Origin of the sequence: Micromonospora sp. BL1, assembly GCF_003667485.1 — a bacterium.
Classification (GTDB): domain Bacteria; phylum Actinomycetota; class Actinomycetes; order Mycobacteriales; family Micromonosporaceae; genus Micromonospora; species Micromonospora tulbaghiae.
Genome location: NZ_RCVK01000218.1, coordinates 1 through 57,005, shown reverse-complemented (window position 1 = coordinate 57,005; position 57,005 = coordinate 1). Strand labels below are relative to the sequence as shown.

Here is a 57,005-nt window from a genome sequence, read left to right as displayed (position 1 = left end):
GCCCGACCGGGCGACTGCACCTCGGCCACTACGTGGGCAGCATCGCCAACCGGGTGCGGCTGCACCAGCGCTACGAGAGCTTCTTCATCATCGCCGACCTGCACATGCTCACCACGCGCAACAGCCGCGCGGACATCGAGCAGGTCGCCCACAACGCCCGCGAGATGGTCACCGACATTCTCGCCGTCGGGGTGGAGCCGGAACGGGCGACGTTCTACCTCCAGTCCGCGATCCCCGAGGTCGGCGACCTGAACACGCTGTTCCAGAACCTCATCACGGTGCCCCGGCTGGAACGGGTGCCGTCGCTGAAGGAGATGACCCGGGACGCCGGCAAGGACGAGATGCCGTACGGCCTGCTCGGTTATCCGGTCCTCCAGGCCGCCGACATCCTCTGCGTGAAGGGACAGGTCGTGCCGGTCGGGAAGGACAACGTCGCGCACGTCGAGGTGACCCGGGAGATCGCCCGGCGGTTCAACCACCTCTACGGCGAGGTCTTCCCGGTCCCCGACATGATCATGTCGGACACGCCCACGCTCGTCGGCACCGACGGCGCCGGGAAGATGAGCAAGAGCAAGGGGAACGCGATCGCGCTCTCCGACGACGCGGCGACGGTGCGCCGCAAGGTGACGGGGATGTACACCGACCCGAACCGGGTCCGCGCCGACGTGCCCGGCACGGTCGAGGGGAACCCGGTCTTCGAGTACCACGACATCTTCAACCCGGACCGGGCTCAGGTGGCGGACCTCAAGGCCCGCTACCGGGCCGGCCGGGTCGGTGACGTGGAGGTCAAGGAGGCGCTGGCGACGGCGCTCAACCGGTTCCTGGACCCGATCCGGGAGCGCCGGACCCGCTTCGAGGCGCAGCCCGGCCTGGTCGACGAGCTGATCGTCACCGGCACCGAGCGGACCCGTGAACAGGTGCGTCGCACGCTCGTCGAGGTCCGCCGGGCGATGGGCCTGAGCAGCGCGTACACCCAGGTGCGGCGCCGGGCCGAGCGCTACCGCAAGGCCGTCGCGACCTCGGCCTGACCACGAGCCGGTCCGGGGTACGCGCTTGCGCCAACCCCGGGCCGGCCGGTTACGCTGCCGACATGGCCAGCTCGCACGCGTACCCGATGACGTCCTCCGACGTCCGGCTCGGCGCGCTGCGACGCCGGCGGTCCCGCGACCGCCTGCGCTGAGCCTTCCCCTCCTGCGACCGGCGGATCGAGCCGCCGGTCGTCATCGATCGTCCTCGCTCCGCCGTCGCGTTCCCGTCCGGTGATCCGCGCGGCGGATCCACAGCGAGATCGGCGTACTCATGGATCTTGAAAGATTGCTCAGCGACCGGCTGGCGCCGGCGTTCGCGGCGGTGGCCGGCGGGCCGGTGGACCCGGCCGTGCGGCGTTCGCAGCACGCCGACTTCCAGTCCGACGCGGCGCTGGGGCTGGCCCGGCGGCTCGGCCGGCCGCCGCGGGAGATCGCCGCGGAGGTACGGGAGCGCGCGGCGCTCGGCGACCTGTGCGCGGCGGTCGAGGTGTCCGGTCCGGGCTTCCTGAACCTGACGGTGGCCGGGCACGCGCTCGGCGGGCTGGTGTCCGTGATGGCCGCCGACCCGCGGCTCGGCGTGCCGCCCGTGGCCGAGCCGGAGACGGTGGTGGTCGACTACTCGGGGCCGAACGTGGCGAAGGAGATGCACGTCGGGCACCTGCGGTCGACGGTGATCGGGGACGCGGCGGCGCGGACGCTGGAGTGGCTCGGGCACCGGGTGCTGCGCGCGAACCACCTCGGCGACTGGGGCACGCCGTTCGGCATGCTGATCGAGCACCTGCTCGACCTAGGCGAGGCCGGGGCGGCGCAGGAGCTGTCCATGGGTGACCTGGACGGGTTCTACAAGGCGGCGCGGGCGAAGTTCGACGACGACGAGGCGTTCCGGGAGCGGTCGCGGCAGCGGGTGGTGGCGTTGCAGGGCGGCGACCCGGCGACGTTGCGGCTGTGGCGGCTGCTGGTGACGCAGTCGGAGAGCTACTTCCTGACGGTGTACGACCTGCTCGACGTGACGCTGACCGGCGACGACTTCCGGGGCGAGAGCAGCTACCACGACCAGCTCGCCCCGACTGTCGAGGAGCTGGACCGGCTCGGGCTGCTGCGGCGCAGCGACGGCGCGGACTGCGTGTTCCCGCCCGGCTCGGTGGGCCGTGACGGCGAGCCGCTGCCGCTGATCGTGCGCAAGTCCGACGGCGGGTACGGCTACCCGGCCACCGATCTGGCCGCGCTGCGGCACCGGACCGGCGCGCTCGGCGCGACCCGGCTGCTCTACGTGGTCGGGCTGCCGCAGCGGCGGCACTTCGAGATGGTGTTCGCGGTCGCCGCGCAGGCCGGATGGCTGGCCGCGCCGGTGCGGGCCGAGCACGTCGGGTTCGGCTCGATCCTCGGCTCTGACGGACGGATGCTGCGCAGCCGGGCCGGCGGGTCGGTGAAGCTGGCCGGGCTGCTCACCGAGGCGGTCCAGCGGGCCACCACGCTGGCCCGGGAGCGCAATCCGGAGCTGGGCGAGGCAGAGGCCGCCGAGGTGGGGCGCGCGGTCGGCGTCGGCGCGATCAAGTACGCCGACCTGTCCGGCGACCGGCAGAAGGACTACGTGCTGGACTGGGAACGGATGCTGTCGCTGGACGGGAACACCGCGCCGTATCTGCAGTACGCGTACTCCCGGGTCCGGTCGATCCTCCGGCGGGCCGGCGCGGCGGCGCGCCCGGACGCGGAGGTCTCGCTGGCCGAGCCGGCCGAGCGGGCGCTCGCCATGGAACTGGTCGGCTTCGCCGCGGTGGTCGACGAGGTGGCGGGCAGCCTGGAGTTCCACCGGCTGACCGCGTACCTGCACCGGCTGGCGGTCGCATTCAGCGCGTTCTACGAGCGCTGCCCGGTGCTGCGGGCCGAGGGGCCGGTCCGGGAGAGCCGGCTCGTGCTGTGCGAGCTGACCGGGCGGGTGCTGCGGCAGGGCCTGGACCTGCTCGGCATCCGTACCCCGGAACGGTTGTGAGGCCGAGGGGTCACGGGAAGCCCGCGCGGCGGCTAGCGTGACGCATCGATCGAACGAGAGGGTGGCGACCATGGCGGATCGACGCGCGGTACTCGCTCCGGGACGGGGCTACGACACCCGGGGTCCGCTCTTCGTCTACATCGGTGAGGCGTTGCGCCGGCTCGGCTTCGACGTGCACGAGGTGACGTGGCGGTCGATCGGGGATCTGCGCCTCGACAGCGCGCCGGAGTGGGTCGCCGAGCAGCTGGATCCGGTCCTCGACGCCGGGGTGGACCTGCTCGTGGGCAAGTCGCTCGGCAGTTTCGCCGCCCCGCTCGCCGCCGATCGGGGCATCCCGGCGGTCTGGCTGACGCCGCTGCTGACCGACCCCGCGGTACGGGAGCCGCTGGGCCGGGCCACCGCGCCGTTCCTGCTGGCCGGCGGCACCGCCGACCGGGTCTGGGACGGTGCGGTGGCGCGCCGGCTCACCCCGTACGTGGTGGAGGTCGCCGACGCCGACCACTCGATGATGGTGCCCGGACCGTTGGCGGCCTCGGCCGAGGCGCTCGGGCGGGTCTGCACCGCGGTGGAGGAGTTCGTCGCCGGCCGCTGACGGTCAGCGGCGACTCCGCCGCGTCCACATCACCGCCACCACTGCCGCGATGAGCGGCAGCAGGCAGCAGAGCGCCAGGACGGACATGTGCCACGGCTTGATCGCTCCCATGGGGCGAACGATAGGCGTCGCTGTCCACGCCCCGCTACGCGGAGGCTCGGGCAGCCTTGCCGTCCAACCACAGCGTGTCGCTGTCGTCGCGGTGGGAGCCGGTGGAGCCGACGTGCTTGGCGCTGATCTTCGGCCCGTTCTTGATCACGTGGACCAGGGCCATCGCGTGTCCCCGGCCGAGGCCGTACTCGTCCTTGAGCCAGCCCACGATCACGCCGGCCTTGACGTCGGCGGTGTCGTAGCCGCGCTCCTTGGCCTCGTCGACCAGGACGCGCGGGGTCTTGCCGGTCTTGTCCTCGATCGCGTCGAGGTACGCCTGGAAGGACATCTGCTCAACCCTTCGTCCGGGAGGTGGTGACAACTCCACCCTCCCGGGCGGCGCGGCTCCGATCAACGACGGACCGGGCCACCGTCGTTGCCTCCAGGTCAACGATCGCCGGGCGAGACGCCGGAGAGCCCGGCCCGCGATCACGCGGGCCGGGCTCTCCAGATCTCGGGGTACGCGCTCAGCGCTGGAGCGTGAGCAGCCCGGGCCGGTAGGGCAGGAGGCCGTAGTCGCCGCCGGAGTTGGGCGAGCGGCCCTGGTAGAGCAGTTGGAGGTTGCAGGGGTCGACGGTGAAGGTCTGGTCAGCGGTGGTGCGGATCAGTTCGCCGTGGCTGATGTCGTTGGTCCAGGTCGCGCCGCTGTTGACCTTGCCCGCGAACGGGTTGGACTCGGTGGCGGCCTGCGGGGTCCACGAGCCGCCCAGGCTGGTGGCGGTGAAGGACCGGAAGTAGCGGCCCTGGGAGCCGATGGCCTCGACGATCATCAGGTAGCGGGTCTGGCCCTGCAGCTTGTAGACCTGCACGGCTTCGAACAGGTTGTTCGTCGAGTCCGACATGATGGTCGTGTAGTTGGAGCCGAAGCTGCCGGGGAAGTTGCTCAGCGGCATGCTGGAGCGGTAGATCTTGCCGTTGTCACCGGCGAAGAACAGGTACATGTTCTGGTCGTCGGCGATCAGCGTCTGATCGATCGGGCCGGTACCGGAACCGGAGATGCTGCCGGTGAACAGCGGCTGCGCCGACGACCAGCCGTTCGGGTTCGTCGGATTCGTCGAGGTCCGGTACGAGAACGCGGTCGGCCCCCACTGGTAGGCCAGGACCCAGATGTTGCGCGGCGCGAAGTAGAACAGCGTCGGCGCGACGGTGCCGGACGACATCGCGTTCTGGCTGGCGGAGGCCATCTGCGACCAGTTCGAGAACAACCCGAAGTTCATCGACCCCCACGACGACCCGGTGTCGTGCGTGGTCGCGTACACCAGGTGCTGCCCGTTGTAGGGCACCACCGTGAAGTCCTTCAACGACACCCAGCCCGAGCGCGGCTGCGCCAACGCGCCCGTCGACGACCACCGGTACGTCGACGGCAGGTTGCACGTGCCACCCGGAGGCGGCGTGGTCGGCGCCGGCGTGGTGGGGTTGCCGCCGCCGTCCACCCGGACGAGCTGCCACTGCTGGTTGGCGCCGTTCCAGTCGTCGTACTGGACGATGTTTCCGCCGTCGGCGGTCGAGGCGCCCTGCACCTCCACCACCTTGTTGCTGTTGCGGTTGATCAGGCGGACGTAGCCGCTGTCGGAGTCGGCCAGCCGGAACTGCTGGTTGGTCCCGTTGGTGTCGGACCACTGCACGATGCTTCCGCCGTTGGCGGTCGACCAGTTGTAGACGTCGAGCACCTTGCCGGACAGCCGTGACTTCAGCCGGTAGTAGCCGCCGCCGGAGTCGACGAACTGCCACTGCTGCTGGTTGCCGTTGTTGCGCGTCCACTGGGTGATCCGCGCGCCGTCGTTGGTGGCCAGGTTGTAGACGTCGAGCGCCTTGCCGCTGTTGCGGTTGACCAGGACGTACCAGGCGCTCGTGTCGACGCTCGCGGCCGCGGCGGGCGCGGACACGACCGCCACGGCGCCGGCGCCGGCGAGTAGCGCTGCCGCGCCGGTGGCGACGACGCGCGGCAGCCATCCGCGCCGTCGTGGCGGCGACACAGTCGATGGGGACCTACCGAAAGCAAACATGTTCCTCCCTCAGATCAGACATGTTGTGAGCGCTAACAATCCGTCGAAGCGCACTGATCCCACACCCGGCCTGCCACGCGCCCAGCCGCGCCCGCCCGGTGAGCCGCCCAAGCCGCCGCCCCGTGCCATCGACTGTGAGCGATAACACGTCGTTCGTCAAGTCGTAACAGTCGATGGCTGGCGGGCGCGTGACGTCACCGGGCCATGTCAGCTTCTCGACCCAGCACTACCGCCGCCCGCACCACGGCCCGACAGTGCACAACGGCTGGAGGGGTGGTGGGGGAGTTGGGGCAGCCGACGGACGAATCCGTCATGATCCGGGACTGGTTCGGCGTGCCGCGGGTGTCCGCCGAGGACCGGGCCGCGGTCTTCGGCGTACGCACCCAGGACCCGCGCGTGGAGTTCGTCGCGCTGACCGTCAAGTACTGGCTGGACGCCCACGCCACCCGGTCGATGACCCGCGAGCGGGTGCTGGCCGCGATGACCGGCCGCATCACCCAGGACAACGTCTGGGACCTGGTCTCGATGCTCGCGCGACTGCGGCTGGCCGAGGCGTTCTTCGACCTGGCCGCCTCCGACGTCGACACCGACGGCGCGTTCCGCCGCTACCTGCTCGGTCTCGATCCCGCACTGCTCGACGCGATGCGGCACTACGCGGCCTGGAACGGCATCAACCCGAAGCTGTTCCTGGACGGATTCGCCGTCGGCGTCGGGGAGTCAGTCGCGACGGTGGTGGTCGACCTCGGCAAGCTCGTGCAGTTGATCGGCCGTCTCCAGCAGGAGCAGTTCACCACACTCATCGTGCTCACGGTCGACCCGCGCGCCGGTGTCCAGCGCCTCGCCGACCAGGCGACAGTCGTACGCCAGGCGCTGGCCGGGATCGTGGCCGCGCTGGACCCCACCACAGTGCCGGATCGGTTGCTGGCGCTGTGGCGCGGGTGGGCGGCCGAGTTCGCCCGCCACCTGGACGACCTCGACCCGTTCGCCGCCGGCCGGCTGCTCGGGCGCGTCGCCGGCGACCTGTACCAGGTGCTCACCGGCCTGGTGCAGCTCGCCCGGCTGCTCGGCGGCGTCGCGGTGCGCGCCGCCGTCCGGTACGTGCCGCTGCTGCTCGCCGGCGCCCGGGAGGCGCGCCTGCTGACCGCCCAGACGGCCGCGCTGCTGGTGGCGATCGGCCGGGCGGCGATCGTCGCCACGCCCCAGGTGGGCCTGGCGGTGCTGCGGACACTCTTTCCGCCGAAGGTGCTCGACGCGCTGTTCCGGCATGGCCGGGCGCTGCTCGTCGACGCCGAACTGACCCTGACCGTGTTCAACCAGGCGGCGCACGCCGAGGCGTTCGCGGGCGCCGGTGCGGGCACCCGGCTCGGCGCGCTGGTCAGCCTCGACGGCCGGCCGGTGCTGATGGCGAGCATGTCGGAGACGGTGTCGTCGGCCGGCCGGGCGGCGACCCGGGCCGAGCTGAACGAGGCGCTCGACGAGATCATCAAGCGGGTCGAGAACCTGCGCGAGCTGAAGCCGCCGAAGACACCCCGGGACATCCAGGCCGCCGTCGTGCGCGCAGCCGTCGCCCGGCAACTCGAGCAGCGACTGACCACCGCGTTCAACCGGTCGCTCCAGACCGCCGCGTACGAGGAGTTCCGCGCGTTGCGCAAGGCCGGGCAGGCGCAACCGTGGCGGCTCGGCCAGCAGGTGCACCGGCGGATGGCGGCCGAGGTCGCGCAGCTCGTCGGCCGGTCGCCGGGCCTGGAGGCGTTCGCGGAGAAGTCGCTGGCGACAGTGGTCGAGGCGGTCCGCGCGGCCCACCCGGAGCTGGCGCCCGCGCTGCGCGGCTCCGAGGCGGTGCTGCGGCAGACCGTCGCCCAGATGCTGCTGGGCCACCCGGACCGGGATCTGCTGCTGCGGCTCGTCGGGTTCACCGGCAACCCGGCCGCGACCGGAGCGGAGAAGGCGCTCGCCGGCCACCTCGCCGAACGGTTCCGGTGGAAGGCGTCGACCACTGTCGGGGACCTCCGCTCCGACCTGCTGCTCGTCGACCCCGAGGCGGCCCGCGTCACGAACGTCGACTGGACGTCCTCGACGAAGCTGGAGCGCTTCGAGAAGACCTGGGGAACCGTCGCCGACGACCTCGGGGAGACGTTCGACGGTCGCTGGGAGGCGATCGCGGAGGCGTACCAGCGAGCTGCGAAGGGCGGTGCGCCGGCCGAGGTCGTCGCCGGCCTCGAAGAACTGACCGCGCACGCCGTACGCGAGACGGTCGTCCGCCAGGCCGCCCTCAGCCAGTTGTTCCCCGGGTTCTTCGTCACCTCGCACGAGATGACGTACCGGGGGCTGCACGCCCTGTTCGAACTGCCGCTGTAGAGGAGCACCGATGGGCAGAGTCGTCGTCGCCGACGCCGATCCGGCGACGCTTGGTTTCAGCACCGCGCATTCCGACCGGTACGTCTACTCCAACTACTTCGTACCGGTCCGGCTCACCTTCGGCGGTGGCGAGACGCCCATCCTGCCGTTCTACGTCAAGCAGGCGCTGATCGAGGCGATCCGCTACGGCGGGCTCGACGGCGACCGGCTGCCGCACCTGCTCAAGGAACTCGGCCTGGCCGACCTGTGGAAGGCCAACGAGATGGACGCCGCCACCGAGGCGCTGCCCGGCGCCGACTCGGGCATGTCGTACCGGGAGCCGCCGGCGCGACGCCAGACGCTGCTCGGCGACCAGCAGGCGGAGTTCCTCGCCGGGCTGCTCCAGTCCGACGTGGGCATCGCGTTCCTCGACCGCACCCGGATCCGACCGGTGGGTTTCGCGCTCGGCGAGCACGTCTACGCGCTGGCGCTCGCCCCCGGTGAGGAGGCGGTGCTGGAGCAGCGCACCTACACCAAGCGCGAGCTGACCCTGGAGGAGCAGAACGAGTCGGAACAGCAGACCGACGTCGAGCTGACCAGCGCGCTCACCACCGAACTCCAGGAGGGCTTCGAGCGGCAGAAGTCGCTCACCGACACCTGGGGGCTCAACGCGAGCCACACCGGCCAGTACACCAGCCCGACCGGCATCTGGGGCACCTTCAACGCCAGCCACACCATCGGCTTCGCCACCAGCGTCACCGCGGCGAGCCAGGAGACGAGCCGCCGCGCGGTCAAGGACAGCCGGACCGCCACCTCGAAGGTCGCGGCGCGCTACCGCACCCAGCACAAGACCGACTTCAAGCTGGTCAGCGAGACCGGTACGGAGTCCTCCTCGAAGCGCACCGTCCGCAACCCGAACCGGGCCACGCCGATCACACTGCACTACTTCAAGGTGCTGCAACGGCTGGAGCTGGCCCACGAGCGGTACGGGGCACGGGTCTGCTGGGCCCCCACGATCAAGGATCCGGCGTTCGCCTTCGCGCAGAAGATCGTCGACGGGCGGAAGCGGATCCGCGACAACGCGGTCGCCGCGCTGCCCCCGATGCCGGTGAAGCCGGAGCGCCCGCCGCGTGGCGCGCCCGCAGCGGTGGAGACGCGCGTCGTGTACTCCCCTGTGGTCACGCTCGACAAGTGGGGACTCACCGGTGACATGAGCGCCGACTACGACGTCGACGTCGCGTTCGACGCCGGCTGGGAGTGGGACGGCGACATCGACACGATCCGGCAGAACCTCACGCTGATCACCCGCCGCCCGCCCGAGGCGATCGCCGCCCGGGTGGTGGGCGTGCCGGTGGTCACCGAGGCGGACGGCCGGCCGGTGCTGCGCGTACGCGTGCACGTCGGCGCCCGGAGCTGGCTGGGCGGTCCGGGCGCGGACGTGCAGCTCGCCGCCGGGTTCCGGCGTACCCCGACGGTGGTGGACCAGACCGCCGACGACGCGGCGTACAACGCGCTCGTCGCGGGCTACCTGACCGATCTCCAGGAGTGGCAGGACCGGCGCGACGAGGCGCTGGCGGCGGCGGAGACGGCCGGGGACGAGTTCGAGGCGCGGTTGCGGGCCGGCTTCTCCCCGGTGAACGAGATGGTCTCGCAGATCGTGGAGGCGCACTTCCCGGCCAGCGTGCGGGACGAGGCGTGGGAGATCGACTTCTGGCACCGCGTCTTCGACTGGGAGCGCGCGTCGTTCGTGGCGTACCCCGGCTGGTGGTCCGGCGGCGACGCCCGCGCCCCGGAGCGCGACCCCGGCGACTTCGTCAACGCGAGCTGGGCGAAGCTCTACCTGCCGGTGCGGGCCGGTATGGAGCTGACCGCGCTGCGGTGGATCTTCGGCAAGGTGGTGGCGACCAGCCTGGCGCCGCAGGTGGAGCACGAGCTGACGGCGTTCGTGGACGAGCTGACGGCGTACCGGACCGGCCACCTCGGCAGCGGCGACGAGATGCCCGAGCTGACCACCGAGTGCCAGGACGTGCCGGAGCGGGTGTACTGCCTGGCGAAGTGGACCGAGTTGATGCCCACCGACGGCACCCACCTGGAGGTGGTGCAGGGGGCCACGACAGCGGCCGACGCGGTGACCGCCAAGGAGATCAGCGACGCGGAGGCGTTGCGGGCGGCGCTGCTCGACGGCGAGGTGCAGACCAACCGGCTCCGGACCAGGGCGTACGACCAGATGACCGAGCCGGCCGACGTCGGCATCCACCTCGGCGCACCGTCCGGGAGCGGCCCGGCCGTCTGAGCCGCTCGTCCACCCCGACCCCTCGCCTGACCAGGGGATCGGGGTGGACGATTTCTGGCAAAGTCTGAACTTTCGATTCGTGGTCCAGATGGGCAAAAAGGCGCATAATTGATCCCTTACGGTCGCTCCCCCTGGCGACGACGGCGCCGGCCCGGCGAACCGTCCAAAAAGAACCGTCTCCCCACCGGTGGGTCGATGGTGCTGGATCCCCCAGAGGCACTAGGTTGGCCGTCGCCGCTGTGCTCGGCCGGCGTATACGAACCTAAGGAAGACTCATGACTACCGCACCCTTGCGCCAGGATGAGCCCCCGGTCTCGCTGGGCAGGGTCCGCGCGGAGCCGCTCGACCGGCTCTCCGCCGCGGACATCTCCCCCATCGTGCGCCGGGTGATGGCGGCTCACCTCGATCAGACCCGGATCCCGGCGGCGAAGTTCTCGTCGTTCATCTGATCCCCGATGGCCCCGGGGCCCGCCCGCGCGGCGCTCACCGAGTTCGTCCTCAAGGTGCACGCCAGGTGTGACCTGGCGTGCGACCACTGCTACGTCTACGAACACGCCGACCAGAGCTGGCGCCGCCGCCCGGTACGGATGACGCCGGAGGTGCTTCGGGCCGCGGCCGGGCGGATCGCCGAACACGCCGCGGCCCACGCCCTGCCGGACGTCACTGTCATCCTGCACGGCGGGGAGCCGCTGCTGCTCGGCGCCCAGCGGCTGGGCGAGGTGCTCGCGGACCTCCGGCGAGTCGTCGGGCCGGTCACCCGGCTCCGGCTCGGCATGCAGACCAACGGCGTCCTGCTCTCCGAGCGGCTCTGCGACGTGCTCGCCGAACACGACGTGGCGGTCGGCGTATCGCTCGACGGCGACCGGGCCGCCAACGACAGGCACCGGCGCTTCCGGTCCGGTGCCGGCAGCTACGACCAGGTGCTCCGCGCGCTCGCCCTGCTGCGCCGCCCGGCGTACCGGCGGATCTACTCCGGCCTGCTGTGCACGGTGGACGTGCGCAACGACCCGATCGCGGTGTACGAGTCACTGCTCGCCCAGGAGCCTCCGCGGATCGACTTCCTGCTCCCGCACGCCACCTGGGACGATCCGCCGTGGCGGCCGGCGGGCGACGGCACCGCGTACGCGGACTGGCTGCGTGCCGTCTACGACCGCTGGCGGGCCGACGGCCGGCCGGTCTCCGTCCGCCTCTTCGACTCGCTGCTGTCCACCGCCGCGGGCGGGCCCAGCGGCACCGAGTGGCTCGGTCTCGACCCGGTCGACCTGGCGGTGATCGAGACGGACGGCGAGTGGGAACAGGCGGACTCGCTCAAGACCGCGTACGACGGCGCGCCGTCCACCGGCATGACCGTCTTCTCGCACGCGGCCGACGACGTGGCGGCCGACCCGCTCCTGGCCCGCCGCCGCTCCGGCCGGGCCGGGCTCAGCGACGAGTGCCGGCGGTGCCCGGTGGTCGACCAGTGCGGCGGCGGACTCTTCGCCCACCGGTACGGCGCCGGGCACTTCGACCATCCGAGTGTCTACTGCGCCGATCTGAAAGAGCTGATCGTGCACGTGAACGAGAACCCACCAGCAGCCGTCCGGCTCGACGCCGGCCTGCCCGACGACTTCATCGACCGCCTCGCGGCGCTGACCGGCGACCGGGTCGCCATCGGCCGGCTCGTCGAGGCGCAGATCGCCATCGTCCGCGCGCTGCTCGCCGAGGTGGCCGACCGGCTGCCGGCCGGCGGGGCCGGAGCCGACGGCTGGGAGGCGCTGACCGCCCTCGACCGCGGCGCGCCGGAATCCGTCGCCCGGATCGCGGCCCATCCCTACGTGCGGGCGTGGGCTGTCGACTGCCTCGCCGGCACCGGCACCGGCGCCCGGCAGGGACCGGACTACCTGACCGCGCTCGCCGTCGCCGCCGCGCTCGACGCCGGCACGCCGGTACGCCTCGACGTACCGGTGCGATCCGGCCGTCTGCACCTGCCGACGGTGGGCACGGTCCTGCTGCCCGAGGTGGGCGACGGCGCCGCACGGGTCGAGACCGGCCCGGGTTCGCTGCGGGTGACCGCCGGGGACGTGACGGTCACGGTCCGGCCCGGAACGCCCGGGGACGCGCCGAGGTGGTGGCCGGCCCGCGTGCTCACCGCGTCGGACGTGAGCGTCCTGCTGGAGGACGGCGACCCGCACCGCGACTGCCACCGGCTGCCCGCCGGTGACCGGCTCGACGACGCCGGCGCCGCGCGCTGGGCCGAGACGTTCGCGGCGGCGTGGCGGGTGATCCGGGACGAGGTGCCGGGCCACGCCGAGGAGCTGCGCGCCGGGCTGCGGGCCGTGGTGCCGCTGCGGCGCAGCGGTGCCGGCGTCAGCGAGGCGTCGACCGCGCGGCAGGCGTTCGGCGGTGTCGCGGCCACGGAGACCGACGCCGGATCGCTCGCGGTGCTGCTCGTGCACGAGTTCCAGCACAGCAAGATGAACGCCCTGCTGGACATCTGCGACCTGGTCGACGGCACCCGGCCGCTCGACATCACAGTGGGCTGGCGGCCCGACCCCCGGCCCGCGGAGGCCGTCCTGCACGGCATCTACGCGCACGCGGCGGTGGCCGACATCTGGCGGATCCGGGCCGGCCGCCAGGTCGACGGCGCGCAGGCGGTCTACCGCCGGTACCGCGACTGGACGGCCGAGGCGATCGGCGCGCTGCAACGTGCGGACGCGCTCACCCCGGCGGGATCGCGGCTGGTCCGGCAGGTCGCCCGCTCGATGTCCGGGTGGCCGTCGTGACCGCCGCCCGGACCGCGTACCGGGCCGGCACGCTCGCCGCCGACCTGCGCGCGCTCGGGCTCGGCCCCGGCGACGTGGTGCTGGTGCACTGTTCCCTGCGCGCGCTCGGACCGGTCGACGGTGGCGCGGACGCCCTGGCCGCGGCGCTGCGCACGGCCGTGGGCCCGGCCGGCACCGTCGTGGTCCCGGCGCAGACCCCGGACAACTCGGTGAGCAGCGCCGCGTACCGCGCCGCGACCGCCGGGCTCACCGACGAGGAACGCCTGGCGTACGAGGACCGGATGCCCGGCTTCGACCCGGCCGTCACACCGTCGTTCGGGGTCGGCGCGTTCGCCGAGCACGTACGCCGGCTGCCCGGCGCGGTCCGCAGCCGGCACCCGCAGACGTCGTTCAGCGCGTGGGGGCCCCGGGCGGAGGAGCTGATGCGCGTCCACGACCTGGACTCCCACCTCGGGGAGCGGTCCCCGCTGGCCGCCCTGGAGGCGGCCGGCGCGTGGACGCTGCTGCTCGGTGTCGGTTATGCGACATGCACCGCGCTGCACCTCGCCGAGTACCGGTTGCGCCGCCCGCCGCAGCGGCGTCCGTACCGCTGCTACGTGGTGCGCGACGGCCGCCGGGAACGGCTCGACTTCGAGGCGCCGCACCTCGACGCGGCCCTGTTCAGCGAGATCGGCGCGGAACTGGACCGGGCGGCGTTCACCCGGCACGGAACGGTCGGCGACGCGCCGGCCCGGCTGCTGCCGATATCCGGCGCGGTAGGCGCCGCCGTGGCGTGGATGGACGCCCACATCGGACGGTGAGGGCCTGGTAACCCGAGCGCAACCTCTCTACCCTGATCGATAGACGCCGTATCGTGTCGACCGGGGAGCAGCGCGTGATCATTGGCGGTTGGGGGTCAGGCGCACTTCCCGTGGAACGGTCGTGTCGCCGTGACCTCTGAGCGGCCCGCGCTGCCGGGCCCGCCCTACTTCTTCCTCAGCTACGTCCCCCCGCCGACGCACAACGACCGCACCCCGGGCGACCACTGGGTCCGCCGCTTCTACCACGATCTCAACCTGGCGATCGACGGCCGGCCCGGCGACCGGTTACGCCGGCAGGGTTTCGCCGACTTCATGGTGCGGCCGCCGGACGACCGGACGGAACGAAAACGCACCGCACTGGCCGAGGCCGAGGTGTTCGTGCCGCTGTACTCACCGGACTACCTCAACCGGGACGACTCACGCCGGGAGCGGGAGTGGTTCCGGCAACGGCTGATCCGGGCCGGCCGCCCGCCCGACGGCGACAACATCCTGCCGGTCCTGTGGATCCCGTCGCCCGCCGCCGTGCACGCGCCGGACCAGGCCCGGGCGGTGGCGATGGCCGCCGACGTGGACGCGTACGCAGCGAACGGGATGAGCGCGCTCTGCCGGCTCCAGAAGTTCCAGCACGCCTACAAGGAGGTGCTGGGCCGGCTCGCCCAGCACATCGTCGACACCGCCGAGCAGACCCCGCTGCAACCGGCCGAGCCGCCGACCGGCCCGACCGACCTGCCGTCGTCGCCGACCAGCGAGGTGCCGTTCCGGGCGGTGGTGATCGCGCCCGAGGAACCGGCGGAGGCGGGCCGGCTCAACGGGCGGTCCGACACGCACGCCGGCCGGTGGCGCCCGTTCCGTGACCGGCCGCCGGTGGTCGACGACGTGACCGACGCGGTGCAGCGGCTACGGATGCCGATCGACGTCCGGGACTTCGTACCCGATGCCGGGCTGTTCCGGGGCTGCCCGGGCGTACTCATGATCGATCCTCGGGTGGTCGAGACGCCGGACGGTGCGGAGGCCGTCCGCGCGGCCGCGGCCTCGCTGCACCGCTGGGTGGGCGTCGTGGTGATCATCGAGGACTCGGCACCCGGCCGCCGCTCCCACGCGGCGGTGCTGCTCGACCGGGCCATCGCGATCTTCCCGGCCGCGGCACGCCCGCTGGCGATCACCACGTACGACGACTGGCGGGCCGGGATCCACGGCCTGGTCGACCGGATGCGCCGCCGCTACCTGGAGGCGAGACCGGCCTACCCGCCGCCGGGACGGCCGATCAGCAAACCCCGGCTCTGGGAGAACCCGCCGCCCGACGAGGGAGTGGACACATGACCCGACGCGAGGGACAGGTCGTCACCTTCTACTCCTACAAGGGCGGCACCGGCCGGACGATGGCGCTGGCGAACGTCGCCTGGATCCTCGCCGCCAACGGCAAGCGGGTGCTCGCCGTCGACTGGGACCTGGAATCCCCCGGCCTGTCGCGCTTCTTCGCGCCGTTCATCGACCGGGACGCGCTGGAGAGCACCGGCGGGGTGATCGACCTGATCCGGGAGTACGAGTGGGCGACCACCACCAAGCAGGACAAGGGCGACGACCGCTGGCACGAGCAGTACGCCCGCGTGCACAAGTACTCGTTCTCGCTGAACTGGTCCAACTTCCCCGGTGACGGGACGCTCGACTTCCTCGGCGCCGGCCAGCAGAACAACGACTACGCCGGCGCGCTCGCCGGGATGAACTGGGACGAGTTCTACGAGCGGCAGGGCGGCGGCTACTTCTTCGACGCGCTGCGCGCCGACATGAAGCGCAACTACGACTACGTGCTGATCGACAGCCGCACCGGGTTCTCCGACGTCGCCGACATCTGCACCATCCAGCTGCCGGACGTGCTGGTCACCTGCTTCACCCTCAGCGAGCAGGGCATCACCGGCGCGGCCAAGGTGGCTCGGCTGGTCGAGCACCGCTACGGGTCGCGGCGGATCCGGGTGCTGCCCGTGCCGATGCGCATCGACCCGGCGGAGAAGGTCAAGGCGGACACCGGGCGGGCGGTGGCCCGGCAACGCTTCAGCGGGCTGCCGAGCGGGATGAGCGAGGCCGACCGGGACCGGTACTGGGCCCGGATGCAGGTGCCCTACCAGGCGTTCTACGCGTACGAGGAACTGCTCGCCACGTTCGCCGACCAGCCCGGCGTCAACGGGTCGCTGCTGTCCGCGTACGAGGTGCTGGCCCGGGAGATCACCCGGGGCGAGGTGGAGTCGCTGCCGCCGATGAGCAGCGCGGTACGCGAGCGGGTCAACGCCCGGTTCACCCGTACCTCCAACTCGGTGGAAAACGAGATCCTGCTCCGGCACGCCCCGTACGACCGGGTGTGGGCGGAGTGGATCGGTCACCTGCTGGTCTCGGCCGACGTCCGGGTGACCGACCCGTGGTTCACCGACGACGAGGCGCCCCGGACGGCCCGGGAGCTGATCATCGTCTCCGAGTCCAACGCCAACGAGGAGGCGGTGCTCGCCGCGCCGGACCGCTCGCCCGACCAGGTGCCGCTCGTCGTCTACGTCGCGGACGTGCGGCGCCTGGCGAACGTGCCCGCCGCGCACACCGTCTCGGTGGCCGGGCTGGAGGCGCGGACCGCCGCCGCGCGGATCCTGCGCCTGGTCGGCCGCGAGGGCGTGCCCGCCGATCTGGAGCTGCCGACCGGTCCCCGGTTCCCCGGCCGCGACAACACGGTGTTCGAGGTGCCGGGCCGCAACAAGCGCTTCACCGGCCGGGAGGCGGACCTGCGCGAGCTGCGGACGCTGCTGCGCAGCAGCCCGAAGGTGGTGCTCTCCGGCACCGGGCCGGTGGCGTTGCAGGGCATGGGCGGCATCGGCAAGAGCCAGCTCGCGCTGGAGTACGCCCACCGCTACCGCGCCGCGTACGACATGGTGTGGTGGATCGACGCCGACCAGGTGCCGTTCATTGAGTCGGCGATCGGTGACCTCGCGCCCTACCTGGGCGTTCCGTCGTCGGAGTCGAACCGGGAGAACGCCCGGCTGGTGCTCCAGGCGCTACGCCGCACCGACCTCCGCTGGTTGCTGATCATGGACAACGCGGACGAGATCGAGGGTGTGCTGCCGTACGTGCCGGACGGCAAGGGCCACGTCCTGATCACGTCCCGGAACCTCCAGTGGGTCGAGCGGGCCACCACCGTCCAGGTCGACGTGTTCAAGCGCGCGGAGAGCATCCAGCACCTCACCGAGCGGGTGCCGAACATGCGCGTCGACCAGGCCGACCGGATCGCCGCCCTGCTCGGCGACCTGCCGATCGCCGTCACCGCCGCCGCGGCCTGGCTCGCCGACACCGGCCACTCCGTCGACAGCTACCTCACCGAGATCGCCAAGTTCGGTCCGGGTGCGGTGATGGAGCCGAACAGCAACGTCTCGGTGGAGGCGACCTGGGAGTTGTCGCTCAACCACCTGCGGACCCGCAATCCGGCGGCCTACCGGGTGCTGCAACTCTGCTCGGTGTTCGCGCCGGAGATCTCCGCCGACCTGGTCTACAGCGACGAGTTCGCCGAGGCGCTGGTGCCGTTCCACCCGCAGGCCAAGGAGCGGCTGGTCCGCCAGCAACTGGTGCAGCAGGCCAACCGGCTCGCCCTGGTGCGGGTCGACCTGCGGGCCGAGAACCCGGCCGGCGGCGAGCGGGGCCGGGGCGGCCTGGTGCTCATGCACCGCCTGCTCCAGCACGCCGTCCGGTCCCGGATGACGGAGGCGGAACTCGACGAGGCACGCCAGCAGGTCCACCTGGTGCTCGCCGCCGCCCGGCCCGAGGGCGAGGTCGACGACCCCGACGGCTGGCCGCGGTTCCGCGTCATCTGGCCGCACCTGGAGGCGTCCAAGGCGCCGCTGAGCCGCAAGGTGGAGGTGCGGGCGCTGATGATCGACCGGGTCCGCTACCTCCAGTTGCGCGGCGACCTGGAGACCGGCCGGCGGCTCGGGCAGGAGGTCGCGCAGACCTGGGAGCAGATGCTGGCGGAGGAGACCGACCCGCGGGCGCGCGACGACCTGCGCCGGCAGTTGCTGCACCTCCAGTTCAACCTCGCCAACATCCTCGCCTTCCTCGGGCAGTTCACCGAGTCCCGGGCGCTGGACGAGGAGGTGCTGGCGGCCCAGCGGGACCTGCTCGGCGAGGACCACCCGCACACGCTGATGACCGCCGGCGGGCTCGCCCGCGACCTGCGCGGCATGGGCATGTACAGCGAGGCGCTGCGCCTGGACGAGATCACGTTCAACGCGTGGAAGCGGAACTTCACCGAGGAGCACCCGCGTACCCTCGCCGCGCTCAACAACCTCGCCAGCACGCAGCGCCTGATGGGCGACTTCCGGGAGGCCCGCAAGAACGACGAGATGGTGCTGGCCGGGCGCCGCGCGATCCTCGGGGAGAACCACCCGGACACGCTCGCCTCCTCCGCGTACGTCGGCATCGACATGCGCGACGCGGGCGACTTCGAGCAGTCGGTCACCCGGCTGCGCAGCGTCCACCGGGACCTGCTGCACACGGCCGGGGCCGAACACCTGATCACCCTGCGGACGCAGACGAACCTGGCGGTGTCCTTGCGCGCGGCCGGGCACGCGGTCGAGGCGGGCAAGCTCCTCGAAGCCGCCTACGAGCTGCTGAACGAGCGGTTCGGGCCGGACAACCCGGAGACGCTCACCTGCCGGCTGAGCCTGTCGATCAACCTGCTCACCGTCGACCTGTTCCAGCGCGCCAGCCGGGAACTCACCGAGGTGCACCGCATCTACCAGCGCAACCTCGGTCCGGCGCACCCACTGACGCTGGTCTGCATGGTCAACCTCGCCATGGTGGCCCGCCGCGCCGGGGACTTCGCCGAGGCCCGGCAGCTCGCCGGCCGGTCCGCCGACTCGCTCGCTGGCGTGCTGGGCAGCGGGCACCCGTACCCGCTCTCCGGCTGGATGAACCAGGGCATCTGCATCGCCGAACAGCCCGACCCGCCGGAGGGCCGGGAGGCCGCGGACGTGGAGGCCCTGAGCCTGCTGCGGCGCGCGCACGACGGGCTGGTCCGGATCCTCGGCCGCGACCACACGAACACGCTGCGCTGCCGGGCGAACCTGGTGGTGATGCAGGAGCGGGTGGAGAGCGGCCGGCGCGCGGAGCTGGAGGCGGTCACCCGTGAGCTGACCTACCGGCTGGGCGAGAACCACCCGGCCGTGGAGGCCGCCCGGGAGAGCCGGTTGCAGCGGCGCATCATCGACCCGCATCCGATCTGACAGCGGTCCGTTCCAGCGGATCGGCCAGCCAGGCGAGGATCTCCGGCAGCACCTCCACCGCGCCGAAGTGCGCGCTGCGCGGCTGGACGTGCAGTTGCGCGCCGGGGATCTGCTCGGCCAGCCAGCGGGTGTGGCTGGCCGGGGCGAAGTTGTCGTCGGCGCCGTGCCACAGCCGGACCGGCATCCGGATGTCCGTGAGCGTGATGCCCCAGTCGGCGCGCAGCGCGAGCACGTCGTCGATCCAGCCGTGCGGCCCCTGGCGCAGCGCCTCGGCGTAGGCGTCGGTGAGCTGCCGGCGGATCGGCACGCCGGCCACCACCCGGCGGTCGGCCTCGGTCATCTGCTCGACCAGCAGCGCGAGCAGCGAGCCCGGATCGTCCATGGTCCGCTCGGCCCGCAGCCGCAACTGCTCGGCGAGCACCGGCACGTCGCGCTCGGCGGCGCCGTAGTCCCGCACGTTGGCGTCGGTCATGCCGCCGAACCAGTCCAGCCCGGCCGCACCGGCCGGGGCGAGACCGACCAGGACGGCGGTCCGCCGGACCCGATCCGGCAGCAGCGCGGCGCAGGCCAGGGCGTGCGGGCCACCGCCGGAGCGCCCCACCACGGAGAACCCGTCCAGGCCCAGGTCGTCAGCGATGGCCGCGACGTCCGCGGCGGCGTCCGCGACCCGGCGGCCGGGCAGCCGGCTGGAACCGCCGTAACCCGGCCGGTCGTACGAGATCAGCCGTACGCCCAGCCGGTGCAGCACGATGGACCGCGGCCGTGGACCGTTGCGGCTGCCGGGTGTGCCGTGCATCAGGAAGACCGGCCAGCCGCGTTCCGCCCCGGCGATGTCGACCGCCAGGTTCCTCCTTCCCGTTCGGACGATGTGCTCTCGGTGCCGGGGCGAGTGTGCCAATCGGGGCCTCCGAACGGGTGGTGGCGGTACGGGTGGCGTGGTCAGACTGCCTCGGCGGCCGGGATCTGGCCGGTGTGATCGGACGGGCCGGCCTGACCGGTTCGGTTGGACCGGCCGGCGGACGGGTCGGACGCGGCGAGGACGCGCAGCGTGTCGAGGGCGGACGCCAGCGAGACCTCGGCCGGCACCCGGTCGTAGGCCCGCAGGTAGTCCAGGAGCAGCCGGCACAGGCTCGCCTCGTCGAGGAACTCGTCCGGCAGCCGGTGCGCGAGCAGGGCGTGCATCGTCCTCGGCGGGATCTTCGGCCAGGCCAGTTCGGCGTACTCGCTCAACGCCATCAGCAGCCACAGCGCGGTGCGGTTGTCGACCCGGGCGGCGGCGAACTGCTCGGCCATCTCGGCCGACACCACGCCGTCCTCCAGCGGCAGCTCCGCGAGCCGGTCCTCGATGTCGGCGAGCACCCGGCGGACCCGGGGCACGTACCGCTGCGGCAGCCGGTGGAGCCCGTGCCGCAGGATCAGCGCGTGCAGCACCGCGTGGTCGTCGGTCGTACCGAGCGAGTCGACCAGTTCCGGGAACTCGTCGATCAGGTACGGGCACGAGATGATCAGCTCGGGCGGCGCGGTCGGCGAGTCGGGCAGGCGGCTCAGCGCCACCCGGGTCAGCCCGCACACCACCTCGCGGGGCAACTGCGCGCCGTCCTCGGCGAGGCACTCCAGCAGGACCGTGGCGCTCGTGCTGGACACCGCCTCCGGTGACTCGACGGCACGCGCCCACAGTCGCCGGTAGCTGCGCTCGTCGTACAGGATGAGCTGGTGCAGGGACGGCACCGGCCAGCGGCGGGTGGCGAGCGACACGAGGTCGGCGTGGAACCGGCCGGCCTCGAAGCTGTCCGGCTGCTGGCCGCGCCACGTCCGCGCGCCCGCCTGCAACTGGCCGTAGGTGGTGATGTCGCCGAGCAGCCGCGCCTCCTCGGCGGCCACGTTCACCGTCTCGCCCCGGCCTTCGCGCCGCCGCTCGGCGATGATCCGGCCGTCGGCGTCCCGGCCGAGCCAGCTGATCATCGCGAGCTGGCCCTTCTCGTCCAGTCCCGCCCGCCACAGCCGGACCGTCGACACCCAGGTCGCCTCGTCCATCAGGTCGGTGTGGCGTACGCCGTCCGGCGACACCAGCGCGGCGAGCGCGACCAGGTTCGCGGTGTACGCGGCGAGCAGCCGCACCGGGTCGTACGGCGCGGGCCGGTAGCCGTCCACGCCGGCCAGGTTGGTCCGCTGCCGGGCCTCGGCCAGCAGGCCGGCGATGGTCTCCACGATCCCGTCCCGCTCCTCCGGGTGGCGGGAACTGAGCTCACGGGCGAAGCCGACCACCGCCTCCCGCTTCACCAGCGGCTGGTGGGAGAGCAGCGCGCGGAACTGGCCGGTGTCCAGCTGGTAGCCGAAGCCGGCCGGGCTGCGGGTGTGCCGCCGCAGCTCGGCCAGGCTCCGCAGCGCCCCGATGACGTACTCGGCGATCAGGAAGTCGCCGATCGTGGTGTGCAGGAACTCGTACGTGCGCCGGGCGTCCTCGCCCTGCACGTCGTCCGGGCCGTACACCACGAAGAACGCGGCGGTGACCAGTTGTTCCGGGCCGAGCACGTCGCCGAGTTCGAACCGTGAGCCGTCTCCGGGCCCGGAGCCGAAGCAGTCCAGGTCGAGGCGGAGCGCGGCCCGGTTCACCAGTTCCCGGTTGCGGTTGAACATGGCGAACGCGGTGATCGCCAGGTCGCGCCGGAGCTGGTGCTCGCGGGCCTCCCGCTCGTGGGGCGGAAGGGCGGTCGGCGCCTTCTCGCTCACCTGCCGCCTGATGAACGCGGTGAGCAGGCCGGTGAACAGGTCGGACCGGGAGATGGTGACGCCGGGACGGCGGTCGGCCCAGTGCTCGTTGTAGTAGATCGCCAGCAGCGTGAGCAGCAGCGGCTGGCGGGCCAGCTCGCCGTGCGACAGCAGTTCCCGGGCGGACAGCCGGCGGTAGCCGGGGCGGTCCTCGTTCGCCGCGTTGACGGCGGCCAGCCAGGCCGTCACCTGGGCGTCGGTCAGGTCCTCCAGCCGGACCAGCACGGTGCCCTGCGGCACGCTGGCGCGGTCCATCACCAGGATCCGGGACGTGATGATCGGGATGACCGAGTAGCCCAGATCCCACTGGGCCTCCTGGAACTCGGCCACCCGGTCGATGTACTGCGAGTGGGCCGTGCCGGTGACCTGCACGAGTTCGTCGAACCCGTCGAAGATCACCACGACCGTGGTGTGCTGGGTGGCCCGGCGCAGGTCCGCCCAGCGGATGCGCTCGTCCATCACCTGCTCGATCGCCGCCTCGATCTGCTCGGTCGGCGACGAGTCCCCGGACATCCGCCGCAGCGGCACCACTATCGCGGTGAACCGGCTCGCCGGCAGCCGGGCCGCGATCACCCGGGTCAGCAACGTCTTGCCGGCGCCCGGCTGGCCGAGCAGCAGCAGCGGACGGTGCAGGCTCGCCGGGTCGGTCAGGTACTCGGAGAGGAACCCGACGAGGTCACCCCGGCGCGGCTGGTCATCCCACCAGCGCTCCCGCTCCGGTGACGTGTGCTTGCCGTACTCGGCGGCCCGGAAGTCGGGGCTGATGAAGCCGCTGTCCACATTCGGCAGCCGCAGGTGGAAGTCGACGTCCTTGATCCGCAGCAGCGGCTGCCGGAACACCGCCGCGAGCGAGCCGGTGAGCCGGTCCAGTGATTCGCGGAGCAGGTCGGGCCGGTCGGCGGCCACCGGGCCGGACAGCTCGGCGAGGTTGCGGTAGAGCTGCGCCAGCGCGTCCAGCCGGGCCGAGACCTCGGTGGTCAGCGTCCGGTTGTCGATCAGGTTGTGCTCGATCGCCTGACGGATCATCCGGAAGCCGAACTCGGGGAGGTCAGCGGCGAGCCGGTCGAAGCGGTCCTCGTAGTGCCACATGGCCCGGCCCACCACGCGGGAGCGCATCGACGTGAGGTCGAGCCCGCGTCGCACCGACGGCCAGGCGGCCAGGCCCTCGCAGAACGCGATCGTCGCGTCGTACAGCTTGACGTAGGCGGCCTCGACGTCCCGGCGGGTGTCGTCCATGCCGTGCACGGACGAGGGCAGCGGGAAGTAGCCGCCGTCGATCTCCTGCGGAAGCGTGTGGTGGCGCCGCTCGGCCGGCACCATGCCGACCTTTTCCTCGTCGGTCAGTTCCAGCCGGTCGAAACCCGGCCCGACCTCGTCGCGGAAACCGTCGAAGAACGCGGACAGCGCCAGCACGGTGTGGCTGGCCTCCAGCAGTTCGTAATACGACTTCCCGCCGGTTGTCCGGATGCGGCCGGCCTGGTTTCCGGTGGCGTCCCGGACGAGCTGCATGAGCGCGTTCTTCGGGCCGAGCAGAGCGAGCGCCGCGCCTTGGGTGAGCGCCCCGGCGCCCAGGATTCCCGCGCTGACCACCTTGTCGGTCTGGGTGATGCGCGTGCTGCCCGGGGCCAGCAGTCGTAACGCATCTCGATAGCTGAGGCTCGAACGGCGCGGCATGCCGCCCCTTTCGCCGCTGACGGCCGGATCTCCGTCAAGGATAGAAACTCCAGTGACGGAAAGCTATCTATCCCTCACTTTTCGATGTCGATCCCGTCGAAGCCTCCGGAGCGGTCCACGCTCGCCGCCCCCGCTTGACGGGGACATTTACACCCCTTAGCTTTGCATGACGTCAGACGTAAGACGTCTTTGCGCGCAGCAACACTCCTGGGCACGCCTCACACGCCCCCGTCCGACGTCTCCCCTCGAAGGACAAACCACATGAAGCTGTCGGCCCTCGGCCGCATCGCCCTGGCCACGAGTGTCACAGTGCTGACCGTCGGCGTCCCACCCGACTCGGCGCAGGCCGCCGCCCCTTCGGTGAAGCGGAAGATCCTTCCCGTCCTGGTGGAGTTCAGCGACGCCTCGTTCCAGTTCCCGGACAAGGTGAAGGCGTCCACACCGGACACCTATTTCGGGTCGAAGAAGGACTCCGCCGCCTCGTTCCTCTCGGAGGTGTCCCGCGGTAGGTACACGGTGGTGCCCGCCGTCACCGAACAGTTCCTCGGTCCGATCAAACTCGACCTGAGCGCCGCCGGTTGCCCACACGGCCAGATCAACACCATGACACGGGCGGAACTCGCCAAGCGCGGCCTGGTCGCCGGCGAGGACTACGACAGCCTCTCCATGGTCTTCCCGGCCCAGAAGACGAACTGCCCCTGGGCCGGGCTCGCCACCCAGCCCGGCCCCACCACCTGGATCAACCTGTACGGCACGGCCAGCGGGATCGACGTCGTCGGACACGAACTGGGACACAACCTGGGCTTCCGGCACCAGGGCCGTTTCCTGTGCACCAGCGGCGACCTGACCGCGTGCAGGTCCGAGGGTTCCAGCTACAAGAGCATCATGGGCGGAGGCGGCTACCGGTCGGGCTTCACGTCACCCGAGATGATCCACGCCGGGTGGCTCTCCGACAGCACCATCAAGGTCACCAAGTCGGGGATCTACACGCTGCGTCCCCTGCACGGCACTGGCAGCGGAACGCGGGCACTCGACATCGCGCTGGGCAAGGACCGGCTCGTCCTCGAGTACCGCCACGCGGCGGGCAGCTTCGACGCGACGATCGAGGGTGTGCACGCCTACCGGGTGCCGGCCGGCACGTACAGCGGCGCCTCGCTCATCGACACCACGACGGCGAACAAGACGGCCGCCAACGACGCGCCGGCCGACGTGGACGCCGTCAAGAAGCTGACGGACCGAGCGAACCGGGTCTCCGTGGCGGTCGTCTCCTCCGGCAACGGCACGGCGAAGATCAAGGTCGCGCTCAACGGCGACTCACTCGCCGCCGTCGGAGCCCCCAAGGCGAGCCCGTCCCCGACGCCCACGGCGAGCGTCTCCCCCACCCCGGGGGCGAGCGCGTCCCCGACCGGCGGGGAGGTCGCTGCCGGTGACGCCGGAGCGACCCCTGACGGGTCCACGACGGCGGACCTCGCCGCCACCACCACCGGCACCTCCCGGACGGGGCTGCTCGCCGCCGCCGGTGCGGTGGCGTTGGTGCTGGCCGCCGTCGTGACATTGTTCCTGACGCGCCGTCGCGGTCGCGGTAAGCACGCCTGACGTCGCTGTCCCCGGCACGACCCGCGTCGCGCGACGCCCATCTCCGCACCAACCATAGGCGTTCGTACGCCTATGGTTGGTGGGTGGGCAGCAAACAGGTTCGGCAGGCGTACAGCGCGGTCGCGCCGCTCTACATCGAACTGTTCGGCACCACCGGCCACGTCCACGCGGACGACCTCGCCCTCATCGACCGCCACCTGACCGGCCGGACCGGCCCGGTGCTCGACCTCGGATGCGGACCGGGCCACCTCACCGACCACCTCCGTTCGCTGGGCGTCGACGCCACCGGGATCGACATGGTTCCCGAGTTCGTCGCGCACGCGCGGGCGACGCATCCGGGCGGCGTCTACCGGCTCGGGTCGCTGGACGGCCTCGCCGTCCCGGACCACTCCGTCGCCGGCATCCTCGCCTGGTACTCGCTGATCCACCTCCCGCCGCCGGATCTCGACGCGGTGCTGGCCGGGTTCCGCCGCGCGATCGTCCCGGGTGGACGGCTCGTGGCCGGCATCTTCGTCGGCGACGAGGTGGGTGTCTTCGACCACAAGGTCGCCACCGCGTACCGCTGGCCGGTGGACGAGTTCTCCGCGCGGCTGCGGCAGGCCGGGTTCGCCGAGGTCGAGCGCCTGACGCGCCTGGACGGCGACGCCCACCGCCCGCACGCCGCCGTCGCGGCCGTCGCGGCCGGCGGTTGACCGGCCGGCCGTCGCGGGCGAGCGCGGATGCTCACCGCCGTGCGAAGATCAACCTTTGGAGCCCGACGGCCGGAAGGACACCATGCCCGCGTACGTCATCGCCCACCTCCAGGACGCCGCCCCACACCGGGACATCGCCGAGTACGTCGAGCGGCTTCCGGCCACCTTCGCCCCGTACGGCGGCCGCTTCCTCGTGCACGCCACGCCGCACGAGGTGAAGGAGGGCAGTTGGCCCGGCGCCGTCGTGATGCTCGGCTTCCCGGGGGCCGCCGAGGCACGGGCCTGGTGGGACTCGCCCGCCTACCAGGAGATCGCGCCGCTGCGCTCGCGGCACATCGAGGGCGACATCATCCTGGTCGAGGGCGTCCCCGACGACTACTCCCCGACCGGCATGGCGCAGGCGATCCGGGCGTCGCTGCCAGACGCGTGACCCAGGCCGGCCGCCGCTCCCGCGACCTCGGGATCGTCGTCGGGTCGCTGCCCACCGGGCCGCACAACGCGATGACCGACGTCCCCGGCGTCCTGGTGGGCCACACCACCGTCGACGACGGCGCCGACCTGCACACCGGCGTCACCGCGATCGTGCCGGAACAGCTCGGCCCCGGACGGTGGACGCTGCCCGCCGCGGTGTACGCCGGCAACGGCCACGGGAAGCTCGTCGGCTCGACCCAGGTGGACGAGCTCGGCGTACTCGAATCCCCGGTCGTGCTGACCGCCACGCTGTCGGTGTTCCGGGCGGCGGACGCGCTGCTCGGGCACCTGATGGAGCGCCGGCCGGACGGGCTGTCGTTCAACCCCCTGGTCGGTGAGACGAACGACGGGCACCTGTCGGACATCCGCCGCCGCCCGATCACCGACGCCCATGTGCTGGCCGCCGTCGCCGGGGCGACCGGCGGACTCCCCGCCGAGGGCTGCGTCGGGGCCGGCGCCGGCACCACGGCTCTGGGCTACAAGGCGGGCATCGGCACCTCGTCCCGCACGGTCCGGACCGCCGGCCGCACCCACACTGTCGGCGCGCTGGTCCAGTCCAACTTCGGCGGCGTCCTCACCGCGCTCGGCGTACCGCTACCGGTGGACGAGCTGGTCCCGGCCGCCGACCGGATCGAGCCGCCGGGAAACTCGTGCATGATCGTGGTGGCGACCGACGTACCGCTGGACGCGCGACAGCTCCGGCGGCTCGCCCGCCGGGCGGTGTTCGCCATGGCCCGGGTGGGTGCGTCCTTCAGCAACACCAGCGGGGACTACGCGATCGCGTTCACCACGTCGGATCAGCAGCCGATCCCGGACGCCGCGATCGATCCGGTGTTCGCCGCCGTGCTGGACGCGGTGGAGGAGGCGCTGCTCAACTCGCTGTTCACCGCCGTCACCACGACCGGCGTGGGCGGTCGTACCAGTCACGCGGTTCCCCATCGGGCGGCGGTCGAACGGCTGGCGGCGGCCGGACGGCTCACGGCCCGGCCGTACGCCTGATCCATTGCGCCTCTCGCCGTAGGCCGTTCGGCGAGGCTCCGGATCCGATCGTCCGCGGCATCGATGCCGATGCTCCGGCCGCTGCCAGCCGTTTCGTCGCTCATCGCACCGGTAACGGCCGGTCTGTCGGCTGAGCGACACTCCGGGCCGGGCACGTCGCCCCAGACTGCCCGCTGTGACCGAACTCCCTCCCCAGAACCAGTGGCACGGCCAGGCTCCGCCGCCGTACCAGCCCGGCATGCCGTTCGCGTCACCGCGACCGTCGTGGTGGCGCCGACAGCCGGCCGCGATCAAGGTGCTCCTCGTCAGCGGCGTCGCGGTCCTCACCTGCTGCGGCGGGCTGCTCGGCATCGGCATCGCCGCCGGCCCGGCCACCGAACCGGACAAGGCACCGGAGAAGGCGGTGGCCCAGGAGGTGCCGACCGTGGCGGCGCCCACCACCGCGGCCCCCGCGCCGGAGGTCAGCACCGTCTCGCCGGAGCCGTCGCCGTCACCGACCACGGCGGCGCCGACCACCGCGAAGCCCGCGGCGAAGCCGAGCCCGCGCAAGACCACGGCGCCCGCCGTCTACTACAAGAACTGCGACGCCGTACGCGCAGCCGGCAAGGCGCCGCTGCGGCGCGGCGAGCCGGGGTACCGGACCGGGCTGGATCGCGACCTCGACGGCGAGGCATGTGAGCCGGGCGGCGGCAACGGCGACTCCGGAGGCGGCAGCACGGGCGGTGGTGGCAGCACGGGCGGTGGTGGCAGTTCGGGCGGCGGCGGCAACGACCCGCGCTTCGGCACCTGCAAGGAGGCGAACGCCAACGGCTACGGCCCGTACCGGCAGGGCAAGGATCCCGAGTACTACTGGTACATCGACCGGGACAACGACGGCACGGTCTGCGAGTGACACCCGGCGCCGGGGCGGACCGCACGGTGCCGCCCCGGTCGTCACGCCAGCTCGTCGTCGAACGCCCTGCGGGCGCGCTCGATCTGCCCCATGTGCGCGTCGGCCCATTCGAGCAGGACGTCGATCGGCGCACGCAGGGTCTTGCCCAGCGGGGTGATCCGGTACTCGACCGCGACCGGGCGTGTCGCCACGACGTGCCGTTCGACGATGCCGTTGCGTTCGAGTCGCCGCAGGGTCGCCGTCAGGGACTTCTGCGTCACCGCCGGGATCGCGCGGCGCAGCTCGTTGAAGCGGCAAGGGCGTTCGCACAGCTCGTTGAGGACGCTCAGCGACCACTTGTCCAGCACCTGATCGAGCAGCTCGCGGTGCGGCGCGTCGATGCGCAACTCGGCGGCACCTCGGCTCGCGGTATCGCTCATGAAACCAGGTCTCCTTGAAGTGTCCTTCGTCAACTAGGTATCAATGGTAAACCTAAGTTGTCCTGCGAAGGAGAAACGATGCCCGTCACCCGCTTCAGCCCCGACGGTCTTCAGCCGAACACGCCGTACCACCACGTGGCGGTCGCCACCGGAGCGCGCCACATCCACGTCAGCGGCCAGGTCGCGCGACTGGGCGACGGCTCACCCGTCGCGCCCGGTGACCTGGCCGGGCAGGTCGCGCAGGTGCTGCGCAACACCGGCCGGGCGCTCGCCGGCGCGGACGCCTCGTTCGAGGACGTGGTCCGGCTGACCTTCTACGTCACCGACTGGACGCCCGAGAAGATCGGGCCGTTCATGGCCGGCATCGAGTCGGTCGCCGAGGAACTCGGCCTGCCGTGGCCGCTTCCGCCGGCCTCGCTGATCGGGGTCGACCACCTCTTCGAGCCCGACGTGCTGGTGGAACTGGAGACGACCGCGATCGCGCACTGAGCGCGCCCTCCCGATCCAGATGGTCGCGGCGATGGCACCGAGCCGTGTTGCCGTCGACTCATCGGGTGCACTGCCGGTGGTTGGCCGGCCCTTTGCGGCCGGCCAACCACCGGTGGACCGCATGAGCCATACCCGCTCGCGCCGGGGTCAGGCAGCTGATCCGGCCCAGTCCGGCTTCACCGCCATCATCTGGGCCGTCTTCGTCGGATCACGATCGACCAGACCGCCGAGCACCTCGTCGATCCGACTCAGCGCGCCCTCATCGAGCGGCTTCCCCGCAGCCGTCACGTTCTCCCTGATCTGCTCCGGCCTGGTGGCCCCCATGACGACGGAGGCGACTCCGGGCCTACTCAGCACCCAGGCGATGGCGAGCTGCGCGAGGGACAGCCCGGACGCCTCGGCGACCGGACGCAACTCCTCGACGGCGAGGAGCACCTTCTCGCCCAGGACCCGGTTGATGAACCGGGGAGCTCGACCGCCAGACGCCGCCCGCGAACCCTCGGGCCAGGCCTGACCGGGCCGGTACTTTCCGGTGAGCACACCCTGAGCCAGCGGCTGAAAAGCGAGTTGGCCGACACCCTGGCGCACGCAGAGCGGAAGAACCTCCGGCTCGATGACCCGCCAGAGCATGTTGTATTGCGGCTGGTTGGACACGATCCGGCTCCGCAGCCCGAGTTCCCCCGCCATGGTGAAAGCAGCCTCGATCTGCGGCGCGGTCCACTCGGAGACACCCAGGTACAGCACCTTGCCCTGGCGTACCAGGTCGTCGAAGGCGATCAGGGTCTCATCGGGCGGGGTGCCCTCGTCGAAGCGGTGGGCCTGGTAGACGTCGAGGTAGTCGGTGTCGAGCCGCCGCAGGGACGCCTCGCAGGACTCCATGACGTGCTTGCGGGACAACCCCTTGTCGTTCGGCCCGTCGCCGGTGGGCAGGCAGACCTTGCTCGTGATCACCAGGGAGCTCCTCCTCGCCCCGCGCAGACCCTCCGCGAGCACCTCCTCAGCGGCCCCCTGGGCGTACACGTCGGCGGTGTCGAAGGTCGTGATCCCCGCGTCGAGCGCCGCCCGGATGCAGGCCAGCGCCTCCTCACGACCGGCCAGTTCGCCGTGAGTCAGCCAGTTGCCATAGGTGATCTCGCTGACCATCAGGCCGCTACGACCGAGCCGACGATGCTCCATGGATCTGTCCAGCCTCTCGTGGGTTCAGGGACGCACCGCCAGCGGCTCTGCCGACATCGGTTCACCGAGGTGACGCATTGCTCTGTTGTGGAACACTATGGCCTCTTCGTCACCGACGGCGACCGCCTCGACCGTCCCGATGATCACCTCGGGTGAGACGACCTACCGGTGCCTCGACAGGGTCCCGGCCTTCGGGCGTGAGCGCTCCTTCAGCGAGGACGACGCGGAGGCCAGGGCGACCGTCCTGGAGAGGACGTGCGACCGACTGGAGTTCGTCAGAGGCCAGGTTCGTCGACGACGTCCTGGCGTATCGGTCTGATCCGACCGGCGATCGGCGCTGTCCCAAGCCGCAGAAAAGATCAAGGCCTCTGACCAGTGGAAACGCTGGTCAGAGGCCTTGATGATGTAAGTGCGCCGAAGGGATTCGAACCCCTGTCTCTACGCTGTTCAAGCATCCCTTCGCACGTGTCGCTGAGTGCTTCTGCGTGCCGGACAAGCGGCTGAGTACCTGCTGGTCTGGGCGCCGGTCGGCCACACAGGACGTGCTGTGCCGTTCACCGTAGGGCCACCTGGTCGACCACACCCACCCGAGCCCGTTCTCGGTGACCTGGGCGGGCCACCGGGATCAGCCCGCGGTGCAGGAACGGATCTGGGCTCTGGCGCTGCTGTTGCCGTTCATCATCGTGGTGAAGCCGAAGGTGTTGCCGCTGCCGTTGGACCGCATCGTCATCACGTAACCGGTGCTGTCCCAACTGGGGGAGCCGTTCCAGGTGGTGGAGACCCGCTGCGGCGGGGTCAGAGCCACGACCACGGTCCAATTGCTGGCTCCCTGAACCGTCACCGAGGTGTTGTACCGGTCGCCCCAGACGTTGGGGGTCGTCGCCGTCGCCGTGCACCCGCCGGTGGGAGGCGGAGTGGTCGGCGGCGGAGTGGTCGGCGTACCGGTCGGCGGCGGAGTGGTCGGCGGCGCAGTGCCGTCCGGGGCCACCGCTCGGCCGGTGCTCGGTGAGATCATGCCCGGACAGAGGTTGCGGCTGCTCAGGTTGGCCATGATCTGCGGAATCGCGTCGCGGGTGTTCTGAATGCCGTCGTGCATCAGGATCACCTGGCCGGCCTGGAGGCGGCTGGCGTTGGAGACGATCTGGCTGACGCTGGCGCCGTTCCAGTCCTGGGAGTCGGCGTCCCAGATCACCTGGCGCAGGCCGAGCGACGTGGCGACCGACTGGAGGGTCGAGTTGGTCTCCCCGTAGGGCGGGCGGAACAACTGCGGCCGGACGCCGGTCGCCGCCTGGATCGCCGAGTTGGTCTGGGAGAGGTCCGACTGCATCTGGCTCTGGCTCATCGAGGTCATGTGCGCGTGGTTCCAACTGTGGTTGGCCACCCACATGCCCGCGTCGACCTGGGCCCGCGCGGCCGACTGGTTGCTCTGCACGTTCTGCCCGACGTTGAACATGGTCGCCCGCACGCCGTTCGCACGCAGCACGGACAGCAGTGCACTGGTGCTGCCGGTCGGCCCGTCATCGAAGGTGAGGCCGACGTACCCATTGCAGGTGGCGGCGCTGGACGGAGTGGCGGCGACCGCGAGACCGGCGGCACTCAGCGCCACGGTGGAGGCGAGCACGGCCAACCGGGTGAGACGCGATGTTCGGGGGGCGGACGGGCGGCGGGAGCCGCCGGTGCTGGCGTACATGCGCAGGTCCTCCTTGGGACGGGTGACACCTGACGACGCATGGATTCAATCGACCAGGATTGATGTCGACGCGTTCGGAGTATTGCAGCGGCGTTTCGAACACGTCAACGATTTTCCGGAAGTTTTCCGGAAGACCGACTGGTCGGCTGGTCGCTGGTCGACGGTTCCTGCGACGCCGAACCGAGGGCGGTCAACGCGTACTCGACGTGCTGCGGAAGCTGGAGCAGGGTCTCCCGGTAGTTCTGGGCCGTCCGGGGCGACCGGTTGCGGATCTTGAGGTCACGCTCGTAGGCGTTGATGTGGAGCGAGTTGATCTTGGACATGCACGGAGAGTAAGGAGGTATTCACAGGAATGGCTAGACAGCAAGAAGCCCCCTAGCGGCCTTTGGGCCTGCTAGGGGGCTGTCTGTGCGCCCGAAGGGACTCGAACCCCTAACCTTCTGATCCGTAGTCAGATGCTCTATCCGTTGAGCTACGGGCGCTTGGTGCTCGGCCAGTCTACACAACCGGCTTTCGCGCGGAGACTCCGGGATTCGAACCCGGGAGGGGCTTTAAGACCCCAACCGCATTAGCAGTGCGGCGCCATAGACCAGACTAGGCGAAGTCTCCCTGGTGACCCCGAGGTCACCGCGCCCGAGGATACAGGCCCGCACCCGCCCGGGGCAAAGCGGATACCGGGACCGGCCCCCGCCACCGCGTTTCCGTCGTGTGCCAGCTCACGTCCACGGCTACGCTCCATCGATATGCAGGAGCAGCCGCCGAGCGATCCGCCCCGTCGCGAGCCCGCAGCCAAGGCCCGGCGGAGCCGCTCCCCACGACCGACGTTCAACCCACCGACGCCGGATCCCGCCGCGGAGAACGCGACGAGCGACACACCGGCGCCCCGGCGTCCGCGCCGGTCGGCGCCCACAGTCGTCTTCCAGCCGCCGACGCCGGCCGACGCCGCAGCGCCGGCCCCGCGCCCGCGTCCGGCCGCCGATCCCTCGGCAACCGATCCCGGTACGCCGCCCGCAGCGCAAGTCACCCCTGCCTCTTCCACAACCGATCCGGGTACGTCTGCCGCAGAGCAGAAGGCGGCGGGACCTGCCACGCCCGGCACCCGATCGGGTGACCCGGGCACGGCTGAGCCGCCGCCGGTATCAGGAGGGCCCGTTCCGGAGGCCGGAGAACGCGACCCCGCAGCGGCGACACGTCGGGCAGGAGGCGGGGAGGCCGCATCGACGGCGGATGAGGTGTCCGCCACAGCGGAACGGCGTCCAGTTGGAGGGCCGTCGGTCACCGAGCCGCCGACCGGTTCAGGCGCACCATCGGCCGGGGATGAGGTGCCGAAGCGGACGCGCCGCGCGCCTGCGGCCAAGAAGGCCGCCCCGGTCGCGAAGAAGGCCGCCCCGGCGGCCAAGAAGACCGCTCGGAGGGCGTCGTCCCCCAAGCCGGAGGCACCGTCTCCCGAGCCGGAGGCGCCGGTCGAACCCACGTTCACCGCACCGGGGCCGCGAGCCGCCGAGCGGGAGCCCGACGGCACCGAGCCGATCGCGGCAGAGAAACCGGCCACCGCGCCTCGACCCGGGCGACCCGTCAAGGCCGCGCCTGCGGCGGAGAAGGCGAGCCCGGCGAAGCGTGCGAAGCGCGCAGCACCGGCCGCCGCCGCGCCGGCCTCCGAGACCACCACCGTCTCGGCGACCGCGCCCGCCGCCCCGGAGCCTGCCGCTTCCGAATCCGAGCCCATCTCCGTCGACCAGGCGCCCCAGGCAGAGCCCGCCGTCGTCGAGCGAGCCCCCGAGACAGAGCCCGCCGTCGTCGAACGGACACCCGAGACAGAGCCGGCCGTCGTCGAACGGACACCCGAGGCAGAGCTGGCCGTCCTCGAGCAGAAGCCCGGACAGCCCGGCTTCGCGCGTACCCCGGTGGTGGGCTGGCGGGCGGTGGGGCCGCAGCTGCGGGACCACCCCGGCTTCGCGCCGGAGCTGCTGGCCCTGGCGGCGGTCGACGTGCTCGGGCCGCGCGCCCGGGACTGGGTGGATCAGGTCCGGCGGGCCTACCCGGAGGCGGACGCCGACGGGGTGGCCCGGCTGGCGACCCGGCGGTTCGTCCGGACGGCCGGTGCGGGTGGGGCGCTGGCGGCGGGTGCCGGGCTGTTCGCGCCGGTCGCGGAGCTGGCGGCGGTGCTGTGGACGCAGGCGAACCTGGTGCTGCATCTGGCGGCGGCGTACGGGCGGGATCCGGCGCATCCGGATCGGGCGGCCGAGCTGCTGGTGCTCACGTTGGTGCACCCGGACGACGGCACCGCGCGGGCGGCGCTGGCGGCGGCTCGGGCGGCCGACTCTCCGGCGGAGGGTCCGTGGGGTCGGGTGGCGGAGGCGGCCTGGCGGCTGGCCACGCCGGTGGCCGCGCAGGCGGGCGGCTGGCTCGGGCTGCGGTTGGCCGCCCGGTTGCTGCCGGGGGCGGCGGCGCTGGCGGCAGCGACGGGCGGTACGGCGACGGCGGAGCGGGTGGCCGCGCGGGCGGTCGCCCGGTACCGGCCACGCCGCGCCTGATCGACACACGTTCGGCGAGGTGGCGGGGTCCGTCGGGCCGCGATACCGCCCCCTCGCCGATCCGGCGCAAGCCGACGATCGTGCCGGGCCCACGAGGCCACCAGGCCGGGCATGCCGGCAGCCGCGGTCAGAGCCAGTCGAACCAGGACTTCGGCAGCATCGCGTAGCCGACGAACGCGAAGATGTCGAGCAGCGTGTGCGCGACGATCAGCGGGGCCACCCGGCGGGTGCGCAGGTAGAACAGCCCGAAGATCACGCCCATGACGGCGTTGCCGACGAACGCGCCGAAGCCCTGGTAGAGGTGGTACGAGCCGCGCAGCAGGGCGCTCGTGGCGAGCACGGCGCCGATCCGCCAGTTGAGCTGCCGCAGCCGGGTGATCAGGTAGCCGACCACGATCACCTCCTCCAGCACGGCGTTCTGCACGGCGGCGAGGATCAGCACCGGCACCGTCCACCAGAGGTCCGGCAGCGCGGCCGGGACCAGCGTGGCGTTGAGGCCGAGCTGCGCCGCCACCCAGAACAGCGCCAGCCCGGGCAGGCCGATGAGCGCGGTCAGGCCCGCACCCCGGGCCAGGTCGGAGCCGGGCCGCCGGAAGTCGACGCCGAGCGTCCGCGCCGGGTCGCCGGGGTCGCGCGCCAGCAGGTGTACGGCGAGCAGCACCGGCAGCAGCGCGAAGACGATCCCGAGCAGCTGGTACGTGAGGTCGAGGTACGGGCGGGCCGACGCGGAGGTGTTCAGGGCGGCGGTCTGCTTGGACAGTCCACCGGTCGCGGTCAGCTTCGCGATCAGCGAGACGAGTGCGTACACGGCCGACTGGCCGAGGGACAGACCGAGCACGAGCAGCGTCTCGGTGCCCAGCATCCGGCGGGAGACCGGGCGGGCCAGCTCGTCAACCGTCACCGGACCATGAAAGCACTTCGGCGACCGGGCCGGACGGTCGCACAGTCTGTGCGACCGGCGTACACGCTCCGTGGACAATCTATGGGGGCCGATCCGCCCGTACGGAGAAGGAGCGTGCCCCTGTGGAGAACTTCGCGCGGCTGCTGAAGGAGAGCTGGACCCTGGTCGAGGAGCACCGGGAGCGGCTCAGCGGTCACTTCTACGCCCGGTTGTTCCTCCTCGACCCGGAGCTGCGCAAGCTCTTCCCGGTGCAGATGAACGGCCAGGGCGACCGCATCCTGGAGGCGATCGTCACCGCCACCCAGACGGTGGGCGACCCGGAGAGCTTCGACGAGTACCTGCGGGCGCTGGGCCGGGACCACCGCAAGTACCACGTGGCGGCCGAGCACTACGCGACGATGGGCGTCGCGCTGCTCGACGCGCTGCGCAGCACCGCCGGGGACGGCTGGAACCTGGAGTACGACCAGGCGTGGCGGGAGGCGTACGCGAGCATCAGCGCGCGGATGCTGGCCGGCGCGGAATCCGACGGGAACCCGCCGTTCTGGCACGCCGAGGTGCTGACGCACGAGCGGCACGGCCCGGACACGGCGGTGCTGACCGTACGCGCGCTCCAGGATCCGCTGCCCTGGCGGGCCGGGCAGTACGTGAGCGTGGAGGTGCCCCGCTACCACCCGCGGGTGTGGCGGACGTACTCGGTGGCGAACGCGCCGAACGAGGAGAACGTGCTGGAGTTCCATGTCCGGACGCCGCCGGGCGCGGCCGGTTGGGTGTCCGGCGCGCTGGTACGCCGCACCAAGCCGGGTGACCTGCTGCGGGTGGCCGCGCCGATGGGCTCGATGACGTTGGACCCGGAGTCCACCCGGGACGTGCTCTGCGTGGCCGGCGGCGTCGGCCTGGCGCCGATCAAGGCGCTGGTGGAGGAGCTGACCCGGGTCAACCGGACCCGCTGGGTGCACGTCTTCTACGGCGCCCGCCGCCCGGACGAGCTGTACGGGCTGCCCGGACTGGAGGAGCTGGTGGCCGCCCACCCGTGGTTGTCGGTGACGCCGGCGTGCAGCGAGGACCCGGACTTCGGCGGCGAACTCGGTGACGTCTCCGAGGTGGTCACCCGGTACGGACCGTGGACCACGCACGACTGCTATGTCTCCGGCTCGGCCGCGATGGTCCGGGCCACCCTGCGGGCGCTCGCCGCCGACGACGTCCCGCCGGACCACATCCGGTACGACACGTTCGGCAACCTCTGAACCTTGCTCCCCCCGAGCCGGGTCGCGTGCCCCCGCCCCCTGGGGCACGCGACCCGGCCCCCCGTTTCTCAGTAACGCCAGGGGGTTCCGGTCTCGCGGTATTCCTCCACCGGCACCAGTGGCACGCCGGGTGCCATCCGGTCGACGTAGAGCCGCCCCTCCAGGTGGTCGATCTCGTGCGCGACCAGCCGCGCCATCGCGTACTCGTAGGACGTGATCACCCGGCTGCCGTCCCACAGGGCGTGTTCCACGTCGATCCGCAGCGGCCGGGGCACCAGGCCGCGGTGGTCGAAGAAGGAGAGGCACCCCTCGTACTGCTCGTCGGTCTCGGTCGCGGCGTCCACCACCCGAGGGTTGAGCAGCACCACCGGGTCGGCGGCCCGGTCGGCCGGGCGCACGAGCGCCGCGGACCAGCCGATGCCGAGCTGGGGCGCGGCGAGGCCGACGCCCTTGCTGAACGGGTGCAGCTCGTCCAGGCGGACCAGCATCCCGGCGAGCCGGTCGATCACCTCCCGGGCGTGCTGTTCGTCGGCCGGCAGGTCGAACTGTCGGGCCCGCTGCCGCAGCAGGTCGTCGCCGCGCTGCACGATGCCCACGGCCCGCATCCGGTCGCTGGCCCGCACCCGGGCGCCGCCGTTGGGCGCGCTGTCCGGTTCCGCGTCCGGCTCGGGGCTGCGGAACCGCCACTGCATCCGGTAGCGGGCGTTCAGCGGCGGGTCGTCGGTCCCCCAGTCGAAGACCACCCGGCCGCCGTCCACCGAACGCTGGATCGGGGTACGCAACGGCCCCTCCTCCGCCGACAGCGAGGTCTCCGCGCCCCACACCTTGGGGTCGAGGTCCGCGGGCAGGTCGAGCCGCACCGCCAGGTGCCGGGTGGGCAGGCGTACGGCCCGCTGGAACCAGGGGCCCCACTTGTCCCGGCCGACGCGGTACGCGTACTCGATGGTGACCCGGTCGCCGGGGTAGAGCGGGAAGCGTCCCTCGTCGTTCTCGAACAGCAGCCAGATCTCCTTGAACGCGTCCCGGTCGTGCTTGGCCCGCCAGTGCATCGGCTCGCGTCCGCTGCCGTCGTCCCGGTAGGCGTTGAGTTGCAGCTCGGCGAAGGTGAGCGGGTGTTCCCGGTGGTGCCGGTTGGAGCGGCCAGGGTCGTTGGGGTAGCGGTCGACGGCGACCCGGACCAGGTAGCGGGTGACCGGTTCGGTGCCGGCGTTGTACAGCTCCCGCCGGATCGCGCAGTGGTAGCCGTCACCGGTGTGGGTGAGCGTGGCCACCTCCCGTTCCACCACGAGGCCGGTGCCGGGGGGAAGCCACTGACCGGGGACGGGCGGGTCGCGGTGCGCGGTGCCGGACCGGCCGTGCCGCAGTTCGTCGTACTCCCGGAAGCGCTGCCAGATCGCGCCGCTGGCCTCCAGGACGGCCTCGGCCCGGCGGGCGAAGTCCTCGGTGGGCCGGTGCCGGCGCCCTTCGACGTGGCTGACGTAGGACGGGTCGAAGCCCATCATCGTGGCCAGTTGCTTCTTGGACAGCCCTCGGCCGGTCCGGTGCCGGGCGAGTTCGGCCGCGAACGAGTCGGCGGCACGCTCGATCGGTGAGGTCGTCATCAGCTTCCTCGTACGCGGGAAGACCATTTTCACGTTGGGTGGCCGAACGTGTACGGAAACTGCCTCGTATTCGACACTCACCTTGACTTTTCAGCGGCGTACGTCGATCCTTACGCCGTCCGCCGCCGGCTCTCCGGCGGCGTTTTCCGTCTCCGAGGCCGGGTAGTACGCCACGGCCGTGGAGTGACGGGGGCCTCCCCGCGATGCCGCGGTACCTCTTCCCCTCCCACCGGGAGGGTGGTTAGGCTAGCCTTAGCTTGGGTCGACGGCAGGCGCCGACCGCAGGGCGACAGGACAGGGGACGGCCAGGTGACTGCGGTGATGCCGGGGCGCGACGCCGCCACCCCGCTCGCCCCGGTGACCGCGACGCTGCGCGCCATGTTCGGCACCGACGACCTGCCCGGGCTCGCACCCGGCCTGCTGGTCCACGACGAGCTGGACCGCTGGTCCCCGGCCACCCGCCTGATCGACGGCACGCTGCTGACCGAGTTCCTGACCGCCGCCGGCCGCCGCTGGGGCGGCACCCCGCACGCCTGTGCCGCGCTGGCCTGGAAGTCCTACAGCTACTGGACCGCGCTGCCCGCGGTGCTCGGGTGGGCGTCGGCCCGCCGGGTGCCGCTGCTCGACGCGGCCGACGTGCTCGTGCACTTCGAGGACCACCACCAGCTCCTCACGCTGGGGCTGCGCGCCTCCACCCCGGTGGCGGTGCTGCCGAGCGACCCGCTGGCGCTGGCCGGCGCACCGGGCGTGCGGGTGGTGCCGGACGAGGCGGCGCTGCTCGGCGCGCTGCGCGCGTCCCTGCTCGACGCCCACTTCGCGCCGCTGATCGGCGCCATCCAGGGCGAGGTCCGGATCGGCACCCGTACGCTGCTCGGCTCGGTGGCCTCCGGCATCGCGCACGGCATCCTGCGCGCCTCGGACGCGCTGCCCGGCTCGGCCGCGGCGGCCGTCGGCACGGTGCTGGACGCGCTCGACCTGAGCGACCTGGTCGAGCTGGTGCCCGGCCCGGGCGGCGAGCCGACCGTGCAGCGGCGTACCTGCTGCCTGGCGTTCACGCTGCCCCGGCCCAAGGTGTGCCAGGGCTGCTGCGTCCGCCAGGGCTGACCGCTCAAGCGGCCAGCGGCCGGACGTCCCACAACCACACCCCGCCGGTACGCCTCGGCGTGATCCCGCTCAGCTCGGTCATCGCCCGGCGCAGCGCCTCGGCCTGCGGCAGCCGGGAGTCGAGGATCACCGCGCCGGCCCGCCAGTAGCGCAGGTCGTCCACGGCGGCCACCCGGTCCTGCGGGGTGATCGGCGGGACCGCGTCGGTGCGCCGTACCGTCTCGAAGAACGTGCTGGTGGGGCGCGGCGGCGCGGTGAAGAGGGCGATCCGGTCCCCGCCGGGGCGGGTGTCCGGATAGAGGAAGTAGCCGCGGGCCAGCGGCATGTCCAGCCGGGTCTCGGCGGACCAGCGCAGCGGGACCGCGTACGTGGTGTCGGGCAGCGGCAGCGTGACGATGCTCCGCCCGTCGGCGACGTAGGGACGCCAGGCGCCGGAGGTGACGAACGCCGGAGTCGGGTCGAGGCGCTTCGCGGGCAGGGGGGTGGGCAGGATCGGCACCAGCGCCATGGCGAGCACGGTGACCGTGGCGAACCGGATCCGGTCGCGCGCGTCCGGGTGCCGCCCGGCGAGCCGCCGGGCCCGGTCGGCGCCGAACGCGAGCAGCACGCCGATGATCGGGGTGAGCGCGAGCGACCAGCGGGTGGGCACCACCGAGTGCAGGACCGGCAGGTTCTCCAGCGCGGCCCAGGGACCGGGGATGCCGGTGTCCCGCCCGTCGTAGCGGATCTCCCGGCCGAGCGAGAAGAGCGCGAACACGAGCCCGACCGCCGCGAGCCCGAGCACCACGGCGTTGCGGCGCAGCCACCAGACCAGCGCGACCACCAGGATCACCAGCGGCCAGCCGAAGAACGCGTTCTCCTCGGTGGCGTTCTTGACGAGCGGTTCGCTGCCCCGGGCGTCGCCCGCGAGCGACTCGCGCGACCAGGCCACGTACGCGGCGAGGTCGGTGGAGTAGCCCCGGATCAGCGTGGAGAGCCCGCTGTACGCGCCCGGGCCGAAGAACTGGACCCAGAGCGGGTACGCGAGCAGCGCGCCGGCGACCACAGCGGCCACCCCGAGCCCGGCGGCGAACGGGCGGGCCGCCGACCGCAGGGCGGGCCGCCCGAGCGCCAGCGCGAGCACCACCACGCCCAGCCCGATGGCGGTCATCAGCAGGATCTCCAGGTTGAGGAACGCCTGCCAGACGATCACCAGGCCGAGCAGGACGCCGTTGCGCAGCCAGCGGCCGGGTTCGGCCAGGCGCAGCGTCCGCCAGATGATCAGCGGCACCACGTACTGGCTGACGATGTTGGGGTGCGAGTTGGCGTGCGAGATCATCGCGGGCGCGAACGCGCAGAACGCCGCGCCGAGCCAGGCCGGGCCACGGGCGCCGATGACCACCCGGGAGAGAAGGAAATACCAGGACGCTCCGGTCGCGGCGAGCCCGAGCGTGAGGAAGAGCAGGAATGACCAGCGGGGACCGGCCCAGAGCGTTATCGGGGTCAGCGGTATGGATACGGATAATACGGACGTATTCGCCATAAGATTGACGACGTCCGGCACATTCATCCGGTCCGAGGTGAACGGATAGGCGAAATCGGTGACGACCCGCGCACCGTGCGCCATCATCCATTCGAACTGCGCCTGATCGGTACGATTGTCGCGGACTCCATTGCGCGGATCGGCCCAGAGCCGGGCGGTCACCCAGAACGCGAGCAGCACGAAGCTGAGCACGGCGAGCGCGTCGATCCGCCTACCCTGCCCCGATTTCGCCGCGCTTGCGTCGCTTTCCGGAGTAGTCATGACATTTCAGAGCGTAGTCAGGGTATGACGGGCACGTGCAATGTTCCGGGGAATCACGTACTATGTGTCGAGTTCGCCGACCGCCGAGCGGGCACCCCTCCGGATCACAATTCGGCCCCCCTCCGTCCCCCGATTTCCCCATCAGCCATCCAGATGGTTGACTCTGACGGTCCAGGCGCGGGTCAGTCATATCGTGAGGAATCGACGCATGGCAGAAATCACTGGGGATCAGCGCGTCCAGTCCGAGGTGCTCGAAGGCCTGGCGACCGCTGTCAACCACCGGCAGTGGTTCGTCGAGCTGGCGGTGCCCTACCTCGGTGACAACCCGATCGAGATCGGCAGTGGCCTGGGCGACTACGCCTCCGCCTGGGCCGCCCACGCACCCCGGATCACCGCCACCGAGGCCGACCCGGACCGGCTGATCCAGCTCAAGGAGCGGCTGTCCGACCACCCGGGCGTCGAGGTCCGGCAGATGCTCCTCCCGCACCACGAGCGCGGCGACTACAGCGCGGCCGTCTCCTACAACGTGCTGGAGCACATCGACGACCACGTCGGCGCGCTGCGCAGCATGCGTGACCTGGTCCGCCCCGGCGGCGCCGTGGTCATCATCGTGCCGGCGTTCCAGTTCGCCATGAGCCCCGCCGACATCGCCACCGGCCACGTCCGCCGCTACACCAAGAAGACGCTCGCCGCGGCGATGACCGAGGCGGGCCTCACCGTCGAGCGGATCCACTACGCCAACGCGCTCGGCCTGATCGGCTACTTCATGGCCACCAAGGTCTTCCGGCTGATGCCGAAGGAGGGCCCGATGGTCAAGGTCTACGACACCCTCGTCCTGCCCGTCACCAAGGCCGCCGAGCAGCGCGTCCGGCCGCCGTTCGGCCAGTCCGTCTTCGCTGTCGCCCGCGTACCGGCCTGAGGGCCGGGGGCCGCGACGGCCCCCGGCCGCCGGTCACTCCTTGATCTGGTACGTCGGGCGGATGACCGCCCGGGCCAGGGTGTGGAACGCCAGGTTGAAGCCGACGAAGGCCGGGCTGGCCCCGGCGGGGATGTCGAGGCGGTCCACGTCCACCGCGTGCACCGCGAACACGTACCGGTGCGGGCGGTCCCCGGCCGGCGGCGCCGCGCCCCCGTAGCCGGTGTCGCCGTAGTCGTTGCGGACGCTGAACGCGCCGCCGAGGTCGGCCTCACGCACGCCGGTGGGCAGCTCGGTGACGGACGCGGGAACGTTCACCAGCACCCAGTGCCAGAAGCCGCTGCCGGTCGGGGCGTCCGGGTCGAAGCAGGTGACCACGAAGCTCCTGGTCTCGGCCGGGAAGCCCGACCAGGACAGCTGCGGTGAGACGTTCCCGCCGCCGGTGCTGCCGTGCGCGTACCGCGCGTCCATCGGCTCGCCGTTGTGCACGTCGTCGCTGGTCAGGTCGAACGACGGCACCGTCGGCAGCAGCTCGTACGGGTCCGGGGCGATCGGTCGTTCCAGGGTCATCGAAACGGTCCTTCCGGGTACGCGAATGTCCTGCGCCCCTTCATACCCCGTTGTCCGCGCCGGCGTGCTGCCGCCGCACCATCTCGTTGATCCAGACCGGCGCGTACGGGGACGTGCAGCCCGGTGGCGTCGGATAGTCCTTGAGCACGCCGAGCCGCTCGCCGATCCCGATCGCGCGCTCCCGGTACGCCGGGTGCTCGATCCCGATCTGCGCGAGGCAGTGGTTCATCGCCCACTGGAGGCGCTCCGGCGCGTCCGCCATCTCCGCCTCGACCACGTCGAGCAGGGCGGCCAGGTCCAGCCCGTCCGGGTTCCGCGCCACCCGCTCGGTGGTGAGCGCCCAGCCGGCGCTCGCCACCACCGGATCCCTGTCGGCCGACCAGGCCAGGCGCAGCGGCTCCGCGTGCGGGCTCTTCTTCACCACGTAGTTGACGAGCCAGTCGTGCACCTTCGGCGTGCGCGCCTCGCGCAGCATGGCGTCCAGCTCGTCCCGCCCGTAGGCCTTCGGCCGGCAGATCAGCAGCGCCAGCAGCCGGGCCGCGCTGTCCCCGGTCGCCCACAGCTCGCGGGCCAGCTCCTGCTGCGTCTTCAGCCGCTTCGCGATCGCCCGCAGCTTGCCGAGGTTGACCCCGTGGTCGTCGCCGTGCCGTTCGTTGACCGCGCGGATCTTCGGGTCGTCGAGCGCGGCCAGCTCGGCCGTCACCCCGGCCGCAGTCCTCGTCTCCGCCATCCCGGCCTCCCGTCGTCGCCGCGTCACGCAGCCTACGACCGGCCCGAGGCTCCCGCTGTTCCGCCACCCCGCCGTTCCTCACTCGGCCGCCCTGCCGTGCCGTGCAGGCGCCACATCACGGCATCCCAGATCCGTCGCGCTGGTCGCGATGCCGGGCTGACGCTCGGATCGATGCTCGGCGCCCCGGGAGAAGAACGTCTCCTGTTAAGGCTTATGCCTCTCGGTCATATTTATGCCTGAGAGGCATAAGCCGTCGAGGTAATGACTTCCTCTGCAGCCGACACGCCCGACGGGCCCCACACTCCGCTACCGCTGGCCGAGGTGAGCGGCGGAACGCGGCCCCCACGCACGCCCCACAAGCCGGCTACTTCCGCGCTGGGGCATGGGTTGAGCTGCGTGAAGGGTGCTCGACTACTGGCGGAGGGTGTGGGATTCGAACCCACGAAGACATCGCTGCCTTACCGGTTTTCAAGACCAGCGCCATCGGCCACTAGGCGAACCCTCCCGGCACGCCCCCGAGGGGTGCGCGACCGGGACCAGTCTGCCACGAACCCCGTACCGGGCAAGCCGCCGTCCCACCCTCGCTGCGAGAACGTGTGCGCGTGGGAGAGCCCAGCGGTGGTGCTGATCAGCGGAATCATGGCCGCCGGCAAGTCCACAGTGGCCGAAGGGCCGGCGCGGCGGCCGTCCCAGGCGGTGCGCCTGCGCGGCGACGGGCGGATCGGGTAAGACTGAGTCATGCGCGCGATCACGATCACGGAACCCGGCGGACCCGAGGCGCTCGTCTGGGCCCACGTGCCCGATCCCGAGCCCGGCCCCGGTGAGGTGGTCGTCGAGGTGCGGGCCAGCGCGGTGAACCGGGCCGACCTGTTGCAGCGGCAGGGGCACTACCCGCCGCCGCCGGGCGCGTCCGCGTACCCCGGTCTGGAGTGTTCGGGGACGGTGCGTGCGCTCGGTCCCGGCGTGACCGGCTGGTCGGTGGGCCAGGAGGTCTGCGCGCTGCTGGCCGGCGGCGGCTACGCCGAGCAGGTCGCCGTGCCGGCCGGGCAGTTGCTGCCGGTGCCGGCCGGGGTGGATCTGGTCGACGCGGCGGCGCTGCCGGAGGTGGCCTGCACGGTCTGGTCGAACGTGGTGGACCTGGCCCGCCTGGCCGAGGGGGACACGCTGCTGGTGCACGGCGGCGGCAGCGGGATCGGCACGTTCGCGATCCAGCTCGGCGTGGCGCTCGGCGCGACGGTGGTGGTGACTGCCCGCTCGGCCAAGCACGAGCGGCTGCGCGAGCTGGGCGCCGCGCACACGATCGACTACCGCGAGCAGGACTTCGTCGACGAGGTACGCCGGGTCACCGACGGCCGGGGCGCGGACGTGATCCTCGACATCATGGGCGCGTCCTACCTGGCCCGGAACGTGGCCGCGCTGGCGACCGGCGGGCGGCTCGTGGTGATCGGCATGCAGGGCGGCCGCAAGGGCGAACTCGACCTGGGGATGCTGCTGGCGAAGCGGGCCGCGGTGCACGCGACAGCGTTGCGGTCCCGCCCGGTGGACGACAAGGCGGCGATCGTCCGGGGCGTACGCGAGCAGGTGTGGCCCCTGGTGGAGGCGGGCCGGGTCCGGCCGGTGGTGCACGCCCGGGTGGACATGGCCGACGCCGCCGCCGCGCACCGCGTGGTCGAGACCAACGACCACCTGGGCAAGGTGCTGCTGGTCCGGTGAGGGTCAGCCCTGGCCGGGGCGCGGGAGCATGAGGCGCGGGCCGGGGCCCTCGGCGGCGAGCGAGTCCTCCGGGTTGTAGAGCGTGCAGCGCTGCAACGACAGGCAGCCGCAGCCGATGCAGCCGTCCAGGTCGTCGCGGAGCTTGCCGAGCAGCCGGATGCGTTCGTCCAGCCGGTCCCGCCAGGCGCGGGACAGCGCGGCCCAGTCGTCGGGCGTGGGGGTACGCCCCGACGGCAGCGAGTCGAGCGCCTCGCGGATCTCCTCCAGCGAGACACCGACCTGCTGGGAGATCCGGATGAAGGCGACCCGGCGCAGCTCGGTGCGGGCGTAGCGGCGCTGGTTCCCGCCGGTGCGGGCGGCGTGGATCAGGCCGAGCCGCTCGTAGTAGCGCAGCGCCGAGGGGGCGACGCCACTGCGGTCGGCGAGCTGCCCGATGGTCAGTGTTGCTTCGTGCATCACACGGCCTTGAGTTGAAGTTCGCTTCAAGTCCGAGGCTATCGGTATGACGACGACCACCGCCACCGACCTGGGCGCGCTCCTGGACCGGGTGCGCGCCGGCCGCGAGTTCGGCGCCAACGTGTACTCGACGCTCGACGTGCTCCAGGTGCTCTACGACCGGGTGCTCCGGATCACCCCGGCCACCGTGGCCGACCCGGACCGGGACCGCTTCCTGCTCTCCAAGGGCCACGCGGTCGCCGGGTACTACGCACTGCTCGCCGCCCGCGGCTTCCTGCCCGCCGAGTGGCTGGACGACCAGGGCGGCCCGGCGAGCCGGCTCGGCGACCACCCGGACCGCACGCTGGTGCCGGGCGTGGAGATCGGTTCCGGTTCGCTCGGCCACGGGCTCGGGCTGGGCGTGGGCACCGCGCTCGGGCTGCGGGCCCAGGGCCGCACCGGACCCCGGGTGTACGTGCTGCTCGGCGACGCCGAACTGGACGAGGGCTCCAACCACGAGGCGATCGCGTACGCGGGCGCGACCGGGCTGGGCAACCTGACCGCGATCGTGCTGGACAACCGGTCGGCCACGTACGGCTGGCCGGGCGGCGCGGCGAGCCGGTTCACGGTGAACGGGTGGAGCGCCGCCACTGTCGACGGGCGCGACCACGACGCCCTGCACGCCGCCCTCACCGGGCACGACGATCACCGGCCGCACGTCGTCGTCGCGGTCGTCACGGACGGGGAGGGACGATGAGCAGCACCATGCGGGACGCGTTCGTCACCAGCACCGAGGAGGTGCTCGCCGATCCGCGTACGACAGTCGTGCTCGCCGACATCTCCGCCGCCGCGTTCGAGCCGGCCGCCGCCCGGTACCCGGACCGGGTGATCAACGTGGGCATCCGGGAGCAGTTGATGATCGGGGTGGCCGGAGGGCTGGCGCTGACCGGGCAGCGGCCGATCGTGCACAGCTACGCCCCGTTCCTGGTCGAGCGGGCGTACGAGCAGATCAAGCTGGACCTCGACCACCAGGACGCCGGCGCGGTGCTCGTCGGCATCGGCGGCTCGTACGACCGGGCGTCGGCCGGACGCACCCACCTCGGGCCGGCGGACGTGGCGCTGCTGGACACACTGGACGGCTGGACCGTGCACGTGCCGGGGCACCCGGACGAGGTCCGGCCGCTGCTGCGCGACGTCGTGTGCGGGCAGGACCCGGCGTACCTGCGGTTGTCGATCCGGAGCAACACCGCCGCGTACCCGCAGGCGGGCGACCTGCATGTGGTCCGGGACGCCGGGCCGGGCGCGCCGCTGCTGGTCGCGGTCGGCCCGGTGCTGGACGCGGCGGTGGCGGCGACGGCCGACCGGCCGGTCACAGTGGCCTACACCCACCGGCCGCGACCGTTCGACACGGCCGGGCTGCGGGCGCTCGCCGGGACCGAGGTGATCCTGGTCGAGCCGTACCTGGCGGGCACCTCGGCGCGGATGGTGTCGGAGGCGCTGGCCGACCGGCCGCACCGGCTGCTGGCGCTCGGGGTGGGCCGCAAGGACCTGCGCCGCTACGGCAGCGCCGAGGACCACGAACGCTGGCACGGCCTGGACGCCGCCGGTCTGCGCCGCTCGGTCGACGCGTTCCTCACCTGAGCGTCCCGGACACGACGGAACCCCGCGGCCTCGGCTGGTGCCGGGATCGCGGGGTCCAGTCGGTACGGGCTCAGTGCGCGGCGGCGGGGTTGGCCGGGCGGCGGCGGGCGCGCTCGCGGGCCAGGATCCAGATCGCCTCGACGCCGTCCTTCCAGGTGATCTTCTTGCCCTCCTCGCGGCCCCGCGCGCGGTAGCTGATCGGCACCTCGTACGGGCGGATGCGGCGGCGCAGCAGCTTGCCGGTGACCTCGGCCTCCATGCCGAAGCCACGGGAGCGGACCTGCAGCGAGCGGTACAGCTCCAGCGGCATCAGCTTGAAGCAGGTCTCCAGGTCGCCGATGTAGGAGTTGTAGAGCACGTTCGCGGCGAGCGTGACGCCCTTGTTGCCCATCACGTACCAGAAGCTGTACGAGCTGTGGCTGCCGAAGGTCCGGTTGCCGTAGACGACTGTGGCCCGGCCGTCGAGCACCGGCTCCAGCAGGCGCGGGATGTCCTGCGGGTCGTACTCCAGGTCGGCGTCGAGGATGACCATGTACTCGCCCTCGGCGCTGTCGACAGCCGTCTTGATGGCCGCGCCCTTACCGGCGTTGCGCTGGTGGGTGATCACCCGCAGGCGGGCGTCGTCCACGCGGCCGAGGATCTCACCGGTGCCGTCCCGGCTGCCGTCGTCCACGACGACGAGCTCGATCTCGCAGGGGTAGTCGACCGCCAATGCCTGCTTGAGGGCATCCGCGATTCGTTCTTCCTCGTTGTAGACCGGCATGAGGATCGAGAGCTTCACGGAATCTCCACGGAGGCGATGGCAGGTCGGGGCATAGCGTAGCCTGGCACATTGCTCAGGTCACGACAGCCCAGGCACCCTATTCCTGACGAAGTGGTACCACGACGAGCCGGGCCACGCTGCGGTCGCCGTCCTTCGCGCCGGCCACCCCGACCGTCGTACCGATCTTGATGTCGGTCGATCGGATCGTGGTCCGCCGCTCGACGACCCGCAGCTTCTCACCGAACGTCCACGTCACAGTGAAACCGTCGGTGGACCTCACAGTCATCGACCTGTCGTCGATCGCGGTCACCTCGCCGCGCTGGACCGCGACGGTCTTCGTACCGCCGTCCCTGGTCTTGACCACCGCCTCGCCGTGCAGCGTGTTGCGCCGCAGCAGCACCCGGGCCCGGTGACGCCGTTGTCCCTCCTTCGCCCGCTCGCCCTTGCCGTCCGGCCCGGCCTGCGGCGTACCGGAGGGCGCCGGCGCGGCGACCGGATCCACGTCCAGTTCCCCGGCGTCGACGCCGAGCGCGGCCAGCGCCTGGCCGTCCGCACCCAGGGCGGCGCTCACCTCGACCCCGTCGTCCGGCGCCGCGCCGGACCGGGTCGCGCCGCACCCGGCGAGCGCGAGCGACGCGGCGGCGAGCAGTGCGGTGGCGCCGGTGACGATTCGCTGACGTCTCATCTGTGGTCCTCTTCCTGTCCTCACGGTGACGAGCCGAGCGTTCCGCACCGACGCGAGGGAACGGTCAAGCCGATGTTCGAGCCGGGTAAGGATCCGCCGGCACCCGGACGGTGAAGGCGGCTCCGCCCTCCGGGGCGTGCCCGGCGGCGATGTCCCCGCCGAGCCGGCGGACCAGCCCGGCGGCGAGCGCCAGGCCCAGCCCGCTGCCCACCTTGCGCACCCCCCGGTACCGCTCGTGCAGCGCGCCCCGCTCGAACGCCACCCGCAGGTCGTCATCGGTGAAGCCGGGTCCGCCGTCCCGGACCTCCAGCACCCCGCCGCCCGCCGGGCCGCCGGCCCGGACCGCGAGCACCACCGGCGCCCCCGGCGGTACGACGCGCAACGCGTTCTCCAGCAGCCCGTCCAGGACCTGCCGGATCCGGCCCGGATCGGTGTACGCCGGCACCGGCGCACCCGGCGTCTCCAGCCGGAACGGCACCCCGAGCGCCGCGCACCGGCCGGACCAGCTGCGCTCCGCGTCGGCGGCCAGCCCGGTCAGGTCGACCGGCACCGGTTCCAGGGGGAAGTCGACCGCCTCCAGCCGGGCCAGCGCCAGCAGGTCGCGGACCAGCCGGTCCAGGTGTTCGGCCTCGGCGAGCACGGTCCGGCCGGTCGCCGGCACCGCGTCGGCCTCGATCACGCCGTCGGCCAGCGCCTCGGCGTAGCCGCGGATCGCGGTGAGCGGGGTCCGCAGCTCGTGCGAGACGGAGAGCAGAAACTCGCGCTGCCGTCCCTCGCTCGTGGCGAGCGCGGCGGCCAGGCCGTTGAGCGCGTGCGCCAGGTCGGCCACCTCGTCGGGCGGCTCGACCGGCACCCGGACCGCCCGGTCCCCGGCACGCAGCCGGGCGGCGGCGGTGGCGGCGGTACGGATCGGCCGGGCCAGCCGGCGGGCGAGCAGCAGTCCGGCGGCCGCCCCGGCGGCGAGTCCGGCGAGCAGCGGCAGCCAGAGTCCGCGCAGCACCTGCCGCCAGGGCGCGGCGCTACGGGCTCGGGTCAGCACCACCCCGTCCCCGCCGGGCAGCGACCGCGCCTCGACCAGCCGGCGTTGCCCCTCGACCAGTCGCCGGCCGGAGACGTTCTCGCCGCCGGCCACCCGCGTCACCAGCGGCCGGGGCAGGCCCGGCCGGTCGGCCCGGCCGTCCCGGATCACGTACACGTCGATCTGCTGCTGGCGCAGTTGCCGGATGAGCCGGTCCCCGGCGCCGTCGCGCTGGCGTACCGGCCGCACCCGGAGCACGTCGGCGGCGAGCCGGGCCTGGGCGGCGAGCGCCTCCTGGTCCCGGCGCTCCGCGCCGCGTACCGCCAGGGGCACCGCGACCAGCGCGGTGACGAGCACCGACACCAGCGCCACCGCGCAGGTGGCGAGCACGGCGCGGGCGGTGAGTGTCCGCCCGGGCCGGCGCGGCATCGGTCCGGTCGGCCGGTCAGGCATCGGCGGCGTACCCGACGCCACGATGGGTGCGGATCACACTGTCCGGGCCGAGCTTGGCCCGCACCTGCGCCACGTGCACGTCGACGGTCCGGGTGCCGGCGTGCGCCGCGTACCCCCACACGCCCGCCAGCAGCTCCTCCCGGGTGAACACCCGGCCGGGCCGGGCCATCAGGTGGGCGAGCAGGTCGAACTCGGTGGAGGTGAGCTGCACCGGCGTGCCGCCGGCGGTCACCGTCCGGCGGGCCGGGTCGAGTGTGACGGCGCCGAGCGTGCGGGGCTGCTCGGCGGGCGTGCCGGCGGTGCGGCGCAGCACCGCCCGGAGCCGGGCGAGCAGCTCGCGCGGGCTGAACGGCTTGGTGACGTAGTCGTCGGCACCGAGTTCCAGGCCGACGACACGGTCCACCTCGTCGTCGCGGGCGGTGAGGAAGATGACCGGCGTCCAGTCGCCGGCCGCGCGCAGCCGGCGGCAGATCTCGGTGCCGGCCAGGCCGGGCAGCGCGATGTCGAGCACGCAGGCCACCGGGCGCAGCCGCCGCGCGGCGGCCAGGCCGGCCTCGCCGTCACGTTCCAGGTGTACGCCGAACCCGTCCCGGGTCAGGTAGAGCCGGACCAGGTCGGCGATGGCCGGCTCGTCCTCCACCACGAGGACGAGCCCGGGCGGGGCGGCGGTGGTCACCGGCTCATGATGACCGACCGCCGACCGCCGAGCCGGTCAGGAAATGTTCGGATCAGGTAAGGAGGACGTCAGCGGGCCGGGGCTGGCCGCAGCACCGTCGGGCGGACGGCCGCCGGCGACTCCCCGATGGTCGCCACCACCCGCTCGGCGGGCGTACGCAGGCGGGTCCGGAAGGCGTGGTTGAGCAGCGCGTCGAGCTGCCACACCTGCTTCGGGTGGTGGGTACGCAGGACGAAGCGCTCGCGCACCCCGTCGATCGCGGTCGCCGCCAGCACCACGCTGTGCGCGCGGGGATCGGGGCTCCACGTCACGTTGCTCAGCTCGCGCAGTTCGGTGTTGAGGTGCAGGCGCAGCCGGTGCAGCACCCGGGTCTGCCGGGTGACCACCAGCCGCCGGTGGGTGAGGAGCATCAGGTAGTCGCCGCCCACCGGGTCGTCCGGGCGGCTGCACCGGGTGACCAGGATGGTCGCGTCGCCGGAGCCGACGCACCGGCGGAACACCGGCATGTGCCGGGTGACGGTCTGGGTCGCCAGGCCGGTCTCGGCGGCGGCCGGAAGGAACGTTCGCGAGAACACGTCCATGCCCGGTCCAACGAGCCGATGACCAGGGGTGATATGGGTCACGCCCGATTTCTGGAACTTCCACACGTGCAAGTCGCACCAGCGGTGCGACACCGGCTGCCGGTCGGGTCAGAGCAGCTCGACGATCGTGGCGTTGGCCATGCCGCCACCCTCGCACATGGTCTGGAGGCCGTAGCGGATGCCGTTGTCCCGCATGTGCTGGAGCATCGTGGTCATGATCCGCGCGCCGGACCCGCCGAGCGGGTGACCGAGCGCGATCGCCCCGCCCCGGGGGTTGAGCCGCTCCGGGTCCGCCTCGGTCTCGGCCAGCCACGCCAGCGGCACCGGGGCGAACGCCTCGTTCACCTCGTACACCCCGATCTCCTCGATGCCCAGCCCCGCGCGACGCAGCGCCTTCGCGGTGGCCGGGATCGGCGCGGTGAGCATGGTGACCGGGTCGTCGGCGGCGACCACCGCGGTGTGCACCCGGGCCAGCGGGCGCAGGCCGTGCCGGCTGGCCCACTCGGCGGTGGTGACCGCGAGCGCGGCGGCGCCGTCGGAGATCTGCGACGCGGACCCGGCGGTGACCACGCCGTCGGCGCGGAACGGGGTGGCCAGCTCGCCGAGCTTGGCCAGCGAGGTGTCGCGGCGGATGCCCTCGTCGGCGGAGAACTTGCCGCCGTCGGCGAGCGCCACGGGCGCCAGCTCGGCCTCGAACGCGCCCGCGTCCTGCGCGGCGGCCGCCTTCTCGTGGCTGGCCAGCGCGAACTCGTCGAGCTGGGTACGCGAGAAGCGCCACCGCTGCGCGATCAGCTCGGCCCCGACGCCCTGGTTGAACGGCAGTGGCGAGTCTTCCGCGACGCCCTCGACGCCGCGGTAGCGCTCCAGGATCGCCGCGCTGAACGGCATGCCACCGGCGACGCTGGAACCCATCGGCACCCGGGTCATCGACTCGACGCCACCGGCCACGACCAGGTCGGCCTGGCCGGAGAGGACCGTCGCGGCGGCGAAGTGCAGCGCCTGCTGGCTCGACCCGCACTGGCGGTCGAGCGTGGTGCCGGGGACCGACTCCGGCCAGCCGGCGGCGAGCACGGCGTTGCGGGCCACGTTCCAGGACTGCTCGCCGACCTGCGACACGCAGCCCCATACCACGTCGTCGACCTGGCCCGGGTCGATGCCGGTGCGCTCGGCGAGCGCGCGCAGCACGTGTGCCGAGAGGTCGACCGGGTGCACTCCGGCGAGGCTGCCCTTGCGCCGCCCGACCGGGGTCCGTACCGCGCCGACGATGACCGCGTCACTCATGTCTACTCCCCGGTAACCTCGCTTGCCCCGATCCTACGTGCTGACCGGACCGGTCGTCCTCCCCCGGCGTTCGGCAGGTGCGGCTGGCATGCTGGGCGGATGGATCCACAGTCGCCGCCGGTCCGGCAGTGGCGGGTGCCGCGGGAGGTGCCGGTGATCAAGGCGGTCGGCGCGCTCGCGCTCGTCGCCCTGGGGCTGGTCTTCGCAGGCGGGGACCCGGTCCGTCCGGCGCTCGCCGGACTGGCCGCCGCCGGTCTGCTCGGCTGGGCGCTGCGCGACGTGGTCGCGCCGGTCCGCCTCGCCGTCGACCCGGACGGGCTCACCGTGCTGCGGGGGTTCGCCGGGCGGCACCGGCTGCCCTGGGACGCGGTGGAGGCGATCCGCCTCGATCGGCGCAGCCGGCGCGGGATCACCGCCGAGACGCTGGAGATCGACGCCGGGGAGTCGCTGCACCTGTTCGGCCGCCGCGACCTGGACGCACCGCTGGACGAGGTGGCCGCGGCGCTGACCGAGGCCCGCCCCGCGCGCTGAGGCTCAGCCGAGCAGGGCGGCGGTCCGGACGAGCGTCAGACCGATCAGCGCGACCAGCACGATGGCGCAGCCCGCCACCTGGAACACGGTCCGCCGTGACCGAGGGGCGTACGCCAGGACCAGCGCCACCAGCGCGCCGGCGACCAGGCCGCCGAGGTGCCCGGCCACCGAGATGCTCGGCACGGTGAACGTGAAGATCAGGTTGATCACCAGGATCGGCACGATCGCCGAGGTGTCCCGGCCGAGCCGCCGCATGATCACGAAGACGGCGGCGAACAGGCCGAAGACGGCGGTCGAGGCGCCGGCCGTGAACCGGTTCGGCTCGGTGAAGACGTACGCGGCGACGTTGCCGCCGAGCCCGGCGAGCAGGTAGAGCGCCAGGAAGCGCAGCGGCCCGAGCACCGCCTCCAGCGTCCGGCCGAGCACCCACAGCGCCCACATGTTCAGCAGCAGGTGCAGCACGCCGTAGTGCAGGAACATGGCGGTGACGAGCCGGTACCACTCGCCGTCGGCCACCCCGCCGACGTGCCCGTCGGGGAAGCGTGCCAGGCCGAGCACCGCCCCCCACTCGGTGAGTGGTGTGCCGTTGCCCATCAGGCCGCCCAGGCCACCGCCGGCCACGGCGGTCCCGCTGCGCGCCGAGAGGATGGACAGCAGCATCATCGCCACGTTCAGCGCGATCAGCGCCTTCGTGACGTTGCCCTGGCGGCCGGCGGCACCGCCACCGAAGGCGGTACGCGCCGGCCGCACGCTGCGGCGGCCCTCGGCGACGCACTCCGGGCACTGGTGGCCGACGGAGGCGTCCCGCATGCACTCGGTGCAGATCGGCCGATCGCATCGACTGCACCGGATGTAGGTCTCCCGGCCGGGGTGCCGGTAGCAGACCGGGGTGGTCGGCACCGGACCCCCGGTGGCGTCGCCTGGCTGGCCGGAGCGCTCAGTCATGCGAGCAAAGGTACCCGCGTGCCGCTCAGGACTGCTTGTGCTCGATCTCGACCCGCTCGATCACCACGTCCTGGATCGGCCGGTCGCTCGGACCGGTCGGGGTGTTGGCGATCGAGTCGACCACCTTCACCGACTGCTCGTCGGCCACCTGACCGAAGATGGTGTGCCGGTTGTTCAGGTGTGGCGTGGGCGACACAGTGATGAAGAACTGCGAGCCGTTCGTGCCCGGCCCGGCGTTCGCCATCGCCAGCAGGTACGGCCGGTCGAAGCGCAGCTCCGGGTGGAACTCGTCGGCGAACTTGTAGCCCGGGCCACCGCGGCCGGTGCCGGTCGGGTCGCCCATCTGAATCATGAAACCGCTGATCACGCGGTGCGAGACGGTGCCGTCGTAGTACGGCCCGTTGCCCGGCTGACCGGTACGCGGGTCGATGTACTCCCGGGTGCCCTCGGCCAGCTCCACGAAGTTGCGGACGGTCTTCGGCGCGTGGTTCGGGAAGAGCTCCAGCCGGATCGGGCCGGCGTTGGTGTGCAAGGTGGCGTAGACAGCCTCGGCCACGGGTACTCCTCACTCGTAGTTCAGTTCCTTGCGGATCCTCCCATGTGCCCGATCTGGCCATGCGGAGGCATTCGAAGGTGGAGGATGACGAAGGAACAACTCCCAGGAGGTGGGACCGTGTTTGGAATCGGGCGGCGAAAGACCCAGGGCCAGCTCGCCAAGGTCGAGCTGAACCAGGGCATCGGTCACCTGAGGCAGGCCGCCACGCACGCGGCGAAGGGTGCCGGCGCCACTGTCGGCCCGCGGGTCCGGGCAGCCCGGGTCGCCGTCGCGCCGACCGCGGTCCTGGTCCGGGACCGCGCCTCCAGCGGGTTCGCGTCGACCGCCGCGGCGCTCGCGCCGGTGCTGCTGGCCGTGCGCAACGCCCGGGTCGAGGCCGCCGGCAAGGCGTCGAGCGGCCGCAAGGTGATGGCCGCGAAGCAGTCCGCGATGACGAAGAAGGCGAAGAACATGAAGGCCGGAAAGAAGAAGCAGCGCAGGTCGCGGGGCATGACCGCGGGCCTGCTGGTGGCCGGCACCGTCGCCGGCCTGGCCGGTGCGATGGCCGTGCGCCGCCGCCGCGAGCAGCAGGAGTGGGCCGAGTACGACCCGACCGGCACGCTCGGCGCGACGGGCACGCTCGGCGCGACCGGTGGCGACAAGCTGGAGCCGATGCGGGAGGACGTGGACACGATCGTGGTGGAGACCCCGGACGCGAGCGCGAAGGTGACGCAGGCCGGCCCGACCGGCGCCGGTTCCTCGGCCGTGGCCAAGGGCAGCAGCGCGTCGACCGCCGCCGCCGGCAGCCAGCCGGTGATCCACCCGAACGACCAGGTCCCCTCCGTCGCCGAGGGCGCCCGGGACGTCTCCGGCCGTCCGGCCGACGACATCACCAAGGCCGTGCAGGCCGGCAAGAACGCCGCGAAGGCCGGCGGTCGCCGCTGACCTCGCACCGTCGGATCAGCGCCGGCACGCGGGACACCCCGCGTGGCCGGCGCTTCCGCGTGTACGGGGCGGCCGGTCCGTCGGCGACCCGCCGTGGCGCGGTGGTCACAGCCAGCCGTTGCGGCGGAACAGACGGTAGAGCGTGAAGGACGCCGCGAGCATCAGCGCCCAGACGCCCGGATAGCCGTACGTCCACTTCAGCTCGGGCATGTTGTCGAAGTTCATGCCGTAGATGCCGGCGATCGCCGTCCACACCGCACCGATCGCGGCCCAGGCGGCGATCTTGCGCATGTCGTTGTTCTGGTCGACGGTGACCTGGGCCAGCCGGGCCTGGAGGATCGAGTTGAGCAGGTCGTCGTAGGAGTTCACCTGCTCGACCGTGCGGCTGAGGTGGTCCTGCACGTCGCGGAAGTAGCGCCGCACCTCCTGCGGGACCGCGCGGTTGACCTGCGAGGTGAGCGTCATCAGCGGGCGCTGCAACGGCGCCACCGCCCGCTTGAACTCGACCAGCTCCCGCTTCATCTGGTAGATCCGCTGGATCCGGCCGCTGCTCTGCCGGTCGAAGACGTCCGCCTCCAGCACGTCGAGGTCGTCCTCCAGCCGGTCGGCCACCTCCAGGTAGAGGTCCACCACGCGGTCGGTGATCGCGTACGCGACCGCCCAGGGGCCGTGCCGCAGCAGGTCCCGCTTCGCCTCCAGGTCGGCGCGCACCGGCGCCAGCCGGCAGGCGTCACCGTGCCGGACGCTGATCACGAAGTGCGGCCCGATGAAGAGCATTACCTGGCCGGTCTCCACCACCTCGGAGTTCTCGGTCAGCTCGGCGTGCTCGCAGTAGCGGGCCGTGCGCAGCACCAGGAAGACGATCTCGCCGAAGTGCTCCAGCTTCGGGCGCTGCTGGGCCTTGACCGCGTCCTCCACGGCGAGTTCGTGCAGGCCGAACGTGGCGGCGATCTCGGTCATCTCGGCCAGGTCCGGCTCGTGCAGGCCCAGCCAGACGAAGCCGTCCTGCTCCTGCCGGGCGGCGGCCAGGGCCTCGGCGTACTGGGGGTGGCCGGGGCGGCGCTCGCCGTCGACGTACAGCCCGCAGTCGACGATCCCGCTGCGCTCCGGGCCGGCCGGCTGGGTAGTACGCGGGGAGCCGTCGGCGTTGAGGATGCGGGACATCGCGCGTACCGGGGCCGACCAGGCGCGGGGGCGCAGAGCCCGGCTGCCGTCGGTACCGGCGGTTCGGTCGCGTGCCACCCGGTCCGTCATCTCTCGCCCCCTTCCCCTAGAGCTGCGGCTTGCAGGTTACGCCGACCGGCGGGAAGCGCAGCGCGGGCGCGGGTGCGGGGTACTGGTGG

At 72.3% G+C, this 57,005-nt stretch carries 48 protein-coding genes and 3 tRNA genes (1 of these 51 running past the window's edge); 25 read left to right on the top strand and 26 right to left on the bottom strand.

What is annotated here, in order from left to right; translation table 11 throughout:
- The 3 genes from trpS to EAD96_RS12590 all read left to right on the top strand — a co-directional run.
- On the top strand, positions 1 to 1,028 hold the 3' portion of the coding sequence (trpS, locus tag EAD96_RS12600; protein ID WP_121684378.1) for a tryptophan--tRNA ligase. It extends 31 nt beyond the left edge of the window; the window shows 1,028 of its 1,059 coding nt (coding positions 32-1,059); its start codon lies off the left edge, out of view; its stop codon occupies positions 1,026 to 1,028.
- 271 nt (positions 1,029 to 1,299) lie between these two features.
- A complete protein-coding gene (gene argS, locus EAD96_RS12595; protein ID WP_121684377.1) occupies positions 1,300 to 3,018 on the top strand; it encodes an arginine--tRNA ligase in 1,719 nt (572 codons plus the stop codon).
- Between the two features lie 70 nt (positions 3,019 to 3,088).
- A complete protein-coding gene (locus EAD96_RS12590) occupies positions 3,089 to 3,610 on the top strand; it encodes an alpha/beta hydrolase (RefSeq protein ID WP_120574091.1) in 522 nt (173 codons plus the stop codon).
- Positions 3,611 to 3,755: 145 nt separating this feature from the next.
- Here EAD96_RS12590 and EAD96_RS12585 read toward each other — a convergent pair whose 3' ends face one another.
- Positions 3,756 to 4,049: a DUF4287 domain-containing protein gene (locus tag EAD96_RS12585; RefSeq protein ID WP_121684376.1), complete on the bottom strand. Its 294-nt coding sequence runs from the start codon at positions 4,047 to 4,049 to the stop codon at positions 3,756 to 3,758.
- A gap of 178 nt (positions 4,050 to 4,227) precedes the next feature.
- The gene (locus EAD96_RS12580) at positions 4,228 to 5,766 is read right to left on the bottom strand and encodes a non-reducing end alpha-L-arabinofuranosidase family hydrolase (protein WP_121684375.1); all 1,539 of its coding nucleotides are present in this window, start codon (positions 5,764 to 5,766) and stop codon (positions 4,228 to 4,230) included.
- 312 nt (positions 5,767 to 6,078) lie between these two features.
- Between EAD96_RS12580 and EAD96_RS12575 the strand changes: the two genes are divergently transcribed.
- The 7 genes from EAD96_RS12575 (at position 6,079) to fxsT (ending at position 19,210) form a co-directional block, all read left to right on the top strand.
- On the top strand, positions 6,079 to 8,124 hold the full coding sequence (locus EAD96_RS12575; protein ID WP_233585686.1) for a hypothetical protein: 2,046 nt from the start codon (positions 6,079 to 6,081) through the stop codon (positions 8,122 to 8,124).
- 10 nt (positions 8,125 to 8,134) lie between these two features.
- Positions 8,135 to 10,396, top strand: coding sequence for a hypothetical protein (locus EAD96_RS12570; RefSeq protein ID WP_121684374.1), 2,262 nt, complete (start codon positions 8,135 to 8,137; stop codon positions 10,394 to 10,396).
- A gap of 275 nt (positions 10,397 to 10,671) precedes the next feature.
- Positions 10,672 to 10,845 (top strand): hypothetical protein, encoded by a 174-nt coding sequence (locus tag EAD96_RS31185; protein ID WP_013289092.1) that lies wholly within the window; start codon positions 10,672 to 10,674, stop codon positions 10,843 to 10,845.
- Between the two features lie 6 nt (positions 10,846 to 10,851).
- On the top strand, positions 10,852 to 13,158 hold the full coding sequence (locus tag EAD96_RS12565) for an FxsB family cyclophane-forming radical SAM/SPASM peptide maturase (RefSeq protein ID WP_121684373.1): 2,307 nt from the start codon (positions 10,852 to 10,854) through the stop codon (positions 13,156 to 13,158).
- Positions 13,155 to 13,958 carry an aminoglycoside N(3)-acetyltransferase gene (locus EAD96_RS12560; protein WP_121684385.1) on the top strand — a complete coding sequence of 268 codons (804 nt, stop codon included), beginning with the start codon at positions 13,155 to 13,157 and terminating at the stop codon, positions 13,956 to 13,958. The genes EAD96_RS12565 and EAD96_RS12560 overlap by 4 nt, the downstream gene beginning before the upstream one ends.
- 129 nt (positions 13,959 to 14,087) lie before the next feature.
- Positions 14,088 to 15,278, top strand: coding sequence for a TIR-like protein FxsC (locus EAD96_RS12555; protein ID WP_120572641.1), 1,191 nt, complete (start codon positions 14,088 to 14,090; stop codon positions 15,276 to 15,278).
- Complete coding sequence (gene fxsT, locus EAD96_RS12550; RefSeq protein ID WP_120572640.1) at positions 15,275 to 19,210, top strand: FxSxx-COOH system tetratricopeptide repeat protein; 3,936 nt, start codon at positions 15,275 to 15,277, stop codon at positions 19,208 to 19,210. The genes EAD96_RS12555 and fxsT overlap by 4 nt, the downstream gene beginning before the upstream one ends.
- Here fxsT and EAD96_RS12545 read toward each other — a convergent pair.
- Positions 19,188 to 20,108 carry an alpha/beta fold hydrolase gene (locus EAD96_RS12545; RefSeq protein WP_121684372.1) on the bottom strand — a complete coding sequence of 307 codons (921 nt, stop codon included), beginning with the start codon at positions 20,106 to 20,108 and terminating at the stop codon, positions 19,188 to 19,190. The two genes, fxsT and EAD96_RS12545, sit on opposite strands and share 23 nt — an antisense overlap.
- A gap of 41 nt (positions 20,109 to 20,149) precedes the next feature.
- Positions 20,150 to 23,653, bottom strand: coding sequence for an NACHT domain-containing NTPase (locus EAD96_RS12540; RefSeq protein ID WP_121684371.1), 3,504 nt, complete (start codon positions 23,651 to 23,653; stop codon positions 20,150 to 20,152).
- 261 nt (positions 23,654 to 23,914) lie between these two features.
- On the opposite strand from EAD96_RS12540, the gene EAD96_RS12535 reads away from it, so the two are divergent.
- From EAD96_RS12535 to EAD96_RS12515, 5 genes are all read left to right on the top strand, one after another.
- A complete protein-coding gene (locus EAD96_RS12535) occupies positions 23,915 to 25,249 on the top strand; it encodes a hypothetical protein (RefSeq protein WP_121684370.1) in 1,335 nt (444 codons plus the stop codon).
- An 83-nt stretch (positions 25,250 to 25,332) separates the two neighbouring features.
- Positions 25,333 to 25,941, top strand: a complete 609-nt coding sequence (locus EAD96_RS12530) for a class I SAM-dependent methyltransferase (protein WP_121684369.1) — start codon at positions 25,333 to 25,335, stop codon at positions 25,939 to 25,941.
- Between the two features lie 55 nt (positions 25,942 to 25,996).
- Entirely contained in the window at positions 25,997 to 26,371 is a 375-nt protein-coding gene (locus EAD96_RS12525; RefSeq protein WP_233585684.1) for a DUF1330 domain-containing protein, read from the top strand.
- A complete protein-coding gene (locus EAD96_RS12520; RefSeq protein WP_233585682.1) occupies positions 26,368 to 27,411 on the top strand; it encodes a P1 family peptidase in 1,044 nt (347 codons plus the stop codon). Before EAD96_RS12525 ends, EAD96_RS12520 begins: the two co-directional genes overlap by 4 nt.
- Positions 27,412 to 27,586: 175 nt before the next feature.
- Positions 27,587 to 28,303 carry an excalibur calcium-binding domain-containing protein gene (locus tag EAD96_RS12515; RefSeq protein WP_233585680.1) on the top strand — a complete coding sequence of 239 codons (717 nt, stop codon included), beginning with the start codon at positions 27,587 to 27,589 and terminating at the stop codon, positions 28,301 to 28,303.
- A 41-nt stretch (positions 28,304 to 28,344) separates the two neighbouring features.
- On the opposite strand, the gene EAD96_RS12510 is transcribed toward EAD96_RS12515, so the two are convergent.
- The gene (locus tag EAD96_RS12510) at positions 28,345 to 28,722 is read right to left on the bottom strand and encodes a helix-turn-helix domain-containing protein (protein ID WP_121684368.1); all 378 of its coding nucleotides are present in this window, start codon (positions 28,720 to 28,722) and stop codon (positions 28,345 to 28,347) included.
- Positions 28,723 to 28,800: 78 nt separating this feature from the next.
- On the opposite strand from EAD96_RS12510, the gene EAD96_RS12505 reads away from it, so the two are divergent.
- Positions 28,801 to 29,211: a RidA family protein gene (locus EAD96_RS12505; RefSeq protein WP_120572634.1), complete on the top strand. Its 411-nt coding sequence runs from the start codon at positions 28,801 to 28,803 to the stop codon at positions 29,209 to 29,211.
- A 147-nt stretch (positions 29,212 to 29,358) separates the two neighbouring features.
- On the opposite strand, the gene EAD96_RS12500 is transcribed toward EAD96_RS12505, so the two are convergent.
- The 5 genes from EAD96_RS12500 to EAD96_RS12475 form a co-directional block, all read right to left on the bottom strand.
- The gene (locus tag EAD96_RS12500; RefSeq protein WP_121684367.1) at positions 29,359 to 30,387 is read right to left on the bottom strand and encodes an aldo/keto reductase family protein; all 1,029 of its coding nucleotides are present in this window, start codon (positions 30,385 to 30,387) and stop codon (positions 29,359 to 29,361) included.
- 625 nt (positions 30,388 to 31,012) lie between these two features.
- Entirely contained in the window at positions 31,013 to 32,077 is a 1,065-nt protein-coding gene (locus EAD96_RS12490) for a polysaccharide deacetylase family protein (protein ID WP_121684365.1), read from the bottom strand.
- 104 nt (positions 32,078 to 32,181) lie between these two features.
- The gene (locus tag EAD96_RS12485) at positions 32,182 to 32,400 is read right to left on the bottom strand and encodes a hypothetical protein (protein ID WP_121684364.1); all 219 of its coding nucleotides are present in this window, start codon (positions 32,398 to 32,400) and stop codon (positions 32,182 to 32,184) included.
- Positions 32,401 to 32,486: 86 nt separating this feature from the next.
- Positions 32,487 to 32,559, bottom strand: a tRNA-Arg gene (locus EAD96_RS12480).
- Positions 32,560 to 32,595: 36 nt separating this feature from the next.
- Positions 32,596 to 32,686: transfer RNA gene (locus EAD96_RS12475), tRNA-Ser, on the bottom strand.
- A 713-nt stretch (positions 32,687 to 33,399) separates the two neighbouring features.
- Here EAD96_RS12475 and EAD96_RS12470 point away from each other — a divergent pair.
- Positions 33,400 to 34,611, top strand: coding sequence for a hypothetical protein (locus tag EAD96_RS12470; protein ID WP_233585678.1), 1,212 nt, complete (start codon positions 33,400 to 33,402; stop codon positions 34,609 to 34,611).
- 127 nt (positions 34,612 to 34,738) lie between these two features.
- On the opposite strand, the gene EAD96_RS12465 is transcribed toward EAD96_RS12470, so the two are convergent.
- The gene (locus EAD96_RS12465) at positions 34,739 to 35,512 is read right to left on the bottom strand and encodes a CPBP family intramembrane glutamic endopeptidase (RefSeq protein WP_121684363.1); all 774 of its coding nucleotides are present in this window, start codon (positions 35,510 to 35,512) and stop codon (positions 34,739 to 34,741) included.
- A gap of 122 nt (positions 35,513 to 35,634) precedes the next feature.
- Here EAD96_RS12465 and EAD96_RS12460 point away from each other — a divergent pair, with 122 nt between their 5' ends.
- On the top strand, positions 35,635 to 36,756 hold the full coding sequence (locus tag EAD96_RS12460) for a globin domain-containing protein (protein WP_121684362.1): 1,122 nt from the start codon (positions 35,635 to 35,637) through the stop codon (positions 36,754 to 36,756).
- Positions 36,757 to 36,824: 68 nt separating this feature from the next.
- Here EAD96_RS12460 and EAD96_RS12455 read toward each other — a convergent pair whose 3' ends face one another.
- Positions 36,825 to 38,357, bottom strand: coding sequence for a peptide deformylase (locus EAD96_RS12455; RefSeq protein WP_121684361.1), 1,533 nt, complete (start codon positions 38,355 to 38,357; stop codon positions 36,825 to 36,827).
- 321 nt (positions 38,358 to 38,678) lie between these two features.
- Here EAD96_RS12455 and EAD96_RS12450 point away from each other — a divergent pair, with 321 nt between their 5' ends.
- Positions 38,679 to 39,461: a hypothetical protein gene (locus EAD96_RS12450; RefSeq protein ID WP_120572623.1), complete on the top strand. Its 783-nt coding sequence runs from the start codon at positions 38,679 to 38,681 to the stop codon at positions 39,459 to 39,461.
- A 4-nt stretch (positions 39,462 to 39,465) separates the two neighbouring features.
- On the opposite strand, the gene EAD96_RS12445 is transcribed toward EAD96_RS12450, so the two are convergent.
- Positions 39,466 to 41,244: a hypothetical protein gene (locus tag EAD96_RS12445; RefSeq protein ID WP_121684360.1), complete on the bottom strand. Its 1,779-nt coding sequence runs from the start codon at positions 41,242 to 41,244 to the stop codon at positions 39,466 to 39,468.
- Between the two features lie 208 nt (positions 41,245 to 41,452).
- Between EAD96_RS12445 and EAD96_RS12440 the strand changes: the two genes are divergently transcribed.
- Complete coding sequence (locus EAD96_RS12440) at positions 41,453 to 42,163, top strand: bifunctional 2-polyprenyl-6-hydroxyphenol methylase/3-demethylubiquinol 3-O-methyltransferase UbiG (RefSeq protein WP_120572621.1); 711 nt, start codon at positions 41,453 to 41,455, stop codon at positions 42,161 to 42,163.
- 33 nt (positions 42,164 to 42,196) lie between these two features.
- Here the strand turns inward: EAD96_RS12440 and EAD96_RS12435 are convergent, their stop codons facing one another.
- From EAD96_RS12435 to EAD96_RS12425, 3 genes are all read right to left on the bottom strand, one after another.
- On the bottom strand, positions 42,197 to 42,730 hold the full coding sequence (locus EAD96_RS12435; RefSeq protein WP_121684359.1) for a YbhB/YbcL family Raf kinase inhibitor-like protein: 534 nt from the start codon (positions 42,728 to 42,730) through the stop codon (positions 42,197 to 42,199).
- Between the two features lie 40 nt (positions 42,731 to 42,770).
- Positions 42,771 to 43,460, bottom strand: a complete 690-nt coding sequence (locus EAD96_RS12430; protein ID WP_121684358.1) for a DNA alkylation repair protein — start codon at positions 43,458 to 43,460, stop codon at positions 42,771 to 42,773.
- 415 nt (positions 43,461 to 43,875) lie between these two features.
- Positions 43,876 to 43,965, bottom strand: a tRNA-Ser gene (locus tag EAD96_RS12425).
- Between the two features lie 233 nt (positions 43,966 to 44,198).
- Here EAD96_RS12425 and EAD96_RS12420 point away from each other — a divergent pair.
- A complete protein-coding gene (locus EAD96_RS12420) occupies positions 44,199 to 45,173 on the top strand; it encodes an NAD(P)H-quinone oxidoreductase (protein ID WP_121684357.1) in 975 nt (324 codons plus the stop codon).
- Positions 45,174 to 45,176: 3 nt separating this feature from the next.
- Here EAD96_RS12420 and soxR read toward each other — a convergent pair whose 3' ends face one another.
- Entirely contained in the window at positions 45,177 to 45,629 is a 453-nt protein-coding gene (gene soxR, locus EAD96_RS12415; RefSeq protein WP_120572617.1) for a redox-sensitive transcriptional activator SoxR, read from the bottom strand.
- Positions 45,630 to 45,675: 46 nt separating this feature from the next.
- Between soxR and EAD96_RS12410 the strand changes: the two genes are divergently transcribed.
- Positions 45,676 to 46,365 (top strand): transketolase, encoded by a 690-nt coding sequence (locus tag EAD96_RS12410; RefSeq protein ID WP_121684356.1) that lies wholly within the window; start codon positions 45,676 to 45,678, stop codon positions 46,363 to 46,365.
- An 8-nt stretch (positions 46,366 to 46,373) separates the two neighbouring features.
- A complete protein-coding gene (locus tag EAD96_RS12405) occupies positions 46,374 to 47,249 on the top strand; it encodes a transketolase family protein (protein WP_199733153.1) in 876 nt (291 codons plus the stop codon).
- A 70-nt stretch (positions 47,250 to 47,319) separates the two neighbouring features.
- Here the strand turns inward: EAD96_RS12405 and EAD96_RS12400 are convergent, their stop codons facing one another.
- From EAD96_RS12400 to EAD96_RS12375, 6 genes are all read right to left on the bottom strand, one after another.
- Positions 47,320 to 48,030 (bottom strand): glycosyltransferase family 2 protein, encoded by a 711-nt coding sequence (locus tag EAD96_RS12400; protein WP_120572614.1) that lies wholly within the window; start codon positions 48,028 to 48,030, stop codon positions 47,320 to 47,322.
- Between the two features lie 79 nt (positions 48,031 to 48,109).
- Positions 48,110 to 48,697, bottom strand: coding sequence for a hypothetical protein (locus EAD96_RS12395; protein WP_121684354.1), 588 nt, complete (start codon positions 48,695 to 48,697; stop codon positions 48,110 to 48,112).
- Between the two features lie 64 nt (positions 48,698 to 48,761).
- Positions 48,762 to 50,168: a sensor histidine kinase KdpD gene (locus EAD96_RS12390; protein WP_120574086.1), complete on the bottom strand. Its 1,407-nt coding sequence runs from the start codon at positions 50,166 to 50,168 to the stop codon at positions 48,762 to 48,764.
- Positions 50,161 to 50,844: a response regulator transcription factor gene (locus tag EAD96_RS12385; protein WP_121684353.1), complete on the bottom strand. Its 684-nt coding sequence runs from the start codon at positions 50,842 to 50,844 to the stop codon at positions 50,161 to 50,163. Before EAD96_RS12385 ends, EAD96_RS12390 begins: the two co-directional genes overlap by 8 nt.
- Before the next feature lie 68 nt (positions 50,845 to 50,912).
- Positions 50,913 to 51,425 (bottom strand): hypothetical protein, encoded by a 513-nt coding sequence (locus EAD96_RS12380; protein WP_120572611.1) that lies wholly within the window; start codon positions 51,423 to 51,425, stop codon positions 50,913 to 50,915.
- Between the two features lie 108 nt (positions 51,426 to 51,533).
- Positions 51,534 to 52,706, bottom strand: coding sequence for an acetyl-CoA C-acyltransferase (locus tag EAD96_RS12375; protein WP_013289257.1), 1,173 nt, complete (start codon positions 52,704 to 52,706; stop codon positions 51,534 to 51,536).
- Positions 52,707 to 52,805: 99 nt separating this feature from the next.
- Between EAD96_RS12375 and EAD96_RS12370 the strand changes: the two genes are divergently transcribed.
- A complete protein-coding gene (locus EAD96_RS12370; protein WP_199733152.1) occupies positions 52,806 to 53,237 on the top strand; it encodes a PH domain-containing protein in 432 nt (143 codons plus the stop codon).
- Positions 53,238 to 53,240: 3 nt separating this feature from the next.
- Here the strand turns inward: EAD96_RS12370 and EAD96_RS12365 are convergent, their stop codons facing one another.
- Positions 53,241 to 54,182, bottom strand: a complete 942-nt coding sequence (locus EAD96_RS12365; RefSeq protein WP_199733151.1) for a rhomboid family intramembrane serine protease — start codon at positions 54,180 to 54,182, stop codon at positions 53,241 to 53,243.
- Between the two features lie 25 nt (positions 54,183 to 54,207).
- A complete protein-coding gene (locus EAD96_RS12360) occupies positions 54,208 to 54,738 on the bottom strand; it encodes a peptidylprolyl isomerase (RefSeq protein ID WP_121684352.1) in 531 nt (176 codons plus the stop codon).
- Positions 54,739 to 54,822: 84 nt separating this feature from the next.
- On the opposite strand from EAD96_RS12360, the gene EAD96_RS12355 reads away from it, so the two are divergent.
- On the top strand, positions 54,823 to 55,662 hold the full coding sequence (locus tag EAD96_RS12355) for a hypothetical protein (protein ID WP_121684351.1): 840 nt from the start codon (positions 54,823 to 54,825) through the stop codon (positions 55,660 to 55,662).
- A gap of 105 nt (positions 55,663 to 55,767) precedes the next feature.
- On the opposite strand, the gene corA is transcribed toward EAD96_RS12355, so the two are convergent.
- Complete coding sequence (gene corA, locus EAD96_RS12350; protein WP_121684350.1) at positions 55,768 to 56,916, bottom strand: magnesium/cobalt transporter CorA; 1,149 nt, start codon at positions 56,914 to 56,916, stop codon at positions 55,768 to 55,770.
- Positions 56,917 to 57,005: the final 89 nt, after the last annotated feature.

Excerpts from the sequence above, each read along its gene's own strand:
- EAD96_RS12365 (WP_199733151.1), bottom strand. The coding sequence starts at position 54,182 with ATGACTGAGCGCTCCGGCCAGCCAGGCGACGCCACCGGGGGTCCGGTG.
- EAD96_RS12375 (WP_013289257.1), bottom strand. The coding sequence starts at position 52,706 with ATGAGTGACGCGGTCATCGTCGGCGCGGTACGGACCCCGGTCGGGCGG.
- EAD96_RS12485 (WP_121684364.1), bottom strand. The coding sequence starts at position 32,400 with ATGTCCAAGATCAACTCGCTCCACATCAACGCCTACGAGCGTGACCTC.
- EAD96_RS12490 (WP_121684365.1), bottom strand. The coding sequence starts at position 32,077 with ATGTACGCCAGCACCGGCGGCTCCCGCCGCCCGTCCGCCCCCCGAACA.
- EAD96_RS12540 (WP_121684371.1), bottom strand. The coding sequence starts at position 23,653 with ATGCCGCGCCGTTCGAGCCTCAGCTATCGAGATGCGTTACGACTGCTG.
- EAD96_RS12440 (WP_120572621.1), top strand. The coding sequence starts at position 41,453 with ATGGCAGAAATCACTGGGGATCAGCGCGTCCAGTCCGAGGTGCTCGAA.
- EAD96_RS12355 (WP_121684351.1), top strand. The coding sequence starts at position 54,823 with ATGACGAAGGAACAACTCCCAGGAGGTGGGACCGTGTTTGGAATCGGG.
- EAD96_RS12585 (WP_121684376.1), bottom strand. The coding sequence starts at position 4,049 with ATGTCCTTCCAGGCGTACCTCGACGCGATCGAGGACAAGACCGGCAAG.
- EAD96_RS12380 (WP_120572611.1), bottom strand. The coding sequence starts at position 51,425 with ATGGACGTGTTCTCGCGAACGTTCCTTCCGGCCGCCGCCGAGACCGGC.
- EAD96_RS12505 (WP_120572634.1), top strand. The coding sequence starts at position 28,801 with ATGCCCGTCACCCGCTTCAGCCCCGACGGTCTTCAGCCGAACACGCCG.
- EAD96_RS31185 (WP_013289092.1), top strand. The coding sequence starts at position 10,672 with ATGACTACCGCACCCTTGCGCCAGGATGAGCCCCCGGTCTCGCTGGGC.
- EAD96_RS12535 (WP_121684370.1), top strand. The coding sequence starts at position 23,915 with ATGAAGCTGTCGGCCCTCGGCCGCATCGCCCTGGCCACGAGTGTCACA.
- EAD96_RS12430 (WP_121684358.1), bottom strand. The coding sequence starts at position 43,460 with ATGGCGGAGACGAGGACTGCGGCCGGGGTGACGGCCGAGCTGGCCGCG.
- EAD96_RS12435 (WP_121684359.1), bottom strand. The coding sequence starts at position 42,730 with ATGACCCTGGAACGACCGATCGCCCCGGACCCGTACGAGCTGCTGCCG.
- EAD96_RS12420 (WP_121684357.1), top strand. The coding sequence starts at position 44,199 with ATGCGCGCGATCACGATCACGGAACCCGGCGGACCCGAGGCGCTCGTC.
- EAD96_RS12410 (WP_121684356.1), top strand. The coding sequence starts at position 45,676 with ATGACGACGACCACCGCCACCGACCTGGGCGCGCTCCTGGACCGGGTG.
- EAD96_RS12590 (WP_120574091.1), top strand. The coding sequence starts at position 3,089 with ATGGCGGATCGACGCGCGGTACTCGCTCCGGGACGGGGCTACGACACC.
- soxR (WP_120572617.1), bottom strand. The coding sequence starts at position 45,629 with ATGCACGAAGCAACACTGACCATCGGGCAGCTCGCCGACCGCAGTGGC.
- EAD96_RS12575 (WP_233585686.1), top strand. The coding sequence starts at position 6,079 with ATGATCCGGGACTGGTTCGGCGTGCCGCGGGTGTCCGCCGAGGACCGG.
- fxsT (WP_120572640.1), top strand. The coding sequence starts at position 15,275 with ATGACCCGACGCGAGGGACAGGTCGTCACCTTCTACTCCTACAAGGGC.
- EAD96_RS12405 (WP_199733153.1), top strand. The coding sequence starts at position 46,374 with ATGCGGGACGCGTTCGTCACCAGCACCGAGGAGGTGCTCGCCGATCCG.
- EAD96_RS12510 (WP_121684368.1), bottom strand. The coding sequence starts at position 28,722 with ATGAGCGATACCGCGAGCCGAGGTGCCGCCGAGTTGCGCATCGACGCG.
- EAD96_RS12570 (WP_121684374.1), top strand. The coding sequence starts at position 8,135 with ATGGGCAGAGTCGTCGTCGCCGACGCCGATCCGGCGACGCTTGGTTTC.
- EAD96_RS12565 (WP_121684373.1), top strand. The coding sequence starts at position 10,852 with ATGGCCCCGGGGCCCGCCCGCGCGGCGCTCACCGAGTTCGTCCTCAAG.
- EAD96_RS12580 (WP_121684375.1), bottom strand. The coding sequence starts at position 5,766 with ATGTTTGCTTTCGGTAGGTCCCCATCGACTGTGTCGCCGCCACGACGG.
- EAD96_RS12445 (WP_121684360.1), bottom strand. The coding sequence starts at position 41,244 with ATGACTACTCCGGAAAGCGACGCAAGCGCGGCGAAATCGGGGCAGGGT.
- argS (WP_121684377.1), top strand. The coding sequence starts at position 1,300 with ATGGATCTTGAAAGATTGCTCAGCGACCGGCTGGCGCCGGCGTTCGCG.
- EAD96_RS12455 (WP_121684361.1), bottom strand. The coding sequence starts at position 38,357 with ATGACGACCTCACCGATCGAGCGTGCCGCCGACTCGTTCGCGGCCGAA.
- EAD96_RS12390 (WP_120574086.1), bottom strand. The coding sequence starts at position 50,168 with ATGCCTGACCGGCCGACCGGACCGATGCCGCGCCGGCCCGGGCGGACA.
- EAD96_RS12395 (WP_121684354.1), bottom strand. The coding sequence starts at position 48,697 with ATGAGACGTCAGCGAATCGTCACCGGCGCCACCGCACTGCTCGCCGCC.
- EAD96_RS12450 (WP_120572623.1), top strand. The coding sequence starts at position 38,679 with ATGCCGGGGCGCGACGCCGCCACCCCGCTCGCCCCGGTGACCGCGACG.
- corA (WP_121684350.1), bottom strand. The coding sequence starts at position 56,916 with ATGACGGACCGGGTGGCACGCGACCGAACCGCCGGTACCGACGGCAGC.
- EAD96_RS12370 (WP_199733152.1), top strand. The coding sequence starts at position 52,806 with ATGGATCCACAGTCGCCGCCGGTCCGGCAGTGGCGGGTGCCGCGGGAG.
- EAD96_RS12500 (WP_121684367.1), bottom strand. The coding sequence starts at position 30,387 with ATGGAGCATCGTCGGCTCGGTCGTAGCGGCCTGATGGTCAGCGAGATC.